The organism is Paenibacillus sp. A14 (assembly GCF_036864815.1).
Classification (GTDB): domain Bacteria; phylum Bacillota; class Bacilli; order Paenibacillales; family Paenibacillaceae; genus Fontibacillus; species Fontibacillus sanfengchensis.
Genome location: NZ_JBAGJD010000010.1, coordinates 57,672 through 115,342 on the forward strand (window position 1 = coordinate 57,672; position 57,671 = coordinate 115,342).

The window sequence follows — 57,671 nt, forward strand, 5'->3', positions numbered from 1 at the left end:
GTGCTGATTGTTCTGATATCCGCTTTATCTACTTCCGTCCTCGTGTTCGGTTTCCTGTTCGTGAACAGCATCTCTTCCATTCATGGAACTATCGCGAAATGGGGATATGATTCGGCCGACTTATCGGTAAGAATCGATAATCCCGCCAAATTGACCTTCGACCGGTTGCAGGAAGAGGTGTTGTCGGATCCCCGAGTGAAAAACTATTCCCGCTATGGGGACGCGAACGCGGTTTTGCCGCTGAAGAATCAAGGGTCCTCCGCGAAAGGGCAGGCGGATACGATGGGAGTGCTGCTAACGGTGGCCGACGGGAATTACGATGACATCGGCTATGAAAATGTGGAGGGCCGAAACCCGGCCGGCGCCCGGGAAATCTCCATCGGCGTGAACGTAGCACGGACTTTAGGCATTCATGCGGGGGATTCGCTGGATATTTACATTGAAGGCGAGAAACATACGCTTAAAGTGACCGGAATCTATCAGGCGATCGCGAATATGGCATTTACGGGACGAATTACCGCCGATGTCATCCGGAATGTCAATCCGGATTACGGCAGCACGATGAATACCACGTTCATCAATCTCAAGGAAGGCGTGTCGGTCGACCAGTTCGTGAGCGAGCTGCATCAGCGGTACGGAAACGTGCTTTGGACGGCGAGCCAGGCCACGCTGGTTGACGAGGTGTTTTCCCAAGCCTTCACCATCATTGTCCTTCCGATGTCAGTCATGGCACTGCTGTTCATCGTAATTACATTTGTGATTATCTATAGCATCTGCCGGATTCATATGAAAAAAGAGAGCCGAACCTACGGTATCTACAAATCCATCGGCATGACCTCCCGGCAGATCCGTCTGTCGGAAACGGCGGGAATCCTGTTCCTGTCGGCGATCGGCGCTTTGGTTGGAATCCCTTTAGGGCTCTTGGGCCTTCCTCCTCTGTTAAACCTCGTCCTGGCGGACTACGGCATCGTGGAAGTCCCGTTGATCATGAACGGAGGCGGCATAGCCTTGATGATTCCGCTAAGTATTGCGGCGGCTTGTCTCGGGTCCTGGACCGCATCCAAATCGGTTCAAACCACGTCTCCAAGGTTGTTGACGGTGGATTAATCAGCAGGCTTCCGGCTCGTTCCGGAAGCCTTTTTGGTGATGCAAAATGTAAACAAAGCAGACTTTTACTAAAATATTACATGAAATATACAATAATTGGATTGACATGTAAAAAGTATATAGTATATTTGACTTTAGATGTTAATTACTTAATTATCATCCACTTCTATATAATTACCTCTATGTAAAACATATCCTTTCATTTTATGAGTTGCGTCAGAAGCTTCACTTCAAGACTCACACTTCAGAGTTCTTTCTCATTATCCACTACCCAACATCAATCGCTCAAACTCTTACACCCTGCTCCACTTTTATCCAACTAAATATATTTGAATTGAGGTCTGCGTATGGCAAATACCGCCTTTTTGTTCCCGGGGCAAGGGTCGCAATATGTCGGCATGGGAAAAAAGTTGCACGATCAGTTTACCGCGGCAAAGCTGTTGTTCGAAGAAGCTAATGACACGTTAGGTTATGATCTTGTCAAATTGTGCTTTGAAGGCAGTCATCAAGAACTCATGCAGACCATGAATACACAGCCGGCGATTTTGGCCGTAAGCGTCATGGCCTTCGAGATCGGCCGACAAGAACTGGGCTGGGAGCCCTGTTTTATGGCGGGACACAGTCTTGGCGAATATTCCGCCCTCGTGTGCAGCGGGGTTATGTCTTATCGGGACGGACTAAGCATTGTAAGAAAACGGGGGATGCTGATGCAAGCTGCGGTCTCCTCCAGTCTCGGCGCGATGGCCGCCGTGACTCATGTAGTCGCGGACCAACTGGAAGAGTGGTGCCGCAGGACAACGACGGAAACCTCGCAGGTAGTCATTGCCTGCTACAACTCTTTGCAGCAGCATGTCATTGCCGGCCACCAGGAGGCAGTCCGGGCCGTTGCGGATCGGGTACTGGAAGCGGCGCCGCATGCGAGCGTGAAATATTTGAACGTGAGCGCTCCTTTCCACAGCCCGCTGATGCAGTCCGCGGCGGACAAGCTGGCGTTGGAATTGCGGAATGTGGAAACCCGGCCCGGCCGATGGCCGATTATCTCGAATGTTACAGCCCGGCCTTATGGGCGGGAGGATCTGGTTGGGCTGCTCTACCGCCAAATGACTCACCCGGTTCGCTGGCGGGAGACGATGGAGTACCTGTACCGGAATGACATGGAGCGAGCGGTGGAAGTCGGGCCTCGCCAGGTGCTGACTCAGCTCATGAAAGAGACTTATCCAGCCGTACAAACCTTCCATGTGGAGCATCCGCAAGAAATGAATACGCTGCGTCCGTTATTCGCTGCGGACGGGACTCGGCGCGAAACCGCGATCGCTGCGGCACAGGCGGCTTTAACGGCCGCCCTCATCGCCCGAAACCGGAATGAGGATGCTGAGGCCTACACAACCGGCGTTGTCGAGCCCATTCGGCAAACCCGGGAACTGATCGAACAAATGCGTCGTCGGGACGGGAATTTGGACGTCAATCAAATCCTGGACCGGATAAGGGAATTGCTGCGGCAGATCTTGAACACCAAACAACTGCCGCCGGACAAACAGAACGACATCTTCAGCAAGCTGCAGGCCATCGGGCAGTCGGCCGCCGTATTGCAGCGATAATCTATTTTTTGGGGGGGAAATGGGTGTACACAAAGCAATTTGCAAGTCTGATCGACGTCATGAAAGAAAGAGGAAAATCCGATAGTCGGGGAATTACGTTCATTGATGGTGAGGATCAGGAGGATCGTCTTTCCTATAAAGAGCTGTATGAAGAGTCCTGCCGATTCCTGGGATACCTGCAGCAGCGGGGGGTTATCCCGGGTCAGGAGATCGTGTTTCAAATCGAGAACAACCGCCGGTTTGTCACTGCTTTCTGGGCGTGCATCCTTGGCGGCATGATCCCGGTCCCCGTCAGTACGGGGAACAATGATGAGCACAAGAGTAAGGTGTTTCGCATTTGGGAGGTGCTGAACGACCCTTATCTGCTGTCGGATTCCAGAATTCTGCGGGATTTGGAGACCTTTACGGAGAAGAGCGGACAGGGCCATCTGTTCGATAAGATCCGAGGAAAAGTAACTCTTATTGATGACGAGAAGGTATTTGCCGGGGCACAAGCCCCAAAACTGCATACCGCCCATCCCGACGATATCGCCTTTATTCAATTTTCCTCGGGCTCGACAGGCGATCCCAAAGGAGTGATGCTCACGCATCGAAACTTGATTTACAACGTTTGCGGCATACTCAGCAGTTCCAGAATAACGGCGGAAGACTCCTATTTGCAGTGGATGCCTCTGACGCATGATATGGGACTGATTTGCAATCATATATCTCCGCTAACCGCCAATTTGGAGCAATTTATCATTCCGACGTCCCTTTTTATAAGACAACCTCTGTTGTGGATCAAAAAGGCGAGCGAGCACCGGGTAAGCATCATCTCCTCGCCGAATTTCGGCTATAAGTATTTCCTTCAGTTCTTTAAACCGGAAAAGGTCGATTCCTGGGATTTATCCCGGGTCCGCATTATATATAACGGGGCGGAACCGATTTCCACCGATCTGTGCCACGCCTTTTTGGAGACGCTGGGTCCTTACGGTTTGAAGCGGACGGCGATGTGCACCGTGTATGGACTGGCAGAGGCCTCGGTAGGCGTCGCAATCCCCCCTGCGGAGGATGAATATGTGACCGTCTATGTGGACCGGAGGCACTTGAACCCGGGTAACCGGGTCGTTGAAGTGAACCGGGAATCGGCCCATGCGCTCTCATTTGTCGAGGTCGGCTACGCGATAGACTACTGTCAATTCCGGATTTGCGGCGAGGAAGATGCGGAACTTGCGGAGGGGACGATAGGACACATCCAGATCAGCGGACCCAACGTCACCCGGGGCTACTACAACAATCCGGAGGCGACCGGAAAATTGTTGACGGCGGACGGCTGGGTAAGGACGGGAGATTTGGGGTTCCGCCGCAACGGTCAACTGGTCATTACCGGGCGGGCGAAAGATATTATCTTCGTCAATGGACAAAACGTGTATCCTCACGATGTGGAGCGGATCGCCGAGGAAGTGGATGGCGTGGAGCTCGGCCGGGTAGCGGCCTGCGGGGTCTATAACACGGACCTGAAGAAGGAAGAAATCGTACTGTTTGTCGTTTCCAAAAGAAAACTGGATAAATTCTATCCCATCACGCTTGAACTGAAACGGCTTTTGAACGAACGCGGAGGCTGGGAAATCGCGGATATCGTGCCGATTAAGCGAATGCCGAAGACGACCAGCGGAAAGGTGCAGCGCTATAAGCTTGCCCAAATGTATAGAGACGGCGAATTTATCGAGGTATCCCGGGAAATGGAAGGGTTGGCACGGGCGCGCAAGGCGGACCAAACGGATCGGACGGAGGAGTTGCGGAGGTCACGCGATCCGGAGCTTACGCAAACGCAAATCGAGTTGGATATTCAGCAAATATGCCGTGAGGTGCTCGGAAAAGACGAGATCGGCATTCGCGACAGTTATTTTGAAATGGGAGCCGGCTCCCTGCATCTGGCGCAAATGGCCGACCGGATCGAACAGAAATTCGCAATCAAGCTGGCGGTCGCCGATTTGTTCGCCTACCCTTCGATCGCCGCTTTGGCCAAATACCTTAAGACGGAAAAGACGCTGCTTCAAACTTCGGAAGCAACGGGAGCCGGAACATCCAGGCGCGATGACAGGGATATCGCCATTATCGGCATGTCCGTCTATTTGCCGGGCTCGGCGACACTCCGGGAGTATTGGGGGAATTTGACCGAAGGCCGCCAGCAAATCGGCGAACTTCAGGCCGCCCGGCGGGAAGACGCCAAGGATTATTTGTCGGTCATCGGGCTGGAACGTCAGGAATCCGATTTTAGACCCGGCGGTTATTTGGAGGAGATCGATAAATTCGACTATGCTTTCTTCAAAATTTCCCCCAATGAAGCCAAGCTGATGGACCCGAATCAGCGGTTGTTTGCGCAGCAGGCTTGGCAGACCCTGGAGGATGCGGGGTATGCGGGCGACAAGCTGCGCGGCAGGAAAGTGGGAGTCTACGCCGGCTTTTCAAAAGTGGGATACGATTATGAACGTCTGATTTCCAAAAATGAGCCGGACCGGATTTCCAATTACATCGTGGGTAATCTGCCGTCCGTTTTGGCCAGCCGTATCGCGTATTTCCTCGATTTAAAAGGCCCGGCGGTCACCGTCGACACAGCCTGTTCTTCGTCATTGGTTGCTGTTCACATGGCCTGCCACGCCATTCGTCACGGCGAATGCGAAATGGCGCTGGCCGGCGGCGTCCGAACTTCGCTGCTGCCTCTGTCTTTAGGATTGGATATGGAATCGAAAGACGGCTGTACCCGAACCTTTGACGCGGCTTCCGACGGGACAGGGGTGAGCGAGGGAGTCGCTTCGGTATTGTTAAAGCCGCTGAGTCGGGCTATAGAGGACAAAGACCATATCTATGCGGTGATTAAGGGCAGCGCCGTGAATCAGGACGGGACGACGGTGGGGATTACCGCGCCAAACCCGGTTTCGCAGACGGAAGTGATCCGGACGGCATGGCGGGATGCGAAATTGGAACCCAATGACCTGGCGTTTATAGAAGCTCACGGAACGGGGACGAAACTGGGCGATCCCGTTGAATTTTCCGCGCTGGAGAAAGCTTTTGCCGGTTATACGGACAAGAAACAGTTCGTCGCGCTGGGTTCTGTAAAAGCCAACATCGGCCATACGTTCGAAGCGGCCGGAATCGCCAGTTTGATTAAATCGGCGCTCATGCTGAAGCATCGGCAAAATCCACCGTTGATTCATTTCAAAGAGCCGAACAGAAATATTCGTCTGGAACAGTCGCCTTTCTACATTAATACGGAGCTCGCCTCGTTCGACGAGTCCAAACTGCCGCTCAAATGCGGGGTCAGTTCATTTGGTTTCAGCGGAACGAACTGTCATGTGGTGATGGAGGAATATGTCGATCCGGTGTTGGAAACGCCGGTTCAAGAGAAGGGGCAAGGCCAGGTGTTTGCTATATCGGCCAAAACGGAAGGCTCCCTTCGTGAGCTGTTGCAACGGTATGTGAGCCATTTGAATCTGTACCCGCATCAGACCTTAGCCGACATTTGCTACACGGCGGGGACGGGACGGGCCCATTTGGAGCATCGAATCGCTTTCGTGTGCCAAACGCGGGAACAATTGTCCCGCAAACTGTCCAACCTTTTGGCCGACGCAGGACAAGAAGGCGTCTACCGGGGCGTCTACAAGATCGTTTCGGATTTGGGACGGGAACGGAAACCCGGTGAGATTACGGAAACGGAACTGGCCCAAATCAGTGATGAGGCGGCGGCCATCGTATCCAAGAGCAACTCGGGGGATGAGGAGGCCCGGAGACTCCGGCTTGAACGCTTGTGCGAGCTTTATGTTCAAGGAGCGCGTATCGACTGGGATAAGCTCTATGTCGAGCTTGCCCCCCGGAGGGTCCCCTTGCCGTTATATCCTTTCGAACGCAAACGCTGCTGGATCGATATTGATCCCGCAAAGCTCCGGACAGCGGAGAAGTACTCGAATACGAATCAGGGTGAGTGGACGATGACGATGACGGAAACGAAGAGCTTGACGGACGATGTGGAACATGCAGTCAAGCGGATGATAAGCGCCGCTTCGGGTTTGGAATTGACGGAGATTGATAACCACGCCCATTTCCTCGAAATGGGACTGGACTCTATCATGCTTGTGCGGATTCGCAAGGAGATTGAGGAAGTCTACCATTTGGATATTGCGATCGAACGGTTTTTCGATTCCATTACCAATGTACAAAGTTTGACCGCGTATATTATCCAAAATGGAGATCCGCAGCCGGCGGTTCGGACGGAGCCTCAACCTCAGGATGAACCGGTACGGGAGGAGCAAACCGTGCTTCGGGAAGCGGAGGAACAGCAGTTCCAAGCCGCGGCGGGGATTTCCGTGGAAGCCGGCGAGTGGGCGGTTCCCGCTGCGGAAGGCTCGGAATTGGAGCGCATTCTGGCGCGGCAGATCGAGCTGATGAGCCTTCAACAGCGGAGTGTGGCCGATATTCTTGGACAGCAACTGGAGCTCCTGAGCGGAAGCGCGGGAAAGAAAAGCATGGCCCAAGGGGCTGTGCAGAAGCTTAGTGTAGTCCCGGGGAGGAAGCCGGGAAAGGCAGATGCCGCTGAAAAAATAGTGCCGATCGGACCGAAGAATACGGCCCCGGGTGACAGAGCGGAGAAAGCGAAGAAAGATTCGCAGGAGCCGAAGCCGTTCATCCCTTATCAGCCGATGATGATCGGAGAGGCCGGGGAGTTTACCGAGATGCAAAAGCAGTATCTCGACCGCTTTTTCTCGGCGTATACAAGGAGAACGCAGGGGTCCAAAGCCTATACGCAGCGAACGCGATATGTGCACGCCAACAACCGCAATGTTTCGGGTTTCCGCTCCTATTGGAAAGAGGCGATATATCCGATCATCGCCGAGCGTTCCTCCGGGTCCCGGATGTGGGATGTGGACGGAAATGAATACATTGATTTAACCATGGGATTCGGTGTGAATCTACTGGGCCATAACCCGGATTTCCTCGTGGCGGAAATGAAAGCGGGCTCGTCCCCTACGCTGCCACCGTTGGGTCCGATGTCGGACCTGGCCGGGGATGTGGCGGAGCGGATCAGCCGGATCACGGGGGTCGATCGCGTAGCTTTCTACAATTCCGGCACGGAAGCCGTCATGGTGGCGCTGCGCACGGCCAGAGCGGCTACGGGACGCTCGAAGGTGGTCATCTTCTCCGGGTCCTACCATGGTACATTCGACGGAGTTTTGGGCGTGGCCGATCCGGAATCGGACGAAGCTTCGGCGCTGCCGATGGCTCCAGGTATCCAGGAGAATTTTGTTCGAGACGTGATGATGTTGAACTACAATAAGCCCGAATCCCTGGACGTGATTCGCAACCATGCCCATGAATTGGCCGCCGTGCTCGTAGAGCCCGTGCAGAGCCGACGGCCGGATTTGCAGCCGGGCCGGTTTTTGCAACAGCTCAGGGAGATTACCTCCCAGTCGGGAACGGCGCTGATCTTCGATGAAGTCATTACCGGTTTCCGTATTGGACTGGGCGGCGCCCAGGCCTGGTTCGGCGTTCAGGCCGATCTGGCGGTATACGGCAAGGTGGTGGGGGGAGGCTTGCCGATCGGGATCGTGGCCGGGAAAGAATATTTTATGGATCCGATTGACGGCGGGAACTGGAATTTCGGCGACGATTCCTATCCGCGGAAAGCCGACCAAAAAACGTTCGTCGGCGGAACGTTCTGCACCCACCCGCTGACGATGCGCGTAGCCTTAAGGACGATCGATTATTTGGAATCGCAAGGCTCCGCGTTGTACGAGGAATTGAACAGCAGGACGGAGAGGCTCGTCCGCGAGCTGAACGCCTTCTTTAAAGCAGGTAACGTACCGATTTATATGGTGAATTTCGGTTCGTTGTTCCGGTTTGTATCTTTTGGCGACATTGAACTGTTCTTCTATCATTTGATTCATAAAGGGCTGTATGTGTGGGAAGGACGGAACTGTTTCCTGTCCACCGCGCACACCCGGGAAGACATCGACGAGATCATCCGCATTGTAAAAGAGAGCGTCGGCGATCTGCAGCGGGGTGGTTTTTTGCCGGGAAGTCCATTGCCGCCGGACGATGACGGCGGAAGGAAGACCGTCCGGTTATCCAATGAACAGAAGCAGCTGTGGATGTCCTCCGTTTCCGGGGGACCCGCCTCCGCTTCCTTGAACGAATCCGTTTTGCTCCATATGAAGGGGGCGCTGAACCTGGAAGCCTTGCAGCAAGCGGTAGATTTGCTGGTTCAGCGCCACGAAGCTTTACGGACCGTCATCGATGCAAGCGGGGAATGCCAAGTCATTCTGCCCCAAGCGTTTGTTCCGGTTCAGGTTCAGGATTTACGCGGCCGTTCCGTCGCCGAGGGCAAGGACGAGCTGGACCGCTGGATGGCCGAGGATGCTTCTCGTGCATTCGACCTTCATGTCGGGCAGCCTTTGTTCAGAATTACCATACTCCAACTGGCCGAACAGGAATCGATCCTGGCACTTACTTTTCATCACATTGCCGTTGACGGTTGGTCCATTGCGGTGTTTGCCGGCGAATTGGAAGAAGCCTACTCGGCCATCTGCCAGAAACGCAGGGCCCGGCTTCCTCAGCCTGTCCAGTTCCGTGAATACTTACAGTGGCAGGAAAGGAAGCTGAAGCAGCCGGAAGCCGATGAGACCGCGGCGTTCTGGACCGCGCAGTTCGAGCGGCCCGTCCCCGTCCTGCAACTGCCGTCGCCGAGCGGACATCTCGTGAAGAAGACGTTTAACGCCGGCAGACAAACGTTAACACTCGATCGCGATATCACCAAAGAGTTGAGAGCGCTAAGCATCCGCAGCAAAAACAGTCTGTTCATCACGATGCTCGCGGCTTACGGTTTGTTTTTGCATCGGCTCGCCGGACAAGGACAACTTGTCGTCGGTATCCCGACCGCGGGTCAATCCCATATGGGGGAGACCCATCTGGTAGGAAACTGCGTGAATCTGCTTCCGGTATATACCGAAATCAACGGCGGCGAAACCGTCGCCGATTACATGTTTGCCGTAAAGCTGGCTATGCAGCGATTGGACCGGCATCAAGGCTATTCTCTGGCAAGTCTGGTCGAACGCATGCCCGGGGCGCATATGCCCGCGATCAATATCTTATTCAATATGGACCGTCCGGTACGCCGCCTGAACTTCAGCGGATTGGACACCGAAATAATCCCTTATCCGGTACGGCATTTGCACTATGACCTGTTTCTCAACGTGACGGAGATTAACCAGGAATTAAGATTGGATATCGATTACAGCGCCGATTTGTTCGAACCCCGGGCGATGGAGCTTTGGGCGGAAGGTTACCGTCATTTGCTGCTAACCATGGCGCAGGATTCATCCCGGAAGGTGTCGCAGCTGTCGCTGATGACGGAGGAGCAGACCCGGCTTGTCTCGCAGCTAAGTCACCGGCATGGAGTACATATTCTTGACTCCTTCGGTTATCCGCTTCCCGTAGGCGCTGCGGGTGAACTGCACATTGCGGATCCAGAGGCGGGGGCCGTAGTACCTTCCGGACAGCTGGCGATGTTCACGCCTTCCGGAGCTTTGAACATTTTCGGCGAGATCCAACGCACGGCAGAGATTCGAGGGTATCGCGTCAATCTGTCGCAGTTGGAGGATAAGCTGCGGCAGCTCCCCGCTCTGGAAGAGGCTCGGGTGCTGGTTCGGGCGGTCGACGGGCGACATATGCCGGAACTTGCGGCTTACATCGCTCCCTCCCCGGGAAGGGACGCTTCGCAAGTAAGAGCCGAGATGACGGAGCGTCTACCCGAATATGCGATCCCTTCCCATGTAGTTATGCTGGAGTCGTTTCCGCTGCTGGAAGATGGGGCCATTGACGTAGGCAGGCTGCCGGATCCGGCTGCATTTTCGCGGGATGCCGAGCCGCTAAACGAAACGGAAGCAGGCATTGCCCGGATTTGGAGCGAGCTCCTCGGGGTCGAGCAGGTCGGCGCGCAAGACCATTTCTTCGCCCTGGGCGGAAACTCCCTGAAAGCAACCGTGATGCTGTCGCGAATTTATCAGGAGTTCGGCATGCAAATTCCGATCGGACCTTGGTTCCAGCAACCGACGATTCGGCAACTGGCGCGTATGCTGGACGGGGGATGGAAAGATGGGTACGAACCGATTCCGCTGCAGGAGAAGCGGGATACTTATGAAAGTTCAGCCGCTCAGAAGCGCATTTATATTTTGGAGCAGCTTGATGAACATACATGGGTCCATCATATTCCGGGCCGGATTACGCTTCAGGGCAAGCTGGACCGCGAGCGGATTTTGAAGGCGCTGGAGCAGATTGCCGGCAGGCATCAGGTGTTCAGAACGACCTTTGAAATTCAAAACCGGGATGTCGTCCAACGGATCGGCGAACCGATTGCCCTGAAGGTTCCTTACGCGGAGCTGTCTCCAACGGAAACTTTGGAAGACCGGTTCCGGCTTTTTATGAAGCCGTTCGACCTGACCCAAGCCCCGCTTTTCCGAGCGGAGCTGGTTAAAGTGTCCGAAACGGAGCATGTTTTGTTTGTGGATCTGCATCATTTGATTTCGGACGGTTATTCCATGGCCGTATTCTTGCGGGAGCTGGCGGAACTGTACCGAGGGCATGTTCTGCCGGAGTTAAAGGTGCAATATACCGATTTCTCCGTTTGGCAGCACCGCGTGACGGACGAACAAAGAATAAATGAGCAGGAAGTGTACTGGCTTCATCAATTTGAAGGGGAGCTGCCTTTTTTAAACTTGCCGACGGACTATCCGCGCCCCGGCCGGTTGAGCATGGAAGGCGAGCGCTTAAGTCTGCGCCTGGACGAAGGCCTGACGCAGCGGCTCCGCCGTCTTGCGGCGGAGACCGGAACGACGCTGTTTATGGTCTTGCTGTCCGCTTATAAGGTGCTGCTGCACAAATATACCGGGCAGGATGACCTTATTGTCGGTACCCCGGTTTCCGGACGCAATCATCCCGACATCGAGCCGCTGATTGGCGTGTTTATCAATACCGTCGCCATTCGCAGTTACCCGGGTAAAGACAAAACGTTCCGCGCCTTTTTGGAAGAGGTCCGGCGCAGCAGCCTCGGTGCGTTCGACCATCAGGATTACCCGTTCGAATGGCTGGTCGACAAACTGAACATCCGGAGAGACACCAGCCGGAATCCGCTGTTCGATACCATGTTCATTTTGCAGAATATGGAGATGGAGGACATGTCCGCGGTGGGCGTGACCTTTATACCGGAAGAGATCAATCCGGGAGTGTCACCTTATGATCTCACGCTGAGCGCCGAGGACTGGAACGAGAAGTCCGTCGCGCTGCACCTGGATTACAGCACCGCGCTGTTCAAGCGGGAAAAAGCGGAGCGGATGCTGTCCCATTATGTGAACATTTTAAGCGTCGTGGCGGATCACGCGGCCGTGCGCTTATCTCAAATCGACCTATTGTCCGCGGAGGAGCGCCGGCAACTGCTTGTTGACTTTAATGCAACCCGAATGACCTACGACCCGGAGTTGACGGTCGACCTGCTGTTTAAGCAGCAGGCGGAACGCACCCCGGATGAGGTTGCGGTTGTCTGGAATAGCGAGTCTTACACCTATCGTCAGTTGGACGACAAATCGGACCGGCTTGCGTCTTCGCTTCGGAAAAAGGGAGTCGTGCCGGGAACGATCGCGGGTGTCATGGTTACGCGTTCGGTCCATATGATCGTCGCCTTGTTAGCGGTGTTGAAAGCGGGAGCCGCCTACCTGCCGATTGATCCCGATTATCCGGCGGACCGGATTGAATACATGCTCAACGACAGCGAAGCGGAAGTGTTGCTGACCGAGCCGGGATTGGCCAACCCGGTGGATGGCCGCGTAACCACGCTGTTCGTGCAGGATGAAAGTCTGTATCTGGAAACGGAACACAAAAACGGCGGCCTGGAGCGAATGCACAGGGCAGGGCATCATGCTTATGTCATTTATACCTCCGGCTCCACAGGCAATCCCAAGGGAGTCATGATTTCGCACCGGGCGGTTCATAACTTTATCGAGGCGATGGCCCAAAGAATCGCCTTTATCCCGGGGAAGAGCATTTTGGGCTTGACGACGATTTCCTTTGATATTTTTGTGCTGGAAACCTGGGTTCCTTTAGCGAAGGGACTCACCGTCGTCATCGCGAACGAGGCGGACCAACTGGATCCCGGAGCGCTCCACCGCCTGATTGCGGAACATCGCGTGGAAATGCTGCAGATGACCCCGTCCCGGTTAAAGATGCTGCTGGCCGGCGATCCGCACATGGCATTTCTGCAAAATGCGACCGACCTCATGCTCGGCGGGGAACCGCTTCCGGTTTATTTGCTGCACCGGCTCCAGGAGATCCCCCATTTAAAAATTTTCAATATGTACGGCCCGACGGAAACCACGGTCTGGTCCTGCGTCAGCGATGTGACAGCCAAAAAGCAGGTGGATATCGGCGGACCGATTGCCAACACGCAGATTTATCTCGTCGATGAAAGCGATAGTCTGGTTCCGATCGGCGTTCCCGGCGAATTATGCATCGGCGGGGACGGTTTGGCGGCGGGCTACTGGCGCCGGGAAGACTTGACGGAACAGAAATTCGTCGATAATCCGCACGCCGAAGGACGCAAGATGTATCGTACCGGAGATTTGGCGAAATGGAGGGAGGACGGAAGCCTGGAATACATCGGAAGAACGGATTTCCAGGTGAAAGTTCGCGGGTATCGGATCGAGCTGGAAGAAATCGAGAGGACGATGATCCGTCAATTGCCGGTGAAAGAGTCCGTGGTGGCCGCCAAAGAGGATGAACCGGGCAATGCCTATTTATGCGCCTATTACGTGCCCCAGGCCGGAGCGGAGCTCGGCTCGATTCGAGAAAGCCTGTTGAAGACGCTGCCTGAGTACATGGTGCCGTCCTATTTTATCCCGCTGGAGCGCATGCCTTTGACCCCGAACGGAAAAATCGACAAGAAGGCTTTGCCTGAACCGGAAGCAGGCCCGCATTCGCACGAAACCTATGCGCCGCCCGAAAATGCGATCGAAGAGCAGCTGGTTCGCATATGGCAGGAGGAACTGGGCTTGGACCGAATCGGCATCCACGATAACTTCTTTGAACGCGGAGGCCATTCCCTGAAGGCGACGGTGATGATCGCCCGAATCAATCGGGAAATGGGCGCGGACATCCCGGTGAGAAGCTTTTTCCAATATGCCACCGTTCAGGGATTAGCCCGGCTGATTCGGCAAGCGGAGCGCAGCGACTTTACCGAAATTCCCGTCGCGGCGGCGCAAAGCTGCTATCCCCTGTCCGCGGCGCAAAAGCGCTTGTTCATGCTGGAACAGATGAACGGGGGCGGCACCTCTTACAACATGACCGCGGCCTTTGAAATCGTAGGGAACCTGGATCTTGAGAAAATGGAAGCGAGTTTTCGGGCCTTGATGCTAAGGCATGAGGCGTTTCGCACCTCCTTTCAAGTGATCGACGGGGAACCGGTGCAGATGATCCATCCCGATTCGCCGTTTAAGATCGAACATGCGGGATGGGTGAACGAGGCCGAGTTGGAACGGATCGCCAAGCAATTTACGGCCCCTTTCGATTTAAGCCGGGCCCCGCTGTTCCGGGCCACGCTGGCACAAAAAGACTTGGATCATTACGTTTTGCTGATCGATATGCACCACATCATTTCGGACGGCACCTCCATCGAAGTGTTCATTGAGGAATTCAATACGCTTTACAGCGGAGGGGAGCTGCCGGAACTTCGCATTCAATATAAAGACTATGCCGTGTGGCATAATGAACAGTTGGCCAAGGGGGCATACGAGGATCATAAGCAATACTGGCTGGGGCAATTTGCCGGCGAACTGCCGGTGCTCAGCCTGCCGGCCGATTTCCCGCGGCCCCAGCTTCAAAGCCAGGACGGAACCGCGTTGGAGTCCGCGGTCGGCGGGGAACTAAGCGCTCAGTTAAAGCTGTTGGCCCATGAGACGGGGACGACGCTGTATATGATTTTGCTGGCCGCTTACAGCGTCCTTTTGTCCAGGTATGCGGGGCAGGAGGATATTATTGTGGGCTCCGCGGTCGCCGGGAGAGAGCATGCCGATCTGCGCAAGGTGATGGGGGTATTCGTCAATACGCTGGCGATGCGAACCCGGCCGGAAGGGGAGAAGAGCTTCCGTACCTATTTGGAGGAAGTCAAAGAGGTTTGCCTCAACGCTTACGATCATCAGCAGTATCCGTTTGAGAGCTTGGTGGAAGCGTTGGCGGTTCCGAGAGACCTGAGCCGCAGCCCGTTATTTGACGTGATGTTGACGATGCAAAATGCCGGAGAAGACGACTTTCAAGTGGAGGGTTTATCCGTCAAGCCGTATCCTCTGAGCCAGGAGTCGACCAAATTCGATATCTCCCTGCTGGCCCGGGTAACGGAGGACGATATTTTCCTGGAATTTGTCTATTGCACGGCTTTATTTACCGCCGATACCATGCAGCGGTTTGCCCGGCTTTTGGTTCATGTGCTGCGGACGTTTGCGGACCGCCCGGATCTGGAATTGTGCCGATTGTCCCTGCTGTCCGGTGAGGAAAGGGCGGAACAACAAATGCCTGCCCCGCACAGACAGGAGAGTGAAGGCGGAGCCCCGGAACTTCAACCTGGATACGCCACGGTCGTCGAGTGGTTTGAAGCGCAGGCGCAGCAAATGCCGAATCACATCGCTCTGGTCTATGGGGAGGAGAGATGGAGTTTCTCCGAGCTCAACGCGAAAGCGAACCGGCTGGCGAAAATGATGCTGGAAAGCGGCTTTGCGGAGGGAAGCGGCATAGCCGGAATCATGATGGAGAACCGGCCCGAGACGATTGCGGCCCTGCTGGCCGTATTCAAAGCGGGGGGAGCCTACATGCCGATAGATCCCGAATTTCCGCAGGAGCGGATCAGGTTCATGTTGGCGGACAGCGGTTCGCAATTCCTGTTGACGTATGCCGACAGTTTAGCGGGATCGGAGAACGTGGAGCAGCTCTTTCTTTTGGATCAACTTAAAACGACAGAAGGCCTGGAGCCTAATTTGAACACACCTGTCCGTGGAGACGATCTGGCTTATGTTATCTACACCTCGGGGACAACCGGAACGCCGAAAGGGGTCATGATCGAACACCGGAATTTAACGAACTATGTACAGTGGTTTGTCGCGAGCCGGGGGATCGGCCGGGAGGACCGAACAATGCTGCTTTCTTCGGCGGGCTTTGATCTCTGCTATACCGCATTGTATCCCGCGCTCGTCGGCGGATGCGAGCTGCACCTGCTAGACCGCCACGATATTGTGGATCCGCGGTATGTACTGGACTATATATCGCTGCATCGGATCACCTATATCAAGGCGACGCCATCATTATTTCATCTGCTGGTGAACCATGAACGCTTCGACACGGTGGGAACCCTGGAGTCGCTGAAACTCATCGTACTCGGCGGGGAGAAGATCAAGATTCACGATGTAGAGCGGTATTTCGAGCGATACCCGCATGCCCGGTTCTTGAATCATTACGGTCCTACGGAAGCGACGATCGGGTGTATTGCGCATCCGCTGGATTTGGACGGTTTCCCGGCATTTTCACGGCAGCCGGTCATCGGCAAGCCGATCTTTCATGCGGAAGCTTATATCCTGGACGCCTACGGCAATTTACTTCCGGACGGGGTGCCGGGAGAGCTTGCGGTCGCCGGCCGCGGACTGGGCCGCGGTTATTTGGACAAGCCGGAGCTTACCGGGGAGAAGTTCGTCCCCCAACCGTTCAACCCCGAGCGGCGGCTTTATAAAACGGGGGATCGGGCTAAACGGCTGCCGGGCGGGGATATCGAATTTATCGGGAGAATCGATCACCAATTGAAAATCCGCGGCTACCGGGTCGAATTGGCCGAAATCGAAGCTCAGTTGGCGGGACATCCGGGTATCCGGGAAGCTGCGGTTACCGTCAAGGAGGGCGAGGACGGCACCAAGTTTTTGTGTGCCTACGCGGTTACGTCCGAACCTTTGACAGCGGCGGAGATACGGAACTATTTGGCCTCCAGGCTGCCCGCCTACATGGTGCCTTCCGCTTACGTCTTTCTCGATCACATGCCTTTGAACGAGAACGGAAAGGTGAACCTTAAGGTCCTGCCCGAACCTGTGATTGAACTGGAGCCATCCGGTTCGGAATCGGCCCCGGCGAATGAAGTCGAGGAAATCCTGGTCAGGGTGTGGGAAGAAATCCTGGGCGTTAAGGGAATCGGGACGAGCCATCACTTTTTTGAAAGCGGCGGGGACTCCATCAAGGCCTTGCAGGTATCCTCCAGATTGATGTCACATGGGCTGAAAATGGAAATGAGGGATTTATTCAAATATCCGACGATCCGGGAATTGAGCAGGTACGTGCAGCCTCTGGCCCGCAAAACCGCTCAGGAACCGGTGACGGGGGAAGTCGGGCTTACTCCGATTCAAAGCCGGCTGTTTGAACAGCGATGGGAACATGTCCACCATTACAATCATTCCGTGCTGCTCTATCGGCGCGAAGGGTTTGATCCGGTCACCGTCTCGCAAGCCTTCGACCGCCTGGTGGAGCATCATGATGCGCTGCGGATGAAATACCTGCCGGAGGAACAAGGGGTCGTGCAAGTGAACGAGGGACTTGAGGGTCAAGGGCTTTATAACTTGCAAGTGATCGATGTAACGGAAGCTGCCGATGAACGGGCCGAAATCGAGCGGCAATCGGCCGAGCTGCAGACGAAATTGCATATCGAGAGGGGCCCGCTCATCCAGTTGGCCGTTTACCGCACGGCAGCCGGAGACTATTTATTGATCATTATTCATCATCTGGTGGTTGACGGGGTGTCCTGGCGGTTCATCCTGGAAGATTTCTCAACGGTCTATAAACAACTGCTTGAGCGGATCCCGGTTCGGCTTCCGGACAAAACCGATTCCTTCAAGGGCTGGTCGGAGCAGCTCGCGGAGTATGCCGTGAGCCCCGGATTGCTGAAAGAAGCCGGATATTGGAACGTTATCGAGCGGACGCCCGTGATTGAATTACCCGTCGACAGCGCCATCTCATTAAACCTGGCCGGGGATCATGCCAAATTGCAATGGACGTTGGAACCCGATTTAACACGAAGCCTGTTAACGGATGCCCACCATGCCTACAGCACGGAGATCAACGATCTCCTGCTGGCCGCTCTGAGCCGGACGCTGCAGGAATGGGCGGGAGCCGGCTCCGTCCTGATCCAATTGGAAGGTCATGGCAGGGGAGACGTCGTTAAGGGGTTGAATGTATCGAGAACGGTAGGTTGGTTTACCTCGATCTTCCCGTTCGCGCTCGGTTCGGCGAACACGACGGATTTGGCGGGGCTGATCAAAGGAACCAAGGATGATTTGCGGCGAGTCCCGGGCAAAGGACTGGGCTATGAGATCATGAAGTATTTAACGGTCAAAAAAACGAATGTGGAGCTTCCCCTGAAATTCCGGCTGAAACCGGAGGTCATCTTCAATTACCTGGGGCAGTTTGACCATGATGTCGCCCGGACGGATTTGTTCGAATTGTCCGATTTATCGGCGGGACCTGAGGTCGGCGCGCAAATCGAGAAGGCCTATAAGCTGGAATTCAACGCCATGGTATCGGGCAAGCGATTCACGATGGACATGAATTACAACAAGCATCAATACCGCATGGAAACGATGGAATGGCTGGCCGGCCGGTACAGGGACCATCTGACCGAAATCATCCGTCATTGCTGCCGTAAAGAAGTGAAGGAAGCGACACCGACGGACTATCAGTACAAAAAACTTACGCAAAAACAACTGGATACGATTTCCCAAAAGCTGAGAAAGAAGCTGTAGTCCCGCCTGATTGCGGAAGCTGCCGGATTCCTGATTGAAATGATCCGGCAGCGAAATAAATGGGGAGTGTGTGAATTTGAGCGATCATGAAATCGATAAGATCTACCCGCTTTCGCCGACTCAAGAGGGGATTTTGTTCCACTCCTTGCTGGAACCGGATTCCGAAGCGTACTTTGAGCAGGTTTCGTTCACGCTCAAAGGGGAGCTATGCCCCGAAACGCTGAAACGCAGTTTCGCGAAACTGGTCGAACGCTATGATGCGTTGCGAACGGTATTTATATTTACGGAAGTGGAACAGCCCTTGCAAATCGTGCTGAACCAGCGTGATCCGCAAATCGACTACATGGACGTAACCGGATATCCCCAAGACGAACGGTCCCGACGAGTGGAAGCTTATCAAGACCAAGACCGGAAGCGGAAATTCGATTTGGAAACCGGACCGCTGCTGCGGATGGCTGTTTTTAAAATGGACGAAGAAGTCCATAAGGTCGTCTGGAGATTTCACCACATTATTATGGATGGTTGGTGTATGGGGATCCTGGCTCAAGATTTGTTCCGGATTTATGAGGCGCTGGCGGCCGGTCTTCCGCTTCAGTTGGACCTCGCTTATCCGTACAGCGACTATATCATGTGGCTGAGTGAGCAGGACCAGGAAGAGGCGTTGCGGTATTGGGGCAACTATCTGGAGGATTATGAACTGCAGGCCCGGGTTCCCTCCGTTGGAGGCGAGGCGAAAGATGGGTTCGATCATCGAAAATATCATTTTAAATGGGATGAGAACACGACCCGGCTTCTCCAGAGGCTGGCCGTAAACAACCAAGTTACATTGAGTACGGTATTTCACACCATCTGGGGCATTATGCTGCATCATTACAACCATTCCGAAGATGTGGTATTCGGCTCGGTCGTCTCGGGAAGGCCACCTGAACTACCGGGAATCGAAAGCATGGTAGGCTTGTTCATCAACACGCTTCCTTTGCGGGTCAAGAGCGAAGCGGGCACCTCCTTTCAGGAACTGCTTCGTCACGTGCATGATTCGATCCTGGAGGCGAACCGCTACAGCTATGTTTCCCTGGCGGATATTCAAGCGAAAACCATGCTTAAGCATCATCTGATCAACCACATTCTCGTTTTTGAAAATTATCCGCTGGAAACAACGAACGGCGGCGGGGAGAAAGCTCTTTCCGTGACCGATAGCGAAATGTCGGAGCATACCAATTATGATCTGGATGTCACGGTGTTTCCCGAACGGGAACTCGAAGTGCTGTTTACGTATAACGGTTTCGTCTATGAGGAAAGTTTGCTGCGGAGCATGGAAGGCCATTTGAGGCGGATTGTGGATACCGTCTTGGAGAATGAGCGGATTTTGGTTCAGGACATCGATATCATTACGGACCAGGAAAAAGAGACGATCCTTGACGACTTTAACCGCACGGACAAAGCGTTCAGGCTGGACAAGCCCGCCCACCGGTTATTCGAAGAAAATGCTCGGCGTCATCCCGATAAAATCGCCCTGCTCTATAGAGAGGAGGCTATGACGTACGACCGGTTGAACCGGAATGCGAATCGCTTGGCGCGCCTTTTTAGGGAGCGCGGCCTGGGGCGCGGCGATTTTGCGGCCGTTATGCTGGAACGCTCGCCGTTGATGGTTGAGAGTATTTTGGCGATATGGAAACTCGGAGCCGCATACATCCCGGTTGACGTTTCTTACCCCGAGGGGCGAAAGGCCGGAATTGTCGCCGACTCGGAAGCCAAACTCCTCGTGACGCTATCGGACTATGCGGATGAAGGCTTGCGTCACCTGTATCCGGGCCGGCTTGTCGAGATGGACCGCCTGGTCCGCCCGGCGGATCAGGAAGCGGAGAGCGATCTTGACCTGCCGGTGGCCATGACCGACCTGGCATATACGCTTTTTACCTCGGGATCGACGGGGAGACCGAAAGGCGTCATGATCGAGCATTTGGGCATGCTCAATCATATTTGGGCGGAGGCGGACGATCTCGGCTTAACCGATCAACTTATCTTTGCCCAGACGGCAAATCACTGCTTCGACATTTCGGTATGGCAGTTGTTCGGCGCTTTGGTACTGGGGGGAACAACGGCGATTTATCCGGACGAGCTGATCCTGGACCCCGGTTCATTTATTCACCAAGTGAGTCGGGATCGCGTAACTCTGCTCGAAGTGGTCCCCTCTTATTTGGGGATTTTGCTGGACATCGTGGAGGAGCGGGCACTCCGCTTCGAGCATTTGCGGCATCTGATGATTACCGGTGAGGCGGCGACGCCGGCCCTGGTTGCCCGCTGGTTTGAGCTTTGCCCGGAAGTCAGGATGGTCAACGCTTACGGACCCGCGGAAGCATCCGATGACATCTGCCAATACGTGATGGATCGGACACCGGAGAATAGCGGGTACATTCCGGTAGGCAAGCCGCTGCCCAATATCCGGATCTATATCGTAAATAACCGGATGAGGCTGTGCCCTGTCGGGATCGTGGGGGAAATCTGCGTGGCCGGCATCGCGGTCGGAAGGGGCTATTTGAACGATCCGGAACGGACGGGACAAGTCTTTATGGAGGATCCGTTCGCTCCGGAATCTGGAGTGCGTTTGTACAAAACCGGAGATTTGGGCCGATGGCTTCCGGACGGAAATCTCGAGTTTGTCGGCCGGAAAGACCAGCAGGTCAAAATCAGAGGCTTCCGCATCGAATTGGGCGAAATCGAACACCGGATGAGCGAGTACGCACAGATCCGGGAAGCTGCCGTTCTTGTAAAGGAATCCGGTGAAGGTGAAAAATATTTGTGCGCCTACTATACTGCGGACAACGCCCTTCCGGTGTCCGGATTGAAGGATTATTTACATGGCTGTTTACCGGAATATATGGTGCCCGCGGTCTTTGTCCAACTGGAAGAGATGCCACACAATGCCAACGGAAAAATCAACCGCAGTCATCTGCCCGATCCGGTTGATCTCCGGTCCGATGAAGGCTTTGTACCGGCCCGTAACGAGACGGAAGAGACCTTGGTTTCCATTTGGTCGGAAGTTCTTGGCGCCGGACGCGTCGGTACGCACGATAACTTCTTTGAATTGGGCGGCCATTCCTTGAAAGCGACGGTGATCGCGTCGAGAATACACGGGGAGCTTGGCGTGGACGTGAAAGTGAAGGACGTGTTCCGGTTCCCGACCGTGGCGCTTCTGGCTGAACGAATTGGGGACTTAAGCGACGGAAAGAGCCATGCCTCGTCCATTCTTCCGGTTCCCGCCAGTATCCATTATCCGGTCAGCCCTGCGCAAAGAAGAATGTATGTGTTGAACACGCTGGAGGAATCGGGCTCAACCGCCTACAATATGCCATTCGCCTATCGCGTTGCTGGGGAAGTGAACACGGCGCAGCTGCAGCGGATTGTCGACCAAATGGTGGAGCGGCACGAGGTTTTCCGCACGTCATTTCACGTGGTGGACGGTGAACTTGTACAAACGATTCATCCCCGGGCGCACTGCCGGGTGGAGACTGTGGAGATGCTTGGCGCGGCAAGGGAGGAAGTTCAGCGGCAAATCTCCTCCTTCATCCTTCCCTTTGACTTAGAGGAAGCTCCGTTGCTGCGAATTCGCCTGCTGCAAACCGGACAAGAGGAGAATGTGCTGTTCATCGACATGCATCATATTATTTCCGACGGCCTGTCCGGGGACCTGATGCTGCGTGAACTGGAACAGTTGTATCGGGGTGACCGGCTGCCGCCGCTGGAGATTCAGTACAAGGATTATGCGGCCTGGTTGAACGGACGGCTGTCGGGCGAAGAGATGAAGGCACATGAGGCGTATTGGCTGGAGCGCTTCCGCGGGGAACTTCCCATGCTGAACTTGCCCTTGGATTACAGAAGGCCGGCTATGCAAAGCTTTAACGGCAAAACCTTGCCGTTTTCGCTGCAATCCGAACTTTCCGTGGCGCTTCGGGAGCTGTCCCGAGAAACAGGCTCCACTTTGTTTGCCGTCATGCTGGCCGCTTATTATGTACTCCTGTCGAAATATACCGGGCAGGAGGATATCGTAGTCGGATCGCCGGTCGCCGGACGCCAACACCGCGATGTCCAGGACATGTTGGGGATGTTTATCAATACGGTGGCGCTGCGCGGTTTTCCGGAACGGCAGAAGACGTTCCGCCAGATTGTGCAGGAGGTCCGGGACCATACTTTATCGGCGATCGATCATCAGGATTTGCCGTTCGAACGGTTGGTCGAGCTGCTCGATGTCGACCGGAACACGAGCCGCAACCCGCTCTTTGATACGATGTTCAATTTAACGGACCGGGAGAAGCCGCAAGTTCAGCTCGGCGAATTGCTCCTCACCCCGTACGCATTGAAGCATGAGATCTCCAAGTTCGATCTCATGCTGGATGTGTATGCGGACGAGGCGGAAATTCATTTTGATTTGCAATATAATACCGATCTTTTTAAGAGCCCGACCGCTGCGCAAATCGGCCGGCACTACGTAGAAATCCTGCATAACCTGGTTATTTCCCCGGATCGCCCGTTGGCCGCGATCGAATGGCTCGGTGAGAATGAGCGGGAGAAGCTGATCGAACTGGGCCGGGGGAAAGCCGCGGATTACGATTTCAACTTGACGTTGCCCCGCCGTTTTGAGCGGTTTGCCTTGGAGCAGCCGGAAGAACCGGCCGTGAAATACGGCGGGAACGTATGGACTTATGGGGAACTGAATGCCCGAGCGAATCGGATCGGCCGCTATTTGCAAAGAAATTTAGGAGAAATACCGGCTGATACAGTTGTCGCGGTCATGCTGGAGCGTTCCCCCGATTTTATCCAGAGCGTGCTGGGGATTTGGAAGGCGGGCGGGGCCTATGTGCCGATAGACATCGAGTATGGGGTGAAGCGGAAAGCCGGTATCCTGGAGGATTCGGGGGCTCGGGTGCTCATTACTCGTTCAGAATTTCTGCAGGATGGTCTGGGAGACCTGTATGAAGGGGACATCCTGTGCCTTGACCAAGTGATGGATGAACTGATGCGGGAAATTCCGGGAAATATGGACCATGCTCATGATCCGGACAGCCTGGCCTATATCCTGTTCACCTCCGGATCAACCGGAAGGCCGAAAGGCGTAATGATCGAGCACAAGGGGCTTTTGAACCACGTCCTTGCGGAAGCGGATGAGCTGGGGTTGGACCGTCGCCTGGTCTTCGCCCAAAATGCGAATATCTGTTTTGATATTTCGGTCTGGCAATGCTTCGGAGCCTTGGCTTTGGGCGGAACGACCGCCATTTACCCGCATGAATCGGTATTGGAGGTCGAGCGGTTTATAGAAGGGATTATGGCGGACCGGGTGACGCTTCTGGAAGTGGTCCCTTCCTATCTGGCGGTCATGCTGGATGTGCTGGAGCACACCGGAGCGAAATTGCAAACCCTCCGTTACTTGATGATTACGGGGGAAGCGATCAAGCCGGACCTGGCCCGAAGATGGCTTGCCTTATATCCCGAGATTCCCGTTGTGAATGCTTACGGACCCGCAGAGGCGGCCGATGATATCAGCCAGCGCGTAATCCGGGAACTTCCCGAGGGAGTGGACAACGTTTCTATCGGCAAACCGCTGGCGAATTTGAATCTGTATGTGGTCGACGAGCATATGAACCTATGTCCGGTAGGCGTGTACGGGGAAATCTGCGTATCCGGAGCCGGGGTCGGCCGCGGTTACATTCATGATCCGGAAAGAACGGGCCAATCGTTCATGGAAGATCCCTTTAGAAGGGGAACAGGGGAGTCACTGCGACTGTATAGAACCGGTGATTTGGGACGCTGGCTTCCCGACGGCAATCTGGAGTTTGCCGGGCGTAAAGATTTTCAGGTGAAAATCCGGGGCTTCCGTATTGAGCTGGAGGAAATCGAAGTTTGTATTCAGCAATCCCCTTTCATCCAGCAAACGGTCGTCTTGGCCAGGGAAGATGAAACCGGGAGCAAATATTTGTGCGCTTATTTGGTGCCCAATCCTTCCTTGGGCGTTCAAGAGGAAGGCTTCATCCATAAGCTGAAGGAAGAATTGGCGGCCGCGCTGCCCGGCTACATGATTCCTGCTTATTTCATCACCCTGGAGCGGATGCCGCTGCTGGCCAGCGGCAAGGTTGACCGGGCCGCGCTGCCGGCTCCCAAACGGGACAACGCTTCGGCGGACGATTACGCCGCACCGCGCGATGAAGTGGAGCGCATGCTGGTTTCGGTTTGGGAGGAAGTTCTAGGCGTCCATCATGTCGGCATCGACCACAATTTCTTCGAACTTGGGGGAGACTCCATCCGGTCCATTCAAATATCCTCCAAACTGAGCAGTCGAGGTTATACGCTGAAAATGAAGGACCTGTTTCAGAATCCGGTAATCCGGAAGCTGTCCAAGTATGTGGAAGCCGATTATCGTGAGATTGATCAAGGGCCCGTCGAGGGATTCGTTGAATTGACTCCGATTCAAAAATGGTTCTTCGCATCCGGGTTCACGCCGGCGAATCATTGGAACCAGGCCGTTGTTCTCTTTAAGGAGGACGGGTTCGACACAGAGATCCTTGCGGAGGCCTTCCGCGGGCTGGTCCGTCATCACGATACCTTAAGAATGGTATATCGGCGGGATGACGGAGGATGGAAGCAATACAACGAAGGGGCAGACGGAGAGGATCCGCGTTCCTGGTTCGATCTGTTCGTAGCAGCCGTGCCGGAAGGGGAAGAGGGCAGGCTGGAAATCTCCCGTCAATTGGACCGGCTTCACGGCAGTATAGATCTGGAGCGGGGGCCGCTGGTCAAAGTGGGCTTGTTCAAGACCGGCTTGGGCGACCATTTGGCCGTCATCATCCACCATTTGGTGATCGACGGCATTTCCTGGCGTATTTTGTTCGAGGATTTGACGCTGGCCTATCATCAAGCTCTCCGCGGCGAGCCGGTCGCGCTTCCGGCCAAAACGGACTCGTACCAGACCTGGGCGAAACGGCTGACGGAGTTTGCGAACAGTGAGGCGATGCAACAAGAACGGCATTACTGGAAGCGGATCGAATCCGCGAGCATAAAAGCGCTGCCGAAGTCGTCCCCCTACACGGGACAGACGGCCAAGGTCGCGGATAACATGATCTATTCCTTCCGGCTATCCCAATCCGAGACGGAGGAACTGCTCGGCAAAGTCCACAATATCTACAACACCGAAATCAACGACCTTCTGCTTGCCTCCCTCGGAAGGGCCGTATCGTTGTGGACCGGGGAGGAGGACGTCCTTATCTGTCTGGAGGGGCACGGTAGGGAAGAGATTTTGAAAAATGTAAATATCAGCAGGACGGTCGGGTGGTTTACTTCCGTTTATCCCGTCGTCTTGAACATTCCAAGCTCAGCGGATGTATCCTACCATATTAAATCGGTCAAAGAGGAGATCCGGCGGATCCCGAACAAAGGCATCGGGCACGGAATCCTGAAATACCTGGCCGGGGGTCAAACCCTTAGTGATCTGCAGTTCAGGCTGGAGCCCGAAATCAAATTCAATTACCTAGGGCAATTCGACAACGACGTCAACACGGAACTGTTCCGGGCGTCCGACCTGTCTTACGGACAAACGGTCAGCCCGGAGGCCGAACGGGAAATCGCCCTGAACATTACTGGGCTTGTGGAAGACGGCCGCCTGATCCTGTCGATCGAGTATAACCTGACGGAATATTCGGAAGCGGACATTCGCGTCTTCGGAGAATTGTTCAAGACCCAGTTGACGGAAATCATCAAGCATTGCATGGAGAAGGAATCGCGAGAGCTGACGCCTTCGGACGTGGGCGGAAGCGATTTGTCCATCGAAGAGCTGGAAGCGATTATGGATTTTTATAAACAATAAACTGAATTCAGGGAGAGATGGTCATGAGCGAAAAGCTGTCGATCTCGGGGGTATTCAACTTAACGCCGATGCAAGAGGGAATGTTGTTCCATTCCTATTTAAATCCGGAGTCTTCGGCCTATTTTGAACAGTTTTCCTGTACCGTCTCGGGACAGCTGGATGTTGGATTGCTGGAAAGAAGTTTTAACGCGCTTATCGAGAAGTACGATGTGTTAAGGCTGAATTTTCTGCATGAAAATATGAAAAACCCGAAACAGATTGTATTTAAAAAACGGGTCATGTCCGTCTTTTACGAAAATTTGTCCCATTTGGGCGAAGCGGAGCGGGAGCGGTATATCCAGCGTTTCATTCAGGCGGATCAGAAGAAAGACTTTGATTTGGCCAAGGATTTGCTGCTCCGCGCAGCCGTACTGCAAACGGATGATCGGCGATATAAGCTGATTTGGAGCTATCACCATATTATTATGGACGGTTGGTGCTTGAAGACGATCGTTCAGGAGTTGTTCGAGGTGTACAAGGCACTGAGCCGGGGCCAATCCTTGTCTTTGGAGGAGGCTCCTCCCTTCTCCAGATACATCCAGTGGCTGGATCGGCAAAACCGCGAGGAAGCCCGTTCCTACTGGGCCGATTATTTACGAAGCTACGACTCCGAGATCGAACTGCCATCCTTCGGCATAAGAAGCCGGTGTGATCGGGATCGCGGCTTCGTTCAGGTCGATCGCAGCTATAAAATAAGCGAGGAGACGGCTCTAAGACTGGAGCAATTGGCCATAACCCATCAAGTTACCTTGAATACCGTACTCCAATCGGCGTGGGCTCTGCTATTGGGACGTTATAACGGAACCGAGGATGTGGTCTTCGGTTCCGTCACCTCCGGTCGGCCGGCCGAAGTGGAGGGAGTGGAGGACATGGTCGGGCTGTTTATCAATACGGTTCCGATCCGGATTTCCTTCCAGGGCCATCAGCCGTTCTCTTCATTAATTCAACAAGTGCAGCAATCCTCCCTGGAGACGCAAAACTACGATTTTTACCCGCTCGCGGAAATTCAATCCCTTACATTCAAGAAGCACAATCTGATTCAACATATTTATGCGTTTCAAAACTATCCGGTCAGCGCGGATTCGCAGGACGACATGGACAGCCCCTTCACGATGACCGACCTGGAGGACTTCGAGCAGACGCATTATGATTTCAACCTGATCCTGATGCCGAACGACGGGCTCGAGGTCAAATTCAAGTACAATGCTTCCCGTTATGAGGAAGCCGCGATGGACCGTTTGTTCCGGCATTTCGAGCAGGTACTGACACAGATCAGCCGCAAGGCGGACGCGGCGATCCGGGATATATCTATCCTCACGGACGAGGAGCAAAAGCAAATCCTGCACCAATTCAACAACACGGCAGGCGAGTACCCGCGCGATCAAACCGTGGTGCAATTGTTCGAGCGTCAGGCCGAACGGATCCCCGGACAGACGGCTGTCGTCAGCCCCAATATTAGACTTACGTACGGGGAGTTAAACGCACGAGCCGACCGGCTTGCATCCCGATTGAGAAGCAGAGGGGTCGGTCCGGACAGGATCGTGGGTATCATCGGCGATCGGTCCGTGGAAACGGTGGTGGGCATGCTGGGCATTTTGAAAGCCGGCGGCGCTTATCTGCCCCTCGATCCGGAATATCCGGATGACCGCATCGCGTACATGCTGAGCGACAGTCAGGCGAAGTGGATCGTCTCGCCGAAGTGTTATGCCGACAAGCAGGCGGACGGAGTGGAGATGATTCTTCTCGAGCAAACGGAAGAAGAGTCTTCCTTGGACCCTCGTCAGCCGGATCAAGGTCTAGCTTGTACGGAGGCAGGGAATCCGACGCCCGGAAACTTGGCTTACGTCATGTACACGTCCGGTTCAACGGGGCGTCCTAAAGGGGTAATGATCCAACATCAGAATGTGGTGCGGCTTGTCCGGAACACGGACTACGTTCCCTTTCAACCCGGGGGGCGCATCCTGCAGACGGGAGCTCCCGTATTCGACGCCTGCACGTTTGAAATATGGGGCGCGCTGCTGAACGGCCTGGAGCTTTATATTATCGACAAAACCGCGATCCTGGATCCGCAGCGGCTGGGTGAAGCGCTTCGCGAATACGAAATCACGACGATGTGGCTGACCTCCCCGCTGTTTAATCAACTGGCCCAACTGCAGCCGGACCTGTTCGAGCCGCTTCGTCATCTGATTGTCGGGGGAGACGCTCTTTCACCCAAGCATATCAAAAGGGTCGCCGAGCACTGTTCAGAGACGACGATCATCAACGGATACGGGCCGACGGAGAATACGACGTTCTCCTGCTGCCATACGATCCGCTCGCTGGAGGATGCTCGCATCCCGATCGGCGGCCCGATCGCCCATTCCACGGCATATATCGTCGACCTCTACGGACAGTTATGCCCCGTCGGGGTTCCGGGAGAACTATGGGTTGGCGGCGACGGAGTCGCTCGCGGATACATCAACAATGAGGCTTTAACTGCGGAGAAGTTCATCGCCAGCCCTTTCGCGGAAGGAGAGCGCATTTATCGAACGGGGGATACCGCCAGCTGGCTCCCGGAAGGGACGATTGATTTCATCGGCCGGATGGACCATCAGGTGAAGATCAGGGGGTTCCGCATTGAAACCGGGGAAGTCGAAAGCCGGATCCAGATGCATCGGGGCGTGAAGGAAGCCGTGGTTACTGTATGGGATAAAGGGGAAGGCAACAAATCGCTGTGCGCTTATCTGGTCGGGGAGAATGGGCTGGGTGCGGACGAAATGAAGCGATATCTGTCAAACCACCTTCCCGAGTACATGATTCCAGCCCACTGGGTGTTTCTGGATTCGCTCCCGTTGACGTCGAACGGCAAAGTCAACCGGCAGGCGCTGCCCGAACCGGAGGAACACGCCGCATATTCCGGGAATTCCTTTATTGCGCCTCGGACCGAGACCGAGCGGAAATTGGCGGAGATCTGGGAGTTGGTGTTGGATCTGCCCGCCGTCGGCGCAAACGATCATTTCTTTGAACTCGGCGGTCATTCTTTGTCGGCGCTAAAGCTGGTTACGGAAGTGAAGAAACAGTTCCAAATTCAACTGCCGCTGGCGGAGATCTTCCAGGCGCCGGTGCTCGCCGACATGGCTGTAAGGCTCGGCGGCAATCGACAAGCGGATTATGCCGCGATCGAGCCCGCCCCAACCGCGGAGTTTTACCCGGTATCCTCCGCGCAGAAACGGCTGTTTATTTTGAATGGGATGGCGGGGATGGACACCGCTTATAATATGCCTTTTGTCATGCGGCTCGAAGGGAAACTAGACGTCGACCGGCTGGAACGGGCGTTTCAAACGTTGATTGCCCGCCATGAAGCGCTGCGCACCTCCTTTGCCTTCCATCAGGGCGAGCCGGTTCAACGGGTGCACGAGAGCGTGCCGTTTGCCGTAACACGTTTGCAGGTAAAGCCGGATCAGAAACCGGAGGACCTGGTCGATTCCTTCGTTACTCCGTTCGATCTCGGGGCGGCGCCGTTGCTTCGGGTCGGGTTTGCTCAACTTCAGGAAGAACAGCATGCGTTGATCTTTGATATCCACCACATCGCGGCTGACGGAGCATCCATCGGCGTCATTGTGAAGGAGCTCAGTGAGCTGTACAACGGTCTCGGCAAGGAAGACGGAGCGGCCGTACAGACTGTCCGGAAGGCTCCGCGGATTCAATATAAAGATTTTGCCGTCTGGCAAAACGGGCTGTCTGCTTCCGGGGCGCTGCAGGAGCAGGAGCGGTACTGGCTCGAACAATTCGCCGGTGAGCTTCCCGTGCTTCATTTCCCGACCGACTACCCGCGGCCGCAAATTCAGAATTTCGAAGGCGCGTTTATTTCCGAGGAAATTGACGAAGAGCTGGCGTCCCGGTTGAAACAGCTGGCGAGTGAAACGGGAGCCACTTTGTACATGGTTCTGCTCGCCGCTTACGGCATATTGTTGTCGAAATATTCCACCCAGGAAGATATCGTTATCGGTTCACCGACAGCTGGCAGGCCGCACGCGGATGTGCTTCATACGGTCGGTATGTTTGTCAATACGCTGGCTTTGCGCGTCAAGCCGGAAGCGGAAATGCCGTTTGACCGTTTTCTGGGTGAAGTGAAGCAAACGGCGCTCCAAGCTTTTGAACATCAAGAATATCAGTATGAAGATCTGGTCGAGAAGCTTGGGCTAAAACGCGATTTAAGCCGCAATCCTTTGTTCGATACGGTGTTTACGCTGCAGAATCTCGACATCGAAGAGGTTGCCTTTGACGGGCTTGCCGCCCGCTCTTCCTCCTGGGACGGCCGCATGTCCAAGTTTGATCTGACGGTGACGGTCGTGGACAAGGGGCAAGGAATGATCGTGGATGCGGAATACGCGGCTAGGCTATTCAAAGCTTCAACGATCACGCGGCTGCTGAAGCATTATGTTGAGGTTTTGCGTGCGATTGCGGCGAACCGGAAGATTCCGTTGGCGGAGATCGAATGGCTGCCGCAGGAGGAAAGGCGGCAGGTTCTAGAGCAGTTTAATGGTTCCAAGAAAAAAATCGCGGTAAACCGCACTGTACACGAGTGTTTTACCGAACAGGCGAAGCGGACCCCGGACCATACGGCGGTCGTATTCAAAGATCAGCGTTTGACTTACCGGGAATTGGACCTGAAGGCCGACCGTCTTGCGTCTCTCCTTCGGGCCAACGGCGTCAAGCCGGGGCAAATTACGGCCATCCTGGTGGAACATTCCGCCGAGATGATCGTGGCGGTGCTTGCGGTGCTGAAAACGGGCGGGGCGTATCTCCCGATTGACCACGAGTATCCGGCCGAACGCATCGCTTATATGTTGGAGGACAGCGGGGCGGGGCTGCTGCTCACCAAAAACCGGCTGTTGCAGCCCAAAGACTGGAACATAGCTATCCCCAAGGTCGATCTGGGGGATGCGCTGGCGCTGCGGGAGCCTTATTCCTTACAAGAACCGCTGCTGGCGCCGGTTCCCGGTTCCGCCTCCGATTTGGCGTATATCATCTATACCTCGGGGTCGACCGGGAAACCGAAAGGCGTAATGATCGAGCACCGCTCCCTGATGAATATGACGGAGTGGTACCGGACTTACTACAGGTTGACGGCGGAGGATAGATGCACCAAATACGCCGGATTCGGGTTTGACGCCTCGGTGTGGGAAATATTCCCGCCGCTGCTGTCCGGCGGAGAACTGCACGTTATTCCGGAGGAGATCCGGTACGACGTGCCGCGGCTCGCGGATTATTTCGAGAGAACCGGCGTCACCGTCAGCTTCCTGCCCACGGCCATCTGCGAACAGTTTATCCAGCTTGGGAGCGGTTCGCTGCGCGTCTTGATTACCGGAGGGGACAAGCTGAAGTCCTACCGTCCCGGATCCTATGAGCTTGTGAACAACTACGGGCCTACGGAGAATACGATCGTCACCACGGCCTTTAAGGTGGACGGCCATTACGACAATATTCCGATCGGCAAACCGATTGACAATGTTCGGGTTTATATTCTGGACGTCCATAACAAGCTGCTTCCGATCGGGGTTCCCGGAGAGCTGTGCATCGCCGGAGACAGCCTGGCCCGGGGGTATTTGAACCGGCCGGAGCTCACGGCGGAGAAGTTTACGGCGGATCCTTTCTATCCGGGCGAAAGAATGTACAGAACCGGGGACCTGGCGAGATGGCTGCCGGACGGCAATCTGGAATACTTGGGCCGCCTGGATGAACAGGTCAAAATCCGCGGCTATCGCATTGAATTGGGCGAAATCGAGAAGGTGCTCCTGAAGCAGGAGGGAATCGGGGAAGCGGTTGTCGCGGTCGTAATGAATCCGAAGCAGGAAAAGGAACTATGCGCCTATTTCACAACGTTGCGGGAATGGACCGTTCGCGAAGTTCGCGAAGGCTTGGCTCGGGAGCTGCCGGAATATATGATTCCGGTCCACTACGTCGCTTTGGACAGCATCCCGCTAACCTCCAACGGAAAAATCGATCGCCGCGCGCTGCCTCAGCCCGACTTTACCGCCGCGCCAGGGGATCATGATGTGCCGCCCCGCAGCGAAACCGAACGGAAACTTGCCGGGCTGTGGTCGGATGTATTGGGGGTCACCGGCATCGGGGCATTCAGCCATTTCTTCGAGTTGGGCGGGCACTCGCTGAAGGCGGCAACGCTTGCGGCGCATATCCAGGAAAGCCTGCGCGTCGATTTTCCGTTGAGCGGGGTGTTTCATCACCCGACGCTGGAACGAATGGCGGCGGCCGTGGACGCGATGGAGCCGATGGGCTACAGCTCGATTGCACGCGTTCCGGAACAGGCGTATTATCCGGTTTCGTCCGCGCAGAAACGCTTGCTGATTCTGAATGAGCTGGAGGGGGCTGGAACGGCTTACAATATGCCATTTGCCTTGCAGTTGTCGGGGAGTCTGGACCGCTCGCGGCTGCAGCAGGCGTTTATCGGTTTAATTCGCCGACATGAGGCTTTCAGGACGTCGTTCCACATCCGCGCAGGGGAATTGGTACAGAAGGTGCATTCAGAGGTTCCCTTCGCCATTCAGAACCTGGAAATCCCGGACGATCCCCAGTTTATTCGGGAAGCTCTGCGGCAATTCGTGCAGCCGTTCGATTTACAAGCGGCCCCGCTGATCCGCGTAGGACTGGCGAAGCTCCGGCATGACAAGCATATTCTGATGATCGACATCCATCATATCGTTTCCGACGGAGCATCGATCCGCCTTCTGGTTGAAGAGTTAGGCCTGTTGTACCGTGGTGAAACGGCGGATGCGAAGCCAGAGCGGATTGAATACAAGGATTACGCGGCATGGCAATTCGATATGCTCCGGACGGAAGCCTACGCGAAGCAAGAGAAGTATTGGCTGGAACGGTTCGCCGGTGAATTGCCGGTTCTGAATCTGCCTACGGATGAACCGCGGCCGCAACTCCAAAGCTTTGAGGGGGACGCCCTCTCCCTGGAAATCGACAGCGATTTAAGCGTCCGGATTCTGGATGCCGCCGCCCGGACGGGAACCACAATGTACATGTTCCTCCTGGCGGCATATCACATTCTGCTCTCGAAATACGCAAATCAGGAGGATATTATCGTAGGCACCCCGACCGCGGGCCGGGCGCATAAAGAACTGGAAAACGTCATAGGCATGTTCGTCAATACGCTCGCGATCCGCACGCAACCCGAGGGGAACAAGCCGTTTCTCGCCTATTTGGAAGAGGTCAAAGAGCTTTCCCTGGAGGCGTTTGAGCATCAACAGGTTCAATACGAGGATCTGCTCGAGAAGCTGAATCTTCAACGGGATATCAGCCGCAATCCGCTGTTTGACACCATGTTCGCGGTGGACAACGTCGGTGTGGGGGAAATCCGGCTCGAAGGACTGGTTATAGAGCCTTACCCGTTCGACAACGGCGCGTCCAAGTTCGACTTGATGGTAACGGCGGCCGAGGAGGGGACGCGAATCCGCCTGGATGTCGAATATGCCCGCAGGTTGTTCAGGAAAGACACGGTGGAGCGGATGATGGCCCATTACCTCCAGATCCTGCGTACCGTTACGGCGAACTTGGAGATCAGGCTGTCGCAGATCAGCATGCTGCTCCAGGAAGAACGCCGCCGGATTGTGGTTGATTTTAACAACACCAAGACGGTGTACCCCCGCCAAACGATTCACGAGCTGTTCGAGGAACAGGCCAGCCGTCATTCGAAACGAATCGCGCTCGTTTGCGACGGGACGGAGCTGACTTACGCCGAGCTCAACGCCAAGGCCAACCAGCTTGCGCGAACGCTTCGCGCCAAAGGGGTCGGCCCGGATCGCGTCGTGGCGATCATGGGCGATCGCACCCTGGAGATGATCATCGGGATGCTGGCAATCCTGAAGGCGGGAGGCGCTTATCTTCCGATCGATCCCGACCATCCGAAAGAGCGGGTGGAGTATTTCTTCCGGAACAGCGGAGCCCGCTGGCTCCTCGCCCGAAGCTGTTATGCGGACCGCGCTGTTCAAGAAGCGGAAGTCGTCGTAGTGGATCATCGGCAGTTGGATGACTACAGCGCTCCGAATCTTTGGCATGAGACCGGCGCCAACCACCTTGCATATGTGATGTATACATCGGGGTCCACCGGAATGCCCAAGGGGGTCATGGTCGAGCATCTCGGCGTGGCCAGATTGGTCAAAAATACGAATTATGTGCGGTTTACGAAAGAGGACCGCGTTTTGCAAACGGCGGCCCCGGTATTCGATGTCAGCGTGTTTGATATTTGGGGGGCGCTGTTGAACGGAGCCAGACTGTACCTGGTCGACAAATTTACGCTGCTGGATCCGGAGCATCTGGAAACGGCGCTGCGTAAGCACCATATTACGGCCTTATGGTTGACATCGCCGCTGTTTACCCAGTTTGCCCAGCATAATCCGGATATGTTTAGCTCCGTCAGTTACTTAATCGTCGGCGGAGATGTCCTCTCTCCGAAACATATTCAGTTGGTCAGAGAGCATGCCGAGCATCTGATTCTGGTGAACGGATACGGGCCTACGGAGAATACGACGTTCTCCTGCTGCTTCACGATCGAGCGAGCTTACGAGAAAAGCGTGCCGATCGGTCCCCCGATCAGCAATTCAACGGCCTACATCGTCGATAAATACGGCAATTTGAATCCGGTCGGAGTTCCCGGGGAACTCTGGGTCGGTGGAGACGGGGTCGCCCGGGGATATATAAACAATGAAGCCTTAACGGCGCAAAAATTCATCCCCAATCCTTTTGTTCCGGGAGATCGGGTTTACCGGACCGGAGATGCGGCGAAATGGCTTCCGGACGGAACGATCGAGTTTATCGGAAGACTGGATCATCAGGTGAAGATCCGGGGGTTCCGGGTGGAAATCGGCGAGATTGAAAACCTGCTTCTCGGTCACCCGTCGGTCAAAGAGACGGTCGTGCTGGTAAAGGATCAAGGGGATGTGTCAAATAAGTTCCTATGCGCCTATGTTTCGGCCGAGGTGGAATTGACCGGTCCGGCTCTTAAGGAGTATCTGGCCCGGCTGCTGCCCGACTATATGATCCCCTCCGTCTTCGTCTTCATGGAGCAGCTCCCGCTGAATGTAAACGGCAAAGTCGATCGCAAGGCGCTCCCCGAGCCGGAATACGACGGGAACGAGGTGGAGTACACGCCGCCGAGAGACGGGGTTGAGGCCACAATCGTCCAGGTCTGGTCGGAAATTTTGGGGATCGACCGCATTAGCGTCCACAGCAACTTCTTTGAGTTAGGCGGACATTCGTTAAAAGCGATGCAAATGGTGACGAGGCTGGCTGATCTTGGCTGGAAGCTGAGTATCAACCAGGTTTTCGCCCATCAAACTCCGGCGGAATTGGCGGCTTACGGAATACGGTCAAACCGTGCGGTAATGTCCGGGGATCGGGATCGCATCGCGGATGTCCGGGCGGCGGAGCAATGGCTTGGCGCAGAGTTGGGGCGGTCCTGCCAATGGCGGACGTATTCCGTTGAAGAAAAGGAGTATCAAGTCGTTCACATCGACGGGCTGGACGAAACCCTGAAGCACGAAGCGGAGCGACTGATCGTCAGCCTGATTGATGAGCGCCTGCATCCGCATTACATTGCGGAGGCCGAGGATCGGGCTGCCCAAACCCTGAACCTGAGCATGAGCCGGGAAGCATGGATGGAACGAATGAATTTACGGCAAACGGCAGGCCCGGCTTGGGTAGCTAACCGGCTGGAATCCATCGCCAGGATGCAGGCCGAGTACGCCAAGGGAATTACGGACCAACGGGTAGTTAGGGATTACAAAATTTCACCGTCCCAAATGTATCATTTCCAACATAAAGACGTCTCGGGAACGATGGTGAAGTGGAACAAGGCCATTCAGCCGGAATTGCTGAGTGAGGCGCTGCAGCAAATTGTATCTTTAGAGGAGGTGATGCGAAGCGTATTTGTGGAGGCGGCGAATGCCGGAGAAGGATTTTGGCGGCTGCACGAGGGTCCGGAACGGCTTGAATTGCCGTGGATGGATATTTCCCATTTCGAACCCGGCACGCAGCGCGGTATTCTCAAGTCCCTGATGGACAAGTTCTTTATCGAGCCTTACACAAGCCGGGATCCCTTGATGTACCGGGTATTGCTGGTCAAGCAGAACGTAAAGGAATATATCCTGCTGCTTCCGTTTTCCCACACGATCTTTGATTATATGAGCAATGAGGTACTTCGAAATCGGGTCATCGAACGGTATGAGCTGCTGAGCCAAGGGAAAAGCGCCGAAACGGGAAAAACGCATGCGATGTTTACGGACTTTATCGAACGGATCTGCAGAGGGCCGGAAGGGTTAGCGGCGGAGCGCTTCAATGCGCTGTTTGACATTCCGTCCTTCGTTGTGGCGGCCAAAGAGGTGGCTGTTAGTATGCGGCTGCGGAATATCGGCGATGGAGAGTCGTTAAATACGACCGTCGTTAACCATTCCATAAGCATAGATTCACAAGCGGGTTCCGCCCATGAGGCCGAAGACATATGGATAACAGCCCTGGGGATCTTTGCGAGGTTCTTCGGTTCTTATTTCAATATGAAGCGGATTCCGATGTGGATGACGCACTTCGGCAGACAGTACGGGGATCAATCTTTCTATGAGCTCGTGGGCGAGTGCGTCGATTATATCCCGGTGCTGCTGGACTGTGAAGTGGACATGGACAAGCAGGCCGAGGCGATCAAACAGAAACTGAAGCTGGTTTCCGATCATAACATCCATTTTGCGAATTTGCTGTATAACGAGTCGAGCGATCCGGGTTTCACCGACGCGGGCATCCGTTTGGCCGCTGCCCATCATGAGATGCCTGTCAATTTCAATTATCTTGGGGAGCTTGGAGAGGATACGGAATTGGACTACCTGGACGGGGACGGTGTGAACTGCGATGATCCGAATCGGATTCTCTTTATGGCCTGGCACAGGGCAGACCAGATTTGCGTATCGCTGATCCTTCCTGTCGCGGAGGATTCGAACAAGGTGCGGAACATGCTTGATGAGGCCGCCGGAAAACAAATGAAGGGTTATACTCTGCACGACTGAAAGGTGTTAACCATATGAGAGATTCCAAAAACATTGTAATCTTCAGTCTCAGCAGGCTTATTACTGAGCTGGGGACATCCATTTTTCGCTTTGCGCTTAGTCTGTACATTTTAGATCTCACCGGATCATCGAGTATGTTCGCGCTTGTATTGAGTTTTACCTATATTCCCGGCATCATCGTCAATATGGTCGCAGGTGTCCTCGTCGACCGCAGCCGCAGCAAAAAACGGATATTGGTCATTTCCGATTTCCTGTGCGGAATTTCCATTCTGCTGCTCATGTTCATGTTTCATTTTTATCATGACAGCATTTGGCTGTTCGTCGTTTACGCCGTGATCCTAAGCGCACTCCAAGCGCTGTTTACCCTGACGATTAACTCGTCCATTCCGAATATCGTGGCCCCTGAGCGGGTGGCGACGGTCAACTCCAGCACGCAAAGCATCGGTGCCCTAATCGGGATATTAGGGCCGGTGCTGGGGGCGGCGGCTTACAGTCAATTCGGGTTGGAGCGGATTTTTTTGATCGAGGGGGCCGCGTTCATACTATCCGGGTTTCTTAATTTGATGCTGCGGTTCTCGTCCCGCAAAGCCGAGAGCGAGGAGTCGAAGCCTTATTTCGAAAGCTTGAAGGAGGTTTACGGATATATTCGGCAGCGCGCTGCAATCAAGTATTTGCTGATGATCTTCGTCTTTATCAACTTTGTGATCGGGCCTGCGGTTTCCCTGATCCTGCCGTTTATCGTTTATCAGGCGCTGGATATGTCTCCGCAGCAGTTATCCTTTATCGAAGCGGCTCTGGCGGTCGGCGTCATTATTGGAGCCATTCTCGTGTCGCTGCCGGCGGTAAACCGGTTTATCACCAACAAAATATTCATTCTCATCCAGTGCCAAGCTTTAATGATCATCCTGTGGATGTTTCCGGAATGGTCGATTTTCGAAAAGAGTGCGACAGCGCTGCTTATGGCCGGTTTTATGATCGTCTTGTCGTTTACCGGGGCCTTGAACACGATGGGAAATATCCCCATGCTCTCTTATGTTCAGCTTTATATCCCCGAGCGGATCAGAGCCAGTATTTTAGGGGTAGTGAGCACGGTAACGACGATCGCTGTGCCCGTCGGGATGTGGGTTTACGGAGCTCTTCTGGAGATCGTGGACTGGTACTACATTACGGTGATATCGGGCGTCGGAATGCTTGCGGTCGGCATATTGGCCCACCGCAACCGGGACTTGAGGGAGTTTTTTACCCAAGGCAAGGAGCCGGAGCCCATTAGGGTTGTGGAAGCACACGAAGCCTGACATTTCATAGAACGGAAAAAACCGAGGAGGAATGAAAAATGAAAGCATTCGAAGTCCTGGAGTCCAACGTTAGGTCTTATTGCAGAAGCTTCCCGGTCATCTTTGATAAAGCGAAGGGCGATCAATTGTATTCGGAGACGGGGGAGAGCTATATCGATTTCTTTGCGGGCGCGGGCGCACTTAATTACGGACATAACAACGAATACATGAAGGCCAAAATTTTGGAGTATGTCTCCCAAGACCGGATTATGCATGGACTCGATATGTATACCAAGGCAAAGGAAGACTTTATTCTCTCGTTCTCGGAGCATATTCTCCAGCCACGAGCCCTGGACTATAAACTGCAATTTTGCGGACCTACGGGGACAAACGCGGTCGAGGCCGCATTGAAGCTGGCTCGAAAGGTCAAGGGCAGAACCGGCGTCTTTGCCTTTATGGGCGGATTCCACGGGATGTCCCTGGGGAGCCTGTCCATCACCAGCAGCAATTCGATGCGGGAAAGTGCGGGACTTCCGCTTAGCCACGTTACTTTTATTCCTTACGAAGCGTCGGTTGAAGGCTTGGATACGATCCGTTACATGGAGCGGCTTCTGACGGATACGCATTCCGGGACGGCCAAACCCGCGGCGATTATTCTGGAAACCGTTCAGGCGGAGGGCGGGATCAATGTGGCCGGAATCGAGTGGCTCCAAAACCTGCGCCAGCTTTGCGACGACCACGATATCCTGTTGATTGTCGACGACATTCAGGTCGGCTGCGGCAGAACCGGCCCGTTTTTCTCCTTTGAACGTGCGGGAATCGTGCCCGATATCGTCATTTTGTCCAAATCGATTAGCGGGTACGGATTGCCGATGTCTTTGCTGCTGATCAGACCGGAGCTGGATATTTGGAGTCCGGGAGAGCATAACGGGACATTCCGGGGCAATCAATTGGCCTTCGTTACGGCCAAAGCCGCGCTGGAATTCAGAGCGGCGGAGAGGCTCGGGGAGCAGGTTCGGGAGAAGGAGGCCTTTGTCGCCCAATATTTGAAAAATGAAATCGAACCGCTGGCCCCCGGTATTTATATCCGCGGCATCGGATTGATTTGGGGAATTGACGTCGCAGTGCTGGGCGAGGAGGCGGCAGGGGAGATTGCCAGAAATTGCTTTAAGGACGGCCTCATTCTGGAAAGAGCCGGCCGGAATGATACGGTGATCAAGATTATGCCTCCGCTGACGATCAGTATGGATAATTTGAAGCGCGGGTGCGAGACGATCAAAGAGTCGATCAGCAAAGCTTGTTATTCGTATAGCCTTTAAGCAGCGAGAGCCGGGGTCCACTGGACCCCGGCTTGTTACTTTTGTGACGTTGGCGGGAAGCATCGTACGATGGCGGAACCGGTCCTTATGGCATGCGCCGGGAAAATCTGTTAAAACAGAGAAGGAGGCTAGTTTGACAAGACAGACAGGATAGGAGATGTACATACGATGATGACAAAATTCGGGCGGATGGTTTCCATTTTGGCTCTGGCCGCTTTGGTCGGCTGTTCCAAAGCGGCTCCGGGCAACAATGCGAACGTCGGCGCTCAGGCGAACGCAGAACCGGTGCAGAGGACGGAGGCGCCTTTGCCGAACGGTGCGGAAGCCAAGGAAGGAGCGGGCGAACCCGACTCCACCCCGCTGTTCAAAAAATTCATTAAAGAGAAGGGGCTTGGGGCAAACCTGGAATTGTTCTTTTTTGAAAAGGAGGATTTGGACCGGGATGGGCTGGAAGAGGCGGTAGTGGCCTACGGCCCTTCCGAGGACGATTTGACAGATATCTATGTGCTCAAAAACCGGGACGGCCAAATTGTCCAGTTGGGGGACAACCTGAATTCGGGCGGTTACAGCGTCGAAGAAATCAAGCTCATTCAATTGGAGGGGAGGGAAGACAAAGTAATCTTCCTGGGGCTTACCAACTGGGCCAGCATGACCGGTTTCAGCTTGTTCGATTTGGAAGGGGGCATTCCGGAAAATATCGCCTACAGCGCCTCGGCAACCGGTGCCGGCGAGGATGTCTTATTGGACACCGACAATAACGGCCGTTTCGACTGTTATGAGCAGCGCCGCTATAGCTATGACGTATTATATTATGAAGTAACCCGCACTTATAAGCTCCAAAAAGGGGAGTTTATACATGCCGATACGTCCGTGAATTTGCCCGATTATCCGGCGAGTCCGGAGGAAGTTGTCGAGGAATATTTGGCCTTAGGCATAATCGACGAGCAGCCGCCGCAGAATGTTGCCTCGCGCCGGGCGGAGCTGTGCCGGTACTGCAGCAAGAACCCCGACAAGGCCGGGCCTCAAGTGGATTACAGCGTTATGCAAAACTTGATATTGGACCTGGAGGAGGAAGGGAGCGCCTTGGACGTGAAAGAGGACGACACGGACGCGACCGCCACACTGAAATGGAAGGATGAGAACGGGAGACAGCATAAGGCTGCTTTCCGATTGACTAAGGAAGGAACCGGGGACAGCGGGAAGTGGACCATTACCGATATTTCATCAAGTTAAAAGGCGGCCGACGGATCGGCGTGATATAATAACCTTTAATAACTTTTCAGGGGGCATTCATTTGAGAGGATACAATGTTTGGCGACCGGTGATGCTGATTCTGGTTGCGTTGCTGACGAATTCGCTCGTAAGCAATCTGTGCCTGCTGTTCGGTCTGGCGCCCGAGATGGCCAAAAACATCGGTTTTATCGCCATGATGATTGCCGCCATCGTGATGTATATGCGGATGACGAAGCAGCGGCGCAAATAGATCGGGAAATCTTGTTAAGTTGAAGGAGACTCGTCAAGGGCATGAAAATGAAATGGCACTGGGCTATCATTTATCTGGTAGGATTCTTTTTTCTGCTCGTTTTTTTCCCGAGTAATAACACACCACCTGTTGATCGCAACGAAGAGGATAGACCGATTGCGCAAGGCGACAATCTTTTGCGTGAGCGGGATTTTGAACAGGCGGTCGAGGTGTATGCCGAGGTTCTTCGCATGGACCCGGAAAACCTGCAGACCCGGGAGAAGAAGGAACAGGCCGAGGAGATTATGCATTTGACCGCCGACCTGATCCGGGAAGGGAATGCGGCTTTTAAGAAGAATCGATTGGATGAAGCCCTGGAGTTATTTGAACGGGCCAAGGAACTGGCGCCTCATACACCGAACGAAAGTTACCAAAGACTTTTGGGGGTTTTGGAGACCAGGCAAATCAAGGAGTTCTACGGAGATATGCTGGAGCTGGATGCCGAATGGGAACAGATTAAGGAAGAGTTAAAAAAGGGCGGGACGCTTTCATCAAAAAAGATATCCGAGTCGATCGCCGCGATGCACCCGTTAGCCCAAAAATATTCCGCCGGCAACAAGCGCTTGCCGAACGAACCCGTAACTCCCGAAGGAATCCGATTGTATGAGAAATATCAAGAGATGGAAGAACAACATGATACCGAATTCATCATTTACCGAATCATTCCCGAAATTGATTTAGATGTTTTTGAGGAAGACGTAGATAAGTACGTAGAAAATGTGAAGAAGAATATACAGGCTTTTGGGTTGGATTACCAGCCGGAAAAAGGGGAGCTTAATTATAAAGAACTGTTTTACATTAGGCATCCCGAACTTAAGAGATATCAGTAAATTCAAGCGGCTGCCCCGAAAGAGGCAGCCGCTTTTTAAGTATCCGCCCGCCAATCGCTGATCAAGATAGTTTGAAATCCCATTCAATCAGCGGAGTATGGCGGGTTGCTATAAGCAAATCCAGAGAGTATTTGCTGGTGAGCGCCGCCAGGTCGGCCGGGGAAGCGGAAAAATAAGCCCCGGCAATACAAGCGGCATGGAATTCACTCCAGTTCACGTACATTTTTTGCACAACCTCAGCGATTTGCGTACTGAAGGAACGAGCGGATTTTCGAGTCATGAATTTGACACGGACCCCCATCCGAAATATGGCTACCATTAGCGCATAGTCATAGGCAGCGATATGGGAGGGTGCCAATACATCCATGAAGGTATGGACACAATACAGCCTGGACTTATTCTTATGTTCCTCCCCCACCGTTTCCATATATTGTTGACGTGCAGGATGAGATAGAGTGGAAAGCAGCCGGGCATAGTTGTTAAAGTCATGCCGATAACCCTTATGGTGCAGCCAGTTCAGAAAGTGATCGAAGGTTTCTTCATTTTTAATGCCATGAAGGAGCATGAAGTCGGTGATCGCTTGAGAGGGGCATGTTTGGATATGGCGATAGCTATCTATCCCTTTATTGAAAGAAAGTCCAGTATTAAACAGCGTATAAGTCATAGAATCGTAAAATGATAATCTGTCCCATTGCCGTAACATTCTCCAGTATGCTCCTTTCGCAAATTTATCGAATCCGGCGAATTCTTATATATTCAAATACCGTTTTGTATACGCCGATAACCCCTAGAAAAACCAGGATTCCAAGCTGGAAGACGAGCTGTCTGTTAAACGGCGTTTCGGCCATCGGTCCTCTGACTTCGAAATACGTTTCGACGATGGGGTCAAGCTCGGAAGGCGGAAGCTTATCGGCCGCTTTGGCATCGAGGCCGTTCAGGCTTCGTGAATAAGCTTCCACTCTCCCTATCACGGTGTCGGAAGGAGAAAGAGACTCCCAATGAAGACTTTGAGCGACCGCCAAGCCCAAATCGGGCTCGGTTTTATGCAAGTATCCTCTTAGCGGCGTTTGGCGCTTTTCCTTTGCAAGCTCAAGCGGTGTCTCGGATAAGAAAATGATGGGCATTCCCGAAATTTCCCCGAGATATATGTAACGGTCAGGATCCCCGTATTGATCAAAACGAAGAAAGGCATAGGGTTTGTATTCGAAAACGCGTTGATCGTCTAGGACATACTCTCCCACCTCCAGGTTTTTTAGATCCAAATTCGGCAGTTCAATATACCTTTGATCGCTTATAAGGTTCGGATCCTGGAGATCTTTTACGCTTTTCGGTATTCTGGCATTGGCCGCGTTCCAATACGAAATGAGCAGGCCGATCAGAAGCAAATGGGCCGTCAGGGCTAAGACAAAACCGGTTAATATTTTGCGGTTTACGAACCGCCTCCATTTGGTCCGATCCGGAATGGATTGAATCCTGGCAGCGGGATGATGGACTTCCGCTGCGCTTTGAAGCAAGGCTGTTCCTTCCGCTTTTTGGCCAAGTGCCAGGCAGGCGCGAGCCATTAGCAGACGGGCTTGCTCATGTTCCGGCCAGCGGGAAAGGATGGAGTTACATTCCTCCAGCAATTGAGCATAGTCCCGTTTATAGTGCAGCAATTTGGCACGATACAAATACCCGTCGATTTCTTCAGGCATGATCTCAATCAACCGGTTGAAGTAATCCAACGCTTTTTTGTAGTAGTTTTTGCGAAAACAACACTCCCCCAGCAGCCTGAGCAGGTCGGGATCATCGGCAAAAAGGGTATAGGCACTTTGCAGATGTCGTTCAGCTTGCGATATTTGGTCCATGACCAGAGCTTGATGCCCGAGATCCCGAAGTTCCAAAAACCGGTCTATATCGACATTCTCCGCCCGGAGAAGCGAATCGAAACGGAAACCCGATTGAAGCTGCCTTTGATAAAAGAGCAGAAAGGAATCGGCATGGAGGTCAGGGTCGTACTCGTCCGATGCTTCCATCATGCGGAGCCAGCCGAAACTCTTCTCGAGCATTCGCCAGACTTCGGTCGGCAGATAGCGGCGCGTCTGCAAAAGCGATAATAACTGTGCGCTGACAACGGAGGCGGTGTCCAGATTCCACACTGTTTCGGAGTGAAGAAGCTCCTCCCACTTCACTGCCGATATCCGTGAAGGGAAGTCATCGTACAGGGCGGCCGCGAGACCTATCCATTCCGCGACGGCTCGAAAATTCGCTTCGGCCGGATCGACTTCCGCAACGGGAGGCATTTCCATCAGGCGTATTTTTGGAAGGACGAGGTCCGGTTCCCGATTCAAGTTGTCGTCCGGGTCCGCTTCCGGGTTCATCAGGCGTATTTTTGGAAGGACGAGGTCCGGTTCCCGATTCAAGTTGTCGTCCGGGTCCGCTTCCGGATTCATCAGGCGTATTTTTGGAAGGACGAGGTCTGCCTCCGGGGGAGGCGCAGTTTCCGCTTCTGCCCAATCCACATTGTTGTCTGCAGTTTCGGGCGGCACTCCTTTTTTGGCATAAACCAAGGCGGCGTCAAAAGCCTCCCGCAAGGTTTGATACCCGGTGGGGTCATCCTCCGGATGGTAAACTTTGAGCTGCCGGGCGTACGCGCGTTTAATAGCTTTCATATCCGTAGTTGGGGGAAGCCCCAACCGTTCCCAAATGGTCATCTAAAAGCGATCCACCTTCCAAGCGAAATCTAGATAGGTTGAACTAAGGAATTGGCGTTAGCAAATGTGAAATGGTTTCGGAAATACGTTGGACCGACTTCAACAATTGTAGATATGAAGCGTCACCGTCGGCGTCTACACACTAACGGGAAAACCTCCCGTTAATGCACCGCTCTTGGCCCTTGAGCCGGATTTAGCTGGAAAAGCTCCATCTATTTCCTGGCCCAATGGCCGATATCCACAATTTCAGGCGGATTAGCGGGAGGTTTTCCAGCTAAATCGCCCCTGCAGCGGCATAAGCACCGAATTAACGGGAAGAATTCCCTTTAATTGAACCAAACCATGAGCTGTAGGCCAAGAGTTTGAAAAGAACCCTTCACCCCGCTGTCTAATAGGCAAATCAATTAGTTCAACCTGCCTAGTTCTGATTAATACATTTATCGGAGGCCAATTTTAGGATTGTTAGTTACATTCCTTCGCCGGAAAGCAACGGACGGACCGGCATTAAAAACCCAAGGGCACTTTGTCGATAATAAAAATAGCTATTCATCAAAAGAGATTCGACAAATATGACATCAGGTGGTGGGCTCCGGCTTGAATATATGGACTATCCTGGATCTTCCTCCGACGGAGGACGAGAAGCAGATCCGCAGAGCTTACGCCCGGATGCTGAAAAAGCACCATCCCGAGGATGATCCGGAGGGCTATCAACGCCTTAGGGAAGCGTTCGACGAGGCGATGAAGCTCGTCAAACAAGGTTTTTCCGCGGTCGAGGCCAGTATCGGATTCGTGGAGGACGATGAGGAAGATACCGAAGAAGATGCTGATCAAGGGAGTGAAGCGGAGGAGGATGCCCTGACACCGCCTCTTTCCCGTGCTCTCAGGAAACTCCACTGGGAACCGGAGGACCTGCTTCCCGAGAAGACGCCGGTGGAACTCGTTGAAGAATTTATGGAAGAGCTGGATCAATTGTACCAGGATTTCACGTCCAGATTCGATCTTTCGCGTTGGACCGAGCTTCTGAATAATAATGTCCTTTGGCGTTTGGGCAGCCAGGGACGGCTGACGGACGAGGTGCTGGATTATCTGGAGGACCATTATTTTCTGTCCGGCGAAGTATGGGTCTTGCTTGACGGCACTTTCGGGATCAAAGAGAAGATGGGGCTTGACCCCGCCGGTTTTCGGGAGGAATATCCCAAAATTTCTAACTATATGGTTAGAGGGTCGCTTGCGGCCAAGCTCGGTTATGCCGATCTGTTGGCCGCGGAAAATGTGGACGATCCTGAAGCCTATCTTCTCTACCGGGAAGATTTCGCCCTGGCCATGCAGAATCATAAGATGGAGGATGCTAGGTGGGCCTTGGAAAAGGCACGCGAAATTTTTGACAAAGACACGCAAATCCTTCGTTTGCAAATTGAGTTTTACCGGGAGGTCGAAGACTGGGAGAAGGCACTGCCGGCATGCGATGACATTCTAAGAATTTTTCCCGATGATTTGGAAATGCGCATGATCCGGACGGGTTTTCTTTTGCAGATGGATCACCTGGAGGAAGCCAGGGAGGAACTGGACCGACTTCGGCGGCTCAGACCCGATGATCCGGAGGTATTATCTTTATCGGGGCAGTGCTGCATGCGTTTGAAGGAGCCGGATCAGGCCCGCCGGTTTTACACGCGAATGCTGGAGCTGCGCGAGAATGACATGGAAGCCGTCATCAATTTGGCTAAAATCGATGGATTTATTCAACGCCTTCCCAAGTCAAACAAGGGTCGCCGGAGCCAAATGCGGCAGATTCAGCGCGAATGGGGAAAGCACTCCCCGGCCAAGACGCTTCAGAGATTCGGGCACCTGCTGCTCATGAAATGGATGAGCCTGGCCCTGATCCTGGTGCTGCATACTTTATTGGCCATCACTTGGAATAAACATGTGCAAATGCCGGTTTGGACGTATATGAACCAGATGGTTGACCCTCCTGAGGCGCCCTTGGTTACAAAGGCGGACGAGTTGGAACAGCTGCCTCCGGGAAGCCCGGTGCGTTTGAACATATCCAAAGCTTTCTACACCGGCACGTTGGAGCTGGAACTGAAGGAGAAGGATAAAGACGGCAACAACCTGATTTCCTATATGGCTCAAAACGAAGCGGAGCAACGAGACCTGTTCGATCGGTTAACAGGATATATTTGCCGGGGGCGGGTGGGTGAGATGTCCGTCATCTTGCTTACCGATTACAAGCAGAGCAAACAGATTTTTGAGAATGGCTCGATTGAGGCGGAAGGGATTGTGCGGGAAATTTCTTCTCCCGAATTAAAAGCGTTCAAGGACAACTGGGCGAAAAAGGGAAACTACGGTACGATATCCCTGCAGGATTTTTACATCAATATCAGGGACGGTTTGGAAGGGGGCGTTCTGCGCCCGGAAATTCCCGTTATCGCATGGTTCTACATCCTGGTCTTAGTCTTGCTGTATGTCCGGCTCATGAAGAATATCGTTAAAAACAAACGTTTCCTGTTGTATGACGGGTCCTCAGGCAGGAGGGGGGAGGCGTAAACATGGTGCTCACAGTGGAAGAAATGCGCAGAAAGTGGAAGCCGTTGGCGCATGCCATGCTTTCCTTCATTAATATGGGGCCGAGCGCGGAATATTATATTGCGCATCCCGAGAAAATGTATCTTGGCACCATCAACAATAAAAAGATTCTGTCGGAGCAGCATCATATCGACACGCCGGAGCAACTGAGGCAGCATATCGAATGGCAGATGTCCGTAGGGCTCCGCGACGAATTCGATAATATGCATCAAGAATTGATTTTGCTTCCCGAAGCGGAACGGCTCCGCCGCATCGAGTCCGGTTCGGACCCGCTGATTCGGCACAAGATGGCGGTCGTGAACCATTATTTGCGCCGGATGCCTTCCGGCGGATTAACGGGGTACGACTGTTCCTTCATTGTGCTCAAGTCGCTTATGGCGGAACAGTTGAAATGGCTGACAAGCGAGGAGGCCTGGAGCTTTGTGGGCGAGGCTGTCGAGCTCGCCAGAAATCGTTATGAGGATTGGCATGATTATTGCATGAGCTTTGCCGTAGGGCTGGAGTTTTACGCCATCGACGATCCTTCATTTTATGTGAGAGATGCGCAGGGGCGGCTGAGAAGACTGCTGAATGTCATCGACAGCCCCTTGGTTCAAGTGAAACTGCATTTTTAGCCGAATAAAAACAAGCTGACGGGAACTTCTATCCCGTCAGCTTGTTTGCGTAATCTTCAATCCGACATTCCGGCCACGGCGGACGCCGCACCGACCACGCCCGCGTGCTCGCCCAGCGCGGCGGCGTGGAGGAATATCCCGTCGCCCCAATAGACGGGCATCACGATGCGGCGAAGGTGCCCGCCGATCCGTTCCAGCAGGAAATCGCCCTGGGCCGTGATGGCCCCGGCGAGGAGGAACCGGCGCGAGTTGAGCGTATGCGCCAGATTGGCGAGACCGACCGCGATCCGCTCCGCATACCGGTCGACAAGATCAAGCGCCTGCGCGCTCCCCGCGCGGGCTTCCACGAACAGCTGCCTCGGGTCCCGGAGCCAGAGGTCCGGAGCTTCTTGTTCGCGCATCAACGTTTTAAGCCCGGTCACGGAGGCGTAGTTCTCCCAGCAGCCGCGGTTGCCGCAGGTGCAGGGAAGGCCGCCCATGGCGACGATATGGTGGCCGAAGCCGCCCGCATAGCCGTCGTCCCCCGTAAACATGGTGCCGTCTCTCACGATGCAGCCTCCAATTCCCGTACCGAGGGCGACGCAGACGAAGCTCGGGAGACCCTGCGCGGCGCCTTTCCATTGCTCGCCCCGGGCGATGGCATGGACATCGTTCATCACCGCGACCGGAAGTCCGGTCTCCCGCTCAAGCAGCTCGCGCAGCGGCGTTCCCGTCCAGCCGGGCAGATGCTCCGTCGCATAGGCGACCGTCCCGGCCGTATCGACCGTCCCGGCCGTCCCGACGCCGATGCCCAGCAGATCCATCCCCTCCTGCGCGGCGGTCCGGCGAAGCTCTCCGATGAGGCCGGACAGCTTCGCCAGAAGGGCATCCCTGCCCCGCGCGGCCTCCGTCGGCACGGTGCGGAAATGCCGGACGCCGCCGTCCGTGCCGATCAGCGCCGACTTGATGCCGGTGCCGCCGAGATCGATGCCGATCGCTCCGCGCGTCCGGCTCATCGGCCGTCACCGGCCGGTCCGGCCCCCCGTATGGCGCGGACGAACTGCTCCGTCACCGTGTGCGGCCGGGTAATCGCCGTGCCGACGACCACGGCGAAGGCTCCCGCCCGGAAGGCCTCGGCGGCCTCTTCGGGGCTGTGGATCCGGCCCTCGGCGACGACCGGAACCCGCACGGCGGACGCCAGCTCCGTCACCAGCCGGAAGTCCGGCCCTTCGTTCTTCGGGCTGTAAGGCGTGTAGCCGGACAGCGTCGTGGAGATCAGATCGAAGCCGAGCGCGGCGGCGGCGATCCCTTCTTCCACGGTCGAGACATCGGCCATCAGCAGCCGTCCCGGCCGCCGCCGGATCCCGGACACGAGGCCTTCCAGCGATTCGCCCCCGGGCCGCTCCCGCCCCGTGGCATCCACGGCGACGATATCTGCCCCGGCCGCAAAAATCAGCTCCGCATCGGACAGGCAGGGCGTGATATACACGTCCGAGCCGGGATAGCTCCGCTTCCAGATTCCGATTACCGGCAGGCCGCAGCCTTCTTTAATCGCCGCCACATCCTGCGGCGAGTTGGCCCGGATGGCCGCAGCCCCTCCATCCTTGGCGGCATTCGCCATAGCCGTCATAATATGGCTGCCGTACAGCGCCTCTCCCGGATAAGCCTGACAGGATACGATCAACTGTCCTTTCAATTGCTCCAGTAGTTTCTCCATACTCCATTCCCTGGCTCCTTTAGTTGGATTCCAAAAAAAATAAAACGCATACATCGATCTATTTTCCAGTATAAAAACATATACCTTACATGTAAAGAAAATTATTTTCTAATTTAACGGATATTTAGAAAAAAATAAACAAAATCATTTACAAGTCGATTTGGTTCTGCTACTTTAGAACACAAGAAACAGCCAAAACCACAAATAAGGAGGAAATGCAGGATGGAGTCTTTTGACGTCATAGTAATGGGCGGCGGCATCTCCGGGACGATGGCCGCGGTAGCGGCGGCCAAATCGGGCGCGAACACGCTGATTGTGGAATCCCAGGGTTATTTGGGAGGGACCTTGACCGCCAACGGAGTCGGCCCGATGATGACCTTTCATGCCGGGGAGAAGCAAGCCATTCAAGGCTTAACCGATGAGCTGATCGAAAGGCTGAAGAGGGTGGGCAAATCGCCGGGACATATTTTTGACACGGTCGGATTTACGTATTCGGTCACTCCGTTCGATGCCGAGGCGATGAAGGTGGAACTGGAATCTATGGTCCTGGAGAACGGGGGCCAAATCCTGTACCACACGATGCTGGCGGAGGTACACACGGAGGATGGACGGGTCACCGGCATTACGGTTTGCAATAAATCCGGGTTAAGCCGCTTGTCCGCCAAAGTGTTTATCGACGCGACCGGGGACGGCGATCTGTCCGTCCGTGCGGGAGCCGCCTTTACGAAGGGGCGGGAAAGCGACGGGGCCACCCAGCCGATGACGCTGAAAATGAAGATGATCAATGTCGACATCGCGAAGGTCAAGGAATATATCCATGCCCATCCGGAGGATTTCCCGCTTTACAATGGCGATACCTCGATTATCGAGAAGGCGCCGAGATTGTCGACCGCCGGCTTTGTCAGCCTGTTTAAAAAGGCGAAAGAACGGGGCGAAATTTCCATTCCCCGGGAAGATATTCTGTTCTTCGAGACGAATACGCCCGGCGAAGTGATCCTGAATACGACGCGGATTCTGGGACATGACGGTACGGATGCCTGGAGCCTCAGCCGGGCCGAGACGGAAGGGCGGAAACAGTGCAGGGAACTGGAACATTTCGTGAAAACATACATTCCCGGTTTTGAAAACGCTACCGTGGAATCGACGGGCCCATCGATCGGCGTCCGCGGCTCCCGGCAGATTATCGGCCTTTACACGCTGACGGCCGCCGATATTTTGTCGCAGAAGAAGTTTGAGGACACGATCGCCCATTCCGGCTATCCGATCGACATCCATAACCCCGACGGCGAGGGGACCAAGCACGAGAAGCTGGAATGGGGAGGCATGTACAGCATTCCGTACCGTTGCCTCGTAACTCCCACGCTGAAGAATGTCATCGTCATCGGCCGCTGCCTCTCGGCCACCTTCGAAGCCCAGGCCGCCGTCCGGACGACGCCGACAACCGGCGCCATCGGGCATGCGGGCGGGGTCGCGGCCGCTCAGGCGGCGCTGCAAAACCTGGAGGTCCAGCAGGTTGACGTGGCACGCGTACAAAGCGTGCTGAAGGAGCAGGGGGCTTACCTGGAGGTCTGAGGGTATTATTACTCTTACTCTAACGGTTGCCACAGCCGTTATTTGTCCTAAAAACGCCGATTTCCAATTCTAACGGCCAACACAGCGCTTATTTCGAATAAACCTGGCCGTTAGGGACGTTAGGGAGGGAACCCAGGGGAAATAAGGGCTCTCACGACCGTTAGAATTTCCAAAGGGTTACTTTTCGCAAAATAGCGGCTGCTCCAGCCGTTAGACTTCCGCTAGTTTTTGCACGATGCTCTATCTGCAAACGAGAGTTCAACTTATTCAGCTTTTCATTTGAACGGTAAAGGGGACTTGAACCATGAGTTCAATCATGTGGGTACAGGCTATTGGCATTTTACTCGTATTTCTTCTGTTTGCGGGGCTGATGATGACCCGGAAGCTGCCGACGATTCTGGCGCTGCCGAGCATGGCGATCTTGTTCGCGCTTATTGCGGGCGTACCTTGGTCTTCCGGGGATCCCGAAACGGCGACCCTCAGCGGAACGATTCTGGCCCAAGGGTCGATGCGGCTGTCCACGGCGATCGCCGGGCTGATCTTCGGCGCCTGGTTCGGGCAAATCCTGAATAAAGTCGGGGTTACCAAATCGATTATCCGTAAAGCCGCCGAGCTGGCCGGGGATAAGCCGGTGCTGATCGCGCTGCTGTTCTTCGTGACGGCCTCGGTGATCTTTTCCGCGGCGAGCGGTCTGGGGATGGTCATTCTCGTAGGGACAATCATTATCCCGATTATGCTGACCGCCGGCATCAGCCAATTTCTGGCTTCCGTCGTCTTACTGTCTGCCGTAGGCGTCGGGGTGCTGTTCAACGTTTCCAACTGGGCGGTTTACGTGGATGTCATGGGTCTGCCGGTTTCGACCGTCGCCGACTACACGTTGATCGCCGCCTTGCCGCTGATCGTCATCAGTATGATCATGATCGTCTATTATGCCCGCCGCGACGGGCGCGGCCGCAAAGCGTGGGCGATGCCGGCGACCTCGCCGTCCGCGGATGGCCGCAAAGTGCCGGCGGTCGCGCTGATCAGCCCGCTGGTACCGGTCATTATGGTGTTCGTCTTCAAGATGGATATCGTGCCCGCCGTTATCATCGGCGCGGTTGCCACGCTGATCCTGTCCTGGCCGAAACGCCCGGTGCACGTGCTCTCCAGCTCCCTCGTCGAAGGGATTCAGGATGTGGCCGGAGCCTTGGGGCTGATGATCGGCATCGGCATGCTGGTCAACGCTGTTATGGCGCCGCAGGTGACGGCGATTATTTCGCCGTTGATCGAAGCGGTGCTGCCGAACAGCCCGCTGATGTACATTCTGTTCTTTACCATTTTGTCGCCGCTGGCGATTTATCGCGGTCCGTTGAACGTCTGGGGACTGGGCAGCGGTATCGCCGCGCTGTTCGTAGGGGCGGGCATGACGCCGATCGCGGCCATGCTGGCGCTGCGGGTGGTCAGCAATGTGCAGTCCGTCTCCGACCCGACCAACTCCCATAACGTTTGGGTGGCCGATTTTACGAAGAGCGACATTAACGATATTTTGAAACGGACCCTGCCTTGGATGGTCACGGCTGTGCTGATCTCGATGGTCTGGGGTGCGCTTGTCGTCTTTTAAGCGGGAGAACGGCATGGTTTAGAGAGATAGGAGGGAGCTATGAAATGGGTAGAAAAGTAAGGGTAGGCATCGATGTCGGCGGTACGTTTACCGATGCGGTCGTGCTGGATAACGAAACGTTCGAGATTATTGAAAAAATGAAAATTCCGACTACGCACCATGATGAGGACGGCGTGGCTAAAGGGATCGTGCAAATTTTGCAGACAATTTTGGAGAGCAAGGGCATCGCCCCCGAGGACGTGACCTTTATCGCCCACGGTACGACCCAGGCGACCAACGCTTTGCTGGAAGGGGATGTCGCCAAAGTCGGCATCCTCGGCATGGGGGCGGGGATGGACGGATTGAGCGCGCGCAGCGAATCCAATCCGGGACAAATCGAGCTTGCGCCCGGCAAAAATCTGCAAACCTACCACACGTACCTGGACTCCAAAAATCTGAAAGATGAGGCCGTGGAGCAGGGGCTGCAGGATTTGCTCTCCCAGGGGGCGGAGGTCATCGTCGCTTCGGAGGCGTACAGCGTGGATGATCCGGCGAATGAGCTGCGCGTCGTCGAAGCGGCCCAGCGACGGGGCGTGTTCGCCACCGGCGGGCACGAAATTTCGCAGCTGTACGGCCTGCGGACGCGGACGAGAACGGCGGTCATCAATGCCAGCCTCATTCCGAAGATGATGGAGACGGCCAACATGACCGAGAAATCGGTCAAGAACGCGAACATCTCCTCGCAGCTGATGATCATGCGCTGCGACGGCGGGGTCATGAGCATCGACGAGGTGCGGAAACGCCCGATTTTGACGATGCTGTCCGGTTTGGCCGCGGGCGTGGCCGGAGCGCTGATGTACGAGAAAATTTCCGACGGCATCTTTTTTGAAGTGGGCGGCACGAGCGTGGACATCTCGGTCATCAAGAACGGCAAGGTCATGATCCAGAACGCGCAGGTCGGGGGACACCGCACCTACCTGCAATCCCTGGATGTGCGGACCTTGGGCATCGCCGGCGGCAGTATGATCCGGGTAGCGGGCGGCAAGATCGTCGACGTCGGCCCGCGGAGCGCCCATATCGCCGGGAAAGCCTACGAATGCTTCGCGGATCCGGCACAGCTACAGGACGCGCGGGTGCTGTTCATCAGCCCGCGCGAAGGAGACGCCCCCGAATACGCCATCGCGAAAGGCGGAAGCGGCGAGGAATTCTCCTTCACCTTGGCGGGAGCGGCCAACCTGCTCGGCTATGTGCCGGAAGGGGACTATGCTTACGCCGGGAAGGAGAGCGCCCGCTTGGCCTGGGACGCCTTGGGCGCGCATCTGGGGATTTCCGGAGAGGCGGCGGCCCGTCAGGTGATGGATATCGCGATCGAGAAGACGATGAAAACGGTCAATGAAATGATCGCGGACTATGAGCTGGACCGCAACTTCGTCACCCTGGTCGGCGGAGGCGGCAGCGGGGCCGTCCTCGTGCCGGCGATGGCCGAGAAGGAGCGGATGAAGTGGCAGATCGCCAAGAACGCGCCGTATATCTCGACGATCGGTGTTGCTTTGGCTATGGTCAAGGAGCAGATCGAACGTACGGTCATCAATCCGACCGAGGCGGATATCAAGCGGATTCGCAGCGATGTGATGGATAAAATCGTCCAGTCCGGCGCGAGCGAAGAAACCGTGGAAATTACCATCGAAATCGATAACCAGAAGAACATTCTGCGCGCGATCGCGACCGGTTCGACGGAGCTCCGGTCCAAGGATCTGGGACAGGCGGCATTAACCGAAGACGAAATGCGCAGCATCGCGGCAAGCTCCGTGGACGCGCCGGTCGATTCCATGAGGCTGGCCGCCCAGACGGGGAGATGGCATCTGTTCGCTAGCGAAGAAATCCGTAAATCCTTCTTCGGCCTTCTAAAGAAGAAACGCATCTCCGTCAGCGTGGTTGACCGGGAGGGCGTGGTCCGGTTCAAGCAGGCCGGCGTGCATTACGGCCAATTTGCCAAGAAGGAGCGGCACGACGCATTCGTGGGTTTCCTGGATGAGCATACGATTTATTCCGACGCCAATGCTACGATTCCGAAGGTCTTCCTGTTTTTCCGGGAGAAAATGCTCGATCTGACCGGGATGCAGACCAGGGAACAATTGCTGTCCATCCTGGACATGGAGACGGAAATGCTGGGCGAGGAGGAAGTTTGGCTCGCGGTAGCGTACCAATAGACTTAAAAGCGTGAGGGGGCAGGTGGCCATGACAGGTGTACAAGTACGAGAACAGGAACGGGAACAGGGGCAGGAGCAGCGCGTGGGCGTCGGCGCGGGCGCGGGCCGGCATCCTGTTTACGAGATCCGCAGCCTGGGCCTTAACGATGAGGTACTGGCTTTCGCGGAGCTGGAGAGGGATCCGGTTTTTCATAAAATCGAACCCGGGAAGTACGGGTATTACTTGTCGCGTTCTTTGGAGATGGGACGGGAAGCGGCGGCCCGGCTGAAGGGGCAGCCCATCCGGCAGCTTCTCGATCAGGCGGGGGTCCGCTTCAATCTGGCGGCATCGGCGGGTGCGGGCAACGGTGCCTTCAAAGTGGCGCTGCGGGCTCAACTGGACTGGAGCGGAAAGGTCCCGGAGATCACCGTCTACCGGGAATCCATGCATCAGCTTCAAGCCGCGGCTGCGGCATCGGACGGGGCGCTCGGCCCCGTGACCTTCGAGAGGATCGTGGACATCCACCTGGCGCATGAGTATTATCACTTGCTGGAGTACCGCAGCGGGCGGTTTACGAATGAGCTGCTGGAGCCGGTGGAGTGCCTAAAACTCGGCCCCTTCCGCCGAATGGCCACGATCTTGCAGACGAGCGAGATTGCGGCGCACGCTTTTTGCAAGGAATTGCTCGGGCTCCCCTATCTGCCTAGCCTGCTGGACAATATTTACCTCGTGCAGACGGACCGGATGAAAATGGAGCAGTTTGTGGAAAATGTGAATAAGTGGAAAACAATTTTGGGCGAGAGTGGACTCCATATGCTATAATAGGTAAATCGTTTACTGCGAAAGGTCGTTCCTTCGGAGCGGTTTAATCGCAAATGCAGGAGGACATATCATGGCTTCGCAAGTACCCGCGGTGATTGCAAAAATCATATCGCTCAAGCAAAAATTTACCTACGGCGAAAACCAGATCGCTCACTTTGTCATTCATCATCCCGAGTTTATTACCCAGCATACGATTACGGCGCTTGCCAATGAGATCGGCGTTTCGGAGACAAGCATCAACCGTTTTTGCAAGAAAATCGGGTTTAAGGGTTTTAACGATTTCAAGATCGCGATCGCCCAGGATACGTTTTACCGGGAAATGCAGACGCGGAAAAAAGAACGCCGCGAAATCACGCCCATCGACGGACTGGCCCTCGATTACAACGAGCTGGTCGTCAACACGTCGGCGATGATCTCCGAGGAGGCGCTGCAGGGTGTGGCGGAAATGCTGAAGCAGGCCAGGCGCATCCACATTTTCGGCATCTTCGATTCTTTCCTCTCGGCCATGGCCCTGAAGAACCGCCTGTCGCTGATCGGGATCAGCGCGGAGGCCAGCAGCGACAGCCGCGCGATGAAAATCGCGGCGTCCCAGGCCACGGCGGAGGACATCGTCATCGCGTTCACCCGTTCCGGCGCGACGCCGGAAATTATCGACGCGGTATCCACGGCGCAGATGAACCAGGCGAAGACGGTGGCCATCACCTGCTACGATTCTTCCCCGGTCACCGAGGCCGCGGAAACGAACATCATCGTGCCGGACAAAATGTCCGTCAGCAACAGCGCCATGATGTCCAATCACATCACTTTCCTGTTTGTGGTCGACGCCGTCATGAGCCTGCTCATTTCCTCGGACAAATCCTACCTCAAGAAGAAGCTGGACAGCGAGGGCATCATCTCCAGCCGGCCTTCGGTAACGGAGTATTACTGATCGCCAATCAAAAAAGCGGCTTGCCTCCATCGGCAAGCCGCTTTTTGAATGAACTCGATCCATTAACGGGAATCTCTCCTGTTAATTTGGCTCGTTTCGCCCATATTGCACCATTTAGCTGGAATTTCTCCCGCTAAACCCGCCGGATAGGGGCGATAAGAACCTCTGCCCCCTAAATTAGCTGGAGGTTTTCCAGCTAATCGCTAGCCGTGGGCGGCAAGGGGCGAATTAACGGGAGGTTTTCCCGCTAAGTGTTAGCGCTGGTTATTGTTCCGGCTTGCGGACCACGCCAGGTGGAGGAATTTCCGCGCACCCTACCAGGCATGAATGGACAGCATATTCCAATAGAACAGGAACGCGGTATAGGCGATGCATCCTGCGGCAAACGCACATCTGCCGAGCGCAGCGGAGGTTTTCTTGCCGGACCGGATGCCGTCCCGCCATAGCAAGTGAACGGCGATCATCACGGCTGCCAGCGGCAGGGAGGAGATGCCCCAGGCAAACCAGCCCGGATATCCGTACGTAATTTCGGTGTTGCCATATACCAATTGCAC

At 54.8% G+C, this 57,671-nt stretch carries 22 protein-coding genes (2 of these 22 cut by a window edge); 17 read left to right on the top strand and 5 right to left on the bottom strand.

All coding sequences use genetic code 11. The features are described from left to right. From V4U88_RS21805 to V4U88_RS21850, 10 genes are all read left to right on the top strand, one after another. A protein-coding gene (locus V4U88_RS21805) for an FtsX-like permease family protein (protein ID WP_334075368.1) crosses the window boundary here: on the top strand, positions 1–1,107 show its 3' portion. It extends 1,308 nt beyond the left edge of the window; only the last 1,107 of its 2,415 coding nucleotides appear in the window; its start codon lies beyond the left edge, outside the window; its stop codon occupies positions 1,105–1,107. A 347-nt stretch (positions 1,108–1,454) separates the two neighbouring features. Then, entirely contained in the window at positions 1,455–2,705 is a 1,251-nt protein-coding gene (gene fabD / locus V4U88_RS21810) for an ACP S-malonyltransferase (protein ID WP_334075369.1), read from the top strand. 23 nt (positions 2,706–2,728) lie between these two features. Continuing rightward, positions 2,729–18,547, top strand: a complete 15,819-nt coding sequence (locus tag V4U88_RS21815; RefSeq protein WP_334075370.1) for an amino acid adenylation domain-containing protein — start codon at positions 2,729–2,731, stop codon at positions 18,545–18,547. A gap of 76 nt (positions 18,548–18,623) precedes the next feature. Then, positions 18,624–26,399, top strand: a complete 7,776-nt coding sequence (locus tag V4U88_RS21820; RefSeq protein WP_334075371.1) for an amino acid adenylation domain-containing protein — start codon at positions 18,624–18,626, stop codon at positions 26,397–26,399. Positions 26,400–26,422: 23 nt separating this feature from the next. Then, positions 26,423–37,495, top strand: coding sequence for an amino acid adenylation domain-containing protein (locus tag V4U88_RS21825; RefSeq protein ID WP_334075372.1), 11,073 nt, complete (start codon positions 26,423–26,425; stop codon positions 37,493–37,495). A gap of 14 nt (positions 37,496–37,509) precedes the next feature. Beyond that, positions 37,510–38,790, top strand: a complete 1,281-nt coding sequence (locus V4U88_RS21830) for an MFS transporter (RefSeq protein WP_334075373.1) — start codon at positions 37,510–37,512, stop codon at positions 38,788–38,790. A 38-nt stretch (positions 38,791–38,828) separates the two neighbouring features. After that, entirely contained in the window at positions 38,829–40,088 is a 1,260-nt protein-coding gene (ectB, locus tag V4U88_RS21835) for a diaminobutyrate--2-oxoglutarate transaminase (RefSeq protein WP_334075374.1), read from the top strand. 168 nt (positions 40,089–40,256) lie between these two features. Next, positions 40,257–41,321 (top strand): hypothetical protein, encoded by a 1,065-nt coding sequence (locus V4U88_RS21840; protein ID WP_334075375.1) that lies wholly within the window; start codon positions 40,257–40,259, stop codon positions 41,319–41,321. Positions 41,322–41,382: 61 nt separating this feature from the next. Beyond that, positions 41,383–41,571, top strand: coding sequence for a hypothetical protein (locus V4U88_RS21845; protein ID WP_334075376.1), 189 nt, complete (start codon positions 41,383–41,385; stop codon positions 41,569–41,571). A 41-nt stretch (positions 41,572–41,612) separates the two neighbouring features. Then, positions 41,613–42,440, top strand: a complete 828-nt coding sequence (locus V4U88_RS21850) for a tetratricopeptide repeat protein (protein ID WP_334075377.1) — start codon at positions 41,613–41,615, stop codon at positions 42,438–42,440. Positions 42,441–42,501: 61 nt separating this feature from the next. Here the strand turns inward: V4U88_RS21850 and V4U88_RS21855 are convergent, their stop codons facing one another. Together V4U88_RS21855 and V4U88_RS21860 are read right to left on the bottom strand one after the other, a co-directional pair. Next, positions 42,502–43,104, bottom strand: coding sequence for a DUF1266 domain-containing protein (locus V4U88_RS21855; protein WP_334075378.1), 603 nt, complete (start codon positions 43,102–43,104; stop codon positions 42,502–42,504). 64 nt (positions 43,105–43,168) lie between these two features. Next, the gene (locus V4U88_RS21860) at positions 43,169–45,091 is read right to left on the bottom strand and encodes a tetratricopeptide repeat protein (RefSeq protein WP_334075379.1); all 1,923 of its coding nucleotides are present in this window, start codon (positions 45,089–45,091) and stop codon (positions 43,169–43,171) included. Between the two features lie 636 nt (positions 45,092–45,727). Here V4U88_RS21860 and V4U88_RS21865 point away from each other — a divergent pair. Together V4U88_RS21865 and V4U88_RS21870 are read left to right on the top strand one after the other, a co-directional pair. Further along, a complete protein-coding gene (locus tag V4U88_RS21865; protein ID WP_334075380.1) occupies positions 45,728–47,677 on the top strand; it encodes a J domain-containing protein in 1,950 nt (649 codons plus the stop codon). Positions 47,678–47,679: 2 nt separating this feature from the next. Beyond that, on the top strand, positions 47,680–48,330 hold the full coding sequence (locus V4U88_RS21870; RefSeq protein WP_334075381.1) for a DUF1266 domain-containing protein: 651 nt from the start codon (positions 47,680–47,682) through the stop codon (positions 48,328–48,330). A gap of 56 nt (positions 48,331–48,386) precedes the next feature. On the opposite strand, the gene V4U88_RS21875 is transcribed toward V4U88_RS21870, so the two are convergent. Both V4U88_RS21875 and V4U88_RS21880 read right to left on the bottom strand, forming a co-directional pair. Then, positions 48,387–49,325: an ROK family protein gene (locus V4U88_RS21875; protein ID WP_334075382.1), complete on the bottom strand. Its 939-nt coding sequence runs from the start codon at positions 49,323–49,325 to the stop codon at positions 48,387–48,389. Continuing rightward, positions 49,322–50,026 carry an N-acetylmannosamine-6-phosphate 2-epimerase gene (locus V4U88_RS21880; RefSeq protein ID WP_334075383.1) on the bottom strand — a complete coding sequence of 235 codons (705 nt, stop codon included), beginning with the start codon at positions 50,024–50,026 and terminating at the stop codon, positions 49,322–49,324. Before V4U88_RS21880 ends, V4U88_RS21875 begins: the two co-directional genes overlap by 4 nt. Positions 50,027–50,248: 222 nt before the next feature. On the opposite strand from V4U88_RS21880, the gene V4U88_RS21885 reads away from it, so the two are divergent. The 5 genes from V4U88_RS21885 (at position 50,249) to V4U88_RS21905 (ending at position 57,117) form a co-directional block, all read left to right on the top strand. Next, a complete protein-coding gene (locus V4U88_RS21885) occupies positions 50,249–51,598 on the top strand; it encodes an FAD-dependent oxidoreductase (protein WP_334075384.1) in 1,350 nt (449 codons plus the stop codon). Between the two features lie 304 nt (positions 51,599–51,902). Beyond that, positions 51,903–53,198 (top strand): citrate transporter, encoded by a 1,296-nt coding sequence (locus V4U88_RS21890; RefSeq protein WP_334075385.1) that lies wholly within the window; start codon positions 51,903–51,905, stop codon positions 53,196–53,198. Between the two features lie 44 nt (positions 53,199–53,242). Further along, a complete protein-coding gene (locus V4U88_RS21895) occupies positions 53,243–55,387 on the top strand; it encodes a hydantoinase/oxoprolinase family protein (protein ID WP_334075386.1) in 2,145 nt (714 codons plus the stop codon). Between the two features lie 28 nt (positions 55,388–55,415). Beyond that, positions 55,416–56,189, top strand: a complete 774-nt coding sequence (locus V4U88_RS21900; RefSeq protein WP_334075387.1) for a hypothetical protein — start codon at positions 55,416–55,418, stop codon at positions 56,187–56,189. 70 nt (positions 56,190–56,259) lie between these two features. After that, positions 56,260–57,117: a MurR/RpiR family transcriptional regulator gene (locus tag V4U88_RS21905; protein WP_334075388.1), complete on the top strand. Its 858-nt coding sequence runs from the start codon at positions 56,260–56,262 to the stop codon at positions 57,115–57,117. Between the two features lie 314 nt (positions 57,118–57,431). Here the strand turns inward: V4U88_RS21905 and V4U88_RS21910 are convergent, their stop codons facing one another. Then, positions 57,432–57,671, bottom strand: partial view of a serine hydrolase domain-containing protein gene (locus tag V4U88_RS21910; RefSeq protein ID WP_334075389.1) — the 3' portion only. 1,656 nt of this gene lie beyond the right edge of the window; 240 of the gene's 1,896 nt are visible here — the last part of the coding sequence; the start codon falls outside the window, past its right edge; it ends in the stop codon at positions 57,432–57,434.

Bases quoted from the DNA above. Each gene is read 5' to 3' on its own strand.
- V4U88_RS21825 (WP_334075372.1), top strand. From the start codon at position 26,423: ATGAGCGAAAAGCTGTCGATCTCGGGGGTATTCAACTTAACGCCGATG.
- V4U88_RS21885 (WP_334075384.1), top strand. From the start codon at position 50,249: ATGGAGTCTTTTGACGTCATAGTAATGGGCGGCGGCATCTCCGGGACG.
- V4U88_RS21860 (WP_334075379.1), bottom strand. From the start codon at position 45,091: ATGAAAGCTATTAAACGCGCGTACGCCCGGCAGCTCAAAGTTTACCAT.
- V4U88_RS21900 (WP_334075387.1), top strand. From the start codon at position 55,416: ATGACAGGTGTACAAGTACGAGAACAGGAACGGGAACAGGGGCAGGAG.
- V4U88_RS21895 (WP_334075386.1), top strand. From the start codon at position 53,243: ATGGGTAGAAAAGTAAGGGTAGGCATCGATGTCGGCGGTACGTTTACC.
- V4U88_RS21880 (WP_334075383.1), bottom strand. From the start codon at position 50,026: ATGGAGAAACTACTGGAGCAATTGAAAGGACAGTTGATCGTATCCTGT.
- V4U88_RS21840 (WP_334075375.1), top strand. From the start codon at position 40,257: ATGATGACAAAATTCGGGCGGATGGTTTCCATTTTGGCTCTGGCCGCT.
- V4U88_RS21855 (WP_334075378.1), bottom strand. From the start codon at position 43,104: ATGACTTATACGCTGTTTAATACTGGACTTTCTTTCAATAAAGGGATA.
- V4U88_RS21875 (WP_334075382.1), bottom strand. From the start codon at position 49,325: ATGAGCCGGACGCGCGGAGCGATCGGCATCGATCTCGGCGGCACCGGC.
- ectB (WP_334075374.1), top strand. From the start codon at position 38,829: ATGAAAGCATTCGAAGTCCTGGAGTCCAACGTTAGGTCTTATTGCAGA.
- V4U88_RS21850 (WP_334075377.1), top strand. From the start codon at position 41,613: ATGAAAATGAAATGGCACTGGGCTATCATTTATCTGGTAGGATTCTTT.
- V4U88_RS21890 (WP_334075385.1), top strand. From the start codon at position 51,903: ATGAGTTCAATCATGTGGGTACAGGCTATTGGCATTTTACTCGTATTT.
- fabD (WP_334075369.1), top strand. From the start codon at position 1,455: ATGGCAAATACCGCCTTTTTGTTCCCGGGGCAAGGGTCGCAATATGTC.
- V4U88_RS21830 (WP_334075373.1), top strand. From the start codon at position 37,510: ATGAGAGATTCCAAAAACATTGTAATCTTCAGTCTCAGCAGGCTTATT.
- V4U88_RS21905 (WP_334075388.1), top strand. From the start codon at position 56,260: ATGGCTTCGCAAGTACCCGCGGTGATTGCAAAAATCATATCGCTCAAG.
- V4U88_RS21870 (WP_334075381.1), top strand. From the start codon at position 47,680: ATGGTGCTCACAGTGGAAGAAATGCGCAGAAAGTGGAAGCCGTTGGCG.